We start from the raw sequence: 57,671 nt of genomic DNA, 5'->3' as shown, positions 1-57,671 counted from the left end.
CTGGAGCTTGATGCGGACCTCGGTGTTGCCCTTGTGGTGCTGGAGGATCTCGCCGAGCCGGCTGATCATCGGCGGGGTGACCTTGACCGTCGGGATGGTGAGGACGACCGGCGCGTTGGTGCCCGCGTTGGACAGGTCCGGGACCATCAGCTCCATGGCGACGAGCCGGGGGACGTCCTCGCGCTTGTCGAGGCGGCCCTTGACGAAGACGACGGCGTCCTCGACCAGCTGGGTGGAGACCAGCTGGTAGGTGGCGGGGAAGAACATGCACTCGATGGAGCCGGCCAGGTCCTCGACGGTGGCGATCGCCCAGGCGTTGCCCTGCTTGGTCATCTTCCGCTGGAGGCCGGAGATGATGCCGCCGATGGTGACGACCGCGCCGTCGGCGTGCTCGCCGCCGGTGAGCTGGGAGATGCCGGCGTCGGTCTTGTCGGACAGGACGTGTTCGAGGCCGAAGAGCGGGTGGTCGGAGACGTAGAGGCCGAGCATCTCGCGCTCCTGGGCGAGCAGGTAGGACTTCTCCCACTCGACGTCGGAGAACTCCACGTCGAGACCGAAGCCGGGCTCGCTGCTGTCCTCGTCGCCCATCCCGCCGAAGAGGTCGAACTGTCCCTCGGCCTCCTTGCGCTTGACCGCGACCACGGTGTCGATCATGGGCTCGTGCTGGGCGACCAGGCCCTTGCGGGTGTGGCCCATGGTGTCGAAGGCGCCGGCCTTGATCAGCGACTCGACGGTCCGCTTGTTGCAGACGACCGCCTCGACCTTGTCGAGGAAGTCGGGGAAGGAGCTGTACTTCCCCTTGCTCTTGCGGGTCTTGATGATCGACTCGACGACGTTGGCGCCGACGTTGCGGACGGCGGTGAGGCCGAAGAGGATCACGTCGTCGCCCTGGGCGGCGAAGTTGGCCTCGGACTCGTTGACGTTCGGCGGGAGCACCTTGATGCCCATGCGGCGGCACTCGTTCAGGTAGACGGCGGACTTGTCCTTGTCGTCCTTGACCGAGGTGAGCAGCGCCGCCATGTACTCGGCGGGGTGGTTCGCCTTGAGGTACGCGGTCCAGTAGGAGACCAGGCCGTACGCGGCGGAGTGGGCCTTGTTGAAGGCGTAGCCGGCGAAGGGGACCAGGACGTCCCAGAGCGCCTGGATGGCCTCGTCGCTGTAGCCGTTCTTCTTGGCGCCGGCCTGGAAGATGGTGAAGTTCTTCGCCAGCTCGTCGGGCTTCTTCTTGCCCATGACGCGGCGGAGGATGTCGGCCTCGCCGAGCGAGTAGCCGGCGATGATCTGGGCGGCCTTCTGCACCTGCTCCTGGTAGACGATCAGGCCGTAGGTGACGTCCAGGACCTCCTTGAGCGGCTCCTCCAGCTCGGGGTGGATCGGGGTGATCTCCTGCTGGCCGTTCTTGCGCAGCGCGTAGTTCGTGTGCGAGTTCATGCCCATCGGGCCCGGCCGGTAGAGCGCGGACACGGCGGAGATGTCTTCGAAGTTGTCCGGCTTCATCAGCCGGAGCAGGGAGCGCATGGGGCCGCCGTCGAACTGGAACACGCCGAGGGTGTCGCCGCGCTGGAGCAGTTCGAAGGTCGTGGGGTCGTCGAGCGGGAGGGCGAGGAGATCGATGTCGATCCCCTTGTTGGACTTCACCATCTTGACGGCGTCGTCCATGATCGTCAGGTTGCGCAGGCCGAGGAAGTCCATCTTGAGCAGGCCGAGCGACTCGCAGCTCGGGTAGTCCCACTGGGTGATGGTGACGCCGTCGGTGTGCCTGACCCAGACGGGTACGTGCTCGGTGATGGTCTCGCTGGACATGATCACGCCGGCGGCGTGCACGCCCATCTGGCGGACCAGGCCCTCGACGCCCTTGGCGGTGTCGATGACCTTCTTGACGTCCGGCTCGTTCTCGTACATCGCCCGGACCTCGCCCGCCTCGCTGTAGCGGGGGTGGGAGGGGTTGGTGATGCCGTCGAGGTCGATGCCCTTGCCGAGGACGTCGGCGGGCATGGCCTTGGTGATCCGGTCGCCCATGGCGTACGGGTAGCCGAGGACGCGGGCGGAGTCCTTGATCGCGTTCTTGGCCTTGATCTTTCCGTACGTGCCGATCATGGCGACCTTGTCGGCGCCGTACTTCTCGGTCACGTACCGGATCACCTCGACGCGCCGGCGCTCGTCGAAGTCGATGTCGACGTCGGGCATGGAGATGCGCTCGGGGTTGAGGAAGCGCTCGAAGATCAGGCCGTGCGGGATCGGGTCGAGGTCGGTGATGCCGAGGGCGTACGCGACGATGGAACCGGCCGCGGAGCCTCGGCCGGGGCCGACGGCGATGCCCTGCTTCTTCGCCCACATGATGAAGTCGGCGACGACGAGGAAGTAGCCGGGGAAGCCCATCGAGATGATGGTGTCCATCTCGTACTCGACCTGCCGCATGCGGTCCTCGGGGATGCCGTCCGGGAAGCGGCGGTGCATGCCCCGCATGGTCTCCTCGCGGAACCAGCTGACCTCGGTGTAGCCCTCGGGGATGTCGAACTTCGGCATGAGGTTCTTGGCCTCGAACATGCCGTCGGTGCTGACCTGCTCCGCGACCAGGAGCGTGTTGCGGCAGCCCTCCTGCCAGGCGTCCGAGGAGTCGATGGCGTACATCTCCTCCGTGGACTTCAGGTAGTAGCCGGTGCCGTCGAACTTGAAGCGGTCCGGGTCGGAGAGGTTCTTGCCGGTCTGGATGCAGAGCAGGGCGTCGTGGGCCGTGGCCTCGTGGGCGTAGGTGTAGTGCGAGTCGTTGGTGACCAGCGGCGGGATGCCGAGCTTCTTGCCGATCTCCAGGAGCCCGTCGCGGACCCGGCGCTCGATCTCGATGCCGTGGTCCATCAGCTCCAGGAAGTAGCGGTCCTTGCCGAAGATGTCCTGGTATTCGGAGGCCGACTTCAGGGCCTCGTCGAACTGGCCGAGGCGCAGCCGGGTCTGCAGCTCGCCGGAGGGGCAGCCGGTGGAGGCGATCAGGCCCTCCGACCACTTGGAGATGGTCTCCTTGTCCATACGCGGCCACTTCTGGAGCCAGCCCTCGGCGTAGGCGTCGGAGGAGAGCCGGAAGAGGTTGTGCAGACCGGTGACGTTCGCCGCCCAGATCGTCTTGTGGGTGTAACCACCCGAACCCGAGACGTCGTCCTTCTTCTGGTGCGGCTGGCCCCACTGGATCTTCCGCTTGTTGCGGCGGGACTCCGGGGCGACATAGGCCTCGATGCCGATGATCGGGGTCACGCCGGCCTTCTTCGCGGAGTGGAAGAAGTCGTAGGCCCCGTGGAGGTTGCCGTGGTCGGACATGGCGATATGGGTCATGCCCATCTCGTTGCACGCGTTGAACATGTCCTTGAGCCGCGCGGCACCGTCCAGCAGGGAGTACTGGGTGTGGACGTGGAGGTGCGTGAAGGGCGGCTTGGTCACGGGGGATGCCTCCGAACGGATTCCTGGGGGGACAGCGTGGAAGTCTACGTCGCTCGGCCGACAGAGACCGGGCACGGAGCGGTACCGTCGCGCGTTGGGAGACAGGGAACACCTGTCCCATTTGTCATGCACCTATTTTGAGCCATGGCTCGCCCGCATCCCGTACCAGGAGGCACCTTCGATGTCGGTCCCCCAGCCCACCGCCGCCGAGCGCGGTGAGCAGATCCTCGCCGTCTTCGACACCGCCTTCGGCGAGCTGCTCGCCGCCGACCCGGCCGCCTTCAAGGTCAAGTTCCGGAAGATGGCCGGATCCGCCTTCGCCTTCTACCGGGGCACGGCGTGCCTGTTCTACAAGGACCTGGAGCGCGAGGCGCACGGCGGGCCGTATCTGGACGAGCGGACCGGCCGGGTGTGGATCCACGGCGATCTGCACGCCGAGAACTTCGGCACGTACATGGACGCCACCGGCCGGCTGATCTTCAACGTCAACGACTTCGACGAGGCGTACGTCGGGCCCTTCACCTGGGACCTCAAGCGGCTCGCCGCGTCCCTGGCGCTCATCGGCTACGGCAAGGCGCTCGGCGACGCGCAGATCACCCACCTGGTGCGGGTCTACGCCGCCGCCTACCGGGAGCGGATCCACGCCCTGGCGACCGGCGCGAAGAACGACGAGCTGCCGCCGTTCACCCTGGACACGGCCGAGGGCGCCCTGCTGGACGCGCTGCGCGAGGCCCGCTCGCTGACCCGGTTCGGGCTGCTGGACTCCATGACGGAGATCCGCGAGTTCGAGCGCCGCTTCACGGCCGGCGGCGGCTCGATCGAGCTGGACGCGGCCGACCGCTACCGGGTCCTGGCCGCCTTCGACGGCTATCTGGAGACGCTGCCCGAGTCGAGCCTGGCCCGCCCGGACTCGTACCGGGTCAAGGACGTCGTGGGGCGGCGCGGCATCGGCATCGGCTCGGCCGGCCTGCCCTCGTACAACATCCTCCTGGAGGGCAACAGCGACGCCCTGGAGAACGACGTCGTCATCTACATGAAGCAGGCGCAGACACCGGCGGTTTCCCGCCATGTCACGGACCCGGCGGTACGGGGCTACTTCCACCACGAGGGGCACCGCACGGTGATCTCGCAGCGGGCGCTGCAGGCGCACGCGGACCCGTGGCTGGGCTGGACGGAGCTGGACGGGGCCGGGCAGCTGGTCGCGGAGGTCTCCCCGTACGCGGTGGACCTGGACTGGTCGGACATCGACGACCCTAAGGACATCGCGGCCACGGTCGCCGACCTCGGCCGGGCGACGGCGACGATGCACGCGGCGGCGGACGACTCCAGCGGCCACTCGCTGGTGCCGTTCTCCACGGAGCGGGCCATCGACGCGGCGATCGCGGCGGACGAGGAGGGCTTCGCCGAGCTCCTGGTGGACTTCGCGCACGCGTACGGCGCACGCGCGCGTGCCGACCACCAGATCTTCGTCGACCTGTTCCGCAACGGCCGGATACCGGGACTGTAGGGACGGCGCGGGACTCCCGGGGCTCCGGGGACTCCTGAGGCTCCGGCGACTCCCGGGGCTCGGCGGGACTGCTGGGACTCCTGGGGTCCGGGAGACCCCGTGGGTCCCCCGGGGTCTCTCACAGCTCGGTCTTAGGGACGTCTTACGGCCGGGCATGGCACACTTCCACGGCGATGGACATGGCAGGAATCCAGCTGAGAGCCCTCCGGGCGGCGTTCTTCACGGCACTGGTCGTGACGCTGTCCGTGGCCTCGCATGTCCTGCTCTCCGGTGTGCCGCTGCCGGTCGGGACGGTGGTCCCGGTCGCGGTGGCGGTCTTCGCCGCGGCGTACGCGCTGGCCGGCCGCGAGCGCGGCTTCGGCCCGATCGCCGGGCTGCTCGTGCCGCTGGAGCTGGCCGCCGACACGTTCTTCACCAGTGGGCAGGTGGCCTGTTACGGCCCCGCCGGCGGGCCGGTCGCCGGTTCGCTGCGCACGGTGGGCCTGGACGTGGACGCGCTGTGCGGCGGGGCCGTCGGCGCCCCGCTGCCGGGTGTGGCGGCCGCCGGGAGCGGCACCGCGGCCGGCCTGCTGAGCTCGCCCGATCCGGCCGTGCCGTGGCTGCTGCTCGCCGCCCATGTGGCGGTCGGGCTCGCGGCGGCCTCCTGGCTGCGCGGCGGGGAGCGCGCCCTGGCCCGGCTGCTGCGGGCGGCGGTCGCCTTCGCGTTCCGGCCGCTGCTGCTGGTGACGGCCTTCTTCCGCGCCTCGGGGACCGGGGCCGGCCCCCGGCGCACCGGGCACGTCGCCGGGCGGCCGCGCCGCTCGCGCACCCGGCTGCTCGTGCACTCCGTGGGGCGGCGGGGACCGCCCGGCGGCGCGAGCCCGTGGCGTCCCGCTCCGGCGTGACGCCCGCGCTCCCTCGCGCCGCCGCCCCTGCCCCCGCCCCCGCCCTCGTCTGGACCGGGGCCTTCTCCGGGCCGGGCCGGGTCGGTCGGCAGTCCCCTTTTCCACCTCCTCAGTCACGGAGAGCACGACCATGAGCAAGCGCAACAGCCAGGCCAACAAGGCAGCCGCCCGCGAGCGGCTGCGGATCGAGCGGGAGCGGCAGGCCAAGAAGGAGAAGGCCCGCCGCCAGATGATCGTCGCCGCAACCGCGGTGGGCGTCCTCGCCGTCGCCGGCGGCGTCGGCTACGCCGTCGTCCAGGCCGGCAAGCCGTCCGCGTGGGAGACGGCGGCGGACGCGAAGAACGTCACGGCCCCGAAGAACACCGAGGGCGAGAACGGCACCACGGTCGTCATCGGCAAGCCGGAGGCCAAGAAGACCCTGGAGATCTACGAGGACTCGCGCTGCCCGGTGTGCGCGACCTTCGAGCAGAACGTGGGCGCCACCGTCGACAAGGACGTCACCGACGGCAAGTACAAGCTCAAGTACGTGGGCGCGACCTTCATCGACAACGCCGACCAGGGCGAGGGCTCGAAGAACGCCCTCTCCGCCCTCGGCGCCGCGCTGAACGTGAGCCCCGAGGCCTTCCTGAAGTACAAGGCGGCGCTGTACTCGACGAAGTTCCACCCCGAGGAGAGCCAGGACAAGTTCGCCAAGGACTCCTACCTCCTGGAGGTGGCGGACTCGGTCCCGGCCCTGAAGGACAACGCGGAGTTCAGGAAGGACGTGGAGAACGGCACCTTCGACGCCTGGGCGATGAAGATGTCGAAGGCGTTCGACGCCAGCGGGGTCGGGGCCACGCCGACCCTGAAGATGGACGGGAAGAAGCTGACCGCCGAGGGCAGCGACAACCCGCCGCTGACGGTGGACGAGTTCAACACGGCCCTGACGAAGGCCCTGAAGGGCTGACCGGATCGGAGCGCGGGCGCGTCCCGGGCCGGTCCGGATCGGGGCGCGGGCCCGTCTCGGGCCAGTCCGGACCGGCCCGGGGCGCCCGCCCGACGCGGCACCGGCCGAGACGGCGCCCGGACGAGGCGGCACCGGTCAGGGCGGCACCCGGACGAGGCGGCACCGGTAGGGCGGCACCGGTCAGGGCGCGAAGGAGAGCAGCCGGGGCACGGGCCGGTCGTCGTCGCCGCTGACCATGTTCGGGCCGACGACGAGCCGGTCCTTCGCGTAGGCCAGCTTCCCGGCGAAGGTGTCGTACTCCTGCTTCCTCGCCGCCTCGGGGTGCCGCAGCAGCAGGACCGCCTTCTCCGCTCCCGGGCCGATCCGCCGGACCAGGCCCGGCCGGCTGGGGGTGGCCGCCTCGTAGACGACGGCCGCGGGCCCGGCGGCGCTCAGCGGGTACAGCCTGCGGCCGGTGTTCTCCCGCACGCCCCAGAGGAGCTTCCCGGTGGTCAGGTCGTAGGCGCCGAGCTTGCTCTCGGTGCCGAGGAAGACGGTGTTCGGGCCGACGACCGCTCCGGGGCAGTTCTGGACGCCCTCGCCCGCGTCCCCGGCGTCGGCGCAGTGCTCGAAGCCCTTGCCCCGCGCGTCGACAGTGCCGCGGACCCGGCCGTCGGACCCGAGGGCGACCACCCGCCAGTCCTCGGCGTACACCTGGGCGTCGAGCGTGGTGATGACGGCGGGTTCGACCGAGAGGACCTTGCCGAGCTTGCGGCCCCTCGGGGTGTCGTGGCGCCACAGCACCTTGCCGGTGGCCGGGTCGAGGGAGCGGATCCGGCTGTACGCCCTGCCCTCGGCGCCGAGCGCGCAGGTGGCGGTCACCAGGAGCCGCCGGCCGCCGGCGACGTCGTCGGGGTAGCAGCCGCCCGGGTCCTCCTTGGGGATGTCGTAGAGCCTGGCGCCGTCGGAGATCCGGTAGGCGGCGGCCTTCATGTTCTGCACGACGGCGACGGTGTCCCCGCTGACGGCGGTGTGCACGATGATCGTGCTGTCCAGCGTGCCGGTCTGGACGAGCTCCTTGTGCCAGCCCTGGCGGCCGGTGCGCAGGTCGATCATCCGCATCTGGTTGCAGCGGCTGCCCTGCTGGGAGTCGCGGTTGCGGTGGACGACGACGACCCGCCCGTCGGGCGTGGTGTCGACGGGCGTCTCGCAGACGGGGTGGGGCAGCGGGACGCTCCACAGTTCGGTGCCGTCGCTCAGCCGGCGGGCGGTGACCTTCTTGTACAGGGCCTGGACGACGGTGTCGCCGACGATCCACAGGTCGTGGGCGAGGGTGCTGCCCCGGGGCAGGTCGGTCGGGTCCTGGGCGATCCAGGCCGCCGCCTCCCCCGGCTTGCGGGCCGCCGCGAGCTCCGCGGCGGTCGGGATCCGCTGCGCCTCCGGCACCGGCGCGGTGGTGCGCGGCGGGCGGGCGCTCGGGCTCGCGGTGGCGGTCGGACCGGGCTTGGCGTCGGTGCGGCGCCGGTCCGCCGCACGGTCCTTCCAGAGGTACGCGCCGCCGGCCGCGACCAGCAGCAGGGCGAGTACGGCGGCGAGCAGCGGGGCCCGGCCGGGCCGCCGTCGGCGGGGCGGCGGCCCCCCGGGGCCGGGCCACGGTCCGAAGCCGGGGCCGGGATGCGCCGGGCCGGGATGCGCCGGGCCGGTGTGCCGGGCGTCCCCGGGTCCCCCGGAGGCGTACGGGTTGTCCGGCACCGGCCCTTGCCGGGGACGGTGGTCGTACCAGGGCTGATGGGTCATCGGATTCGTTCCCCCCGCTGCCGATGAAGGATCTGGTGCGCAGTCAGGTTAGCCAGGCCCGCCGTGGCCCGTGGCCGGACGGGGCCCGTGACGGGAGGTGACCCGTGGCCGGACCGAAACCCGCCGCGAAGAGTTGGCGAACTTTTCCCGCTCCCCTGCCCGTTCGTCATACCAGTCGGTAATCTGACGGCCCGTGACCAGTCGTAAGCTCATATCCGCTCCCAGTCGCCGTACCGTCGTGAAGGCCGCCGCAGTGACGGCCGTCATGACCCCGGCGCTGGTGGCCACCGCCCCGACCGCGCTCGCGGAGTCCGGGGCCCCGCAGTTCCTCCACGGAGTCGCCTCGGGCGACCCGCTGCCCGACGGCGTCCTGCTGTGGACGCGCGTCACCCCCACCCCCGACGCCCTGCCCGGCTCCGGCCTCGGCCCCGACGTCACGGTCGGCTGGGAGCTGTCCGAGGACCGCTCCTTCACCCGGACCGTGGCGAGCGGCACGACCCTCGCCACCGCCGCCTCCGACCACACCGTGAAGGTGGACGTGCGGGGTCTGCGCCCGGCCACGTCCTACTGGTTCCGGTTCACCGCGGACGGGATCGTCTCCGCCGAGGGCCGCACCCGCACCGCGCCGGCGGTCGACGCGGCCGCGCCGGGCGTCCGCTTCGGGGTGGTGTCCTGCGCCAACTGGGAGGCGGGGTACTTCTCCGCCTACCGCCACCTGGCCGCCCGCACGGACCTGGACGCGGTCCTCCATCTCGGCGACTACGTCTACGAGTACGGGACCGGCTCCTATCCGGCCGCGAAGTACACCGTCCGGCAGCACCGGCCGGCCCACGAGATCGTCTCGCTGGCCGACTACCGCCTGCGGCACGCCACGTACAAGACGGACGCCGATCTCCAGGCCCTGCACGCGGCCCATCCGGTCGTCGCGATCTGGGACGACCACGAGTTCGCCAACGACGCCTGGTCGGACGGGGCGGAGAACCACACGGCGGGCGCCGAGGGTGCCTGGGCGGACCGGGTGGCGGCGGCCAAGCAGGCCTACTTCGAGTGGATGCCGGTGCGCACCTCGACCGAGGGCACGGTCTACCGGCGGCTTCGTTTCGGCCGGCTGGCCGATCTGCATCTGCTCGACCTGCGCTCGTTCCGCTCGCGGCAGTCGGGCGTGGGCAGCGGCGCGGTGGACGACCCGGAGCGCACCCTGACCGGGCGGGCGCAGCTGGACTGGCTGAAGTCGGGGCTGGCCGCCTCGGACGCGACCTGGCAGCTGGTCGGCACCTCGGTGATGATCTCGCCGGTCGCCTTCGGCGCGCTCCCGGCGGATCTCCTCGGCCCGCTGGCCGAGCTGCTCGGGCTGCCCAAGGAGGGCATCGCCGTCAACGTCGACCAGTGGGACGGCTACACGGACGACCGCAGGGAGCTGCTGCGGCATCTGACGGACCGGGGCATCCGAAACACGGTGTTCCTGACCGGTGACATCCACATGGCCTGGGCCAACGACGTGCCGGTGAAGGCGTCGACGTATCCGCTGTCGGGGTCGGCCGCGACGGAGTTCGTGGTGACCTCGGTGACCTCGGACAACCTGGACGACCTGCTGCACGTGGCGCCGGGCACGGTCTCGGTGGTGGCGTCCGGGGCGATCAGGACCGCCAACCGGCATGTGAAGTGGGTGGACATGGACCACCACGGCTACGGGGTGCTCGACGTGACCGCGGAGCGCTCGCAGATGGACTACTACACGGTCTCCGACCGTGCGGACCGGGACGCGACGACGGCCTGGACGCGTTCCTACCGGACGCTGAACGGAACGCAGCGTGTCGAGCGGGTGTACCAGCCGGTCCACTGACGGACACCGAGGGACGACCATCGGACACCCCTCGGACATCTATACGACGATTTTCAGCCATGATCTCTCCTGTTAACGGGAGATCACACAGCGACGGCGGGTGGCGTGTTCGGAGCATCGAATCCGGACACACCACCCGCCTTTGACGTCTCTTCTGTTACGTCCACATCTCAAACTCCGGAATCGGCGCAAGTTTTTCTTCCCGATGCACCGTTTTGCCCGATGAATGATTGGGCTTGATCACTCCTCAACGCAGCCTGACATGGACGCGTAATCTCCCCGCCGTGGCGAGGAAGTACCTCTCCACCACCCCCCGCGAGGAGTCACCCGTGCGTGCTCTTGTCCGTATATCGCCGCGTATGTCACGTCGTCTGCTCGGCACCGCCGTCATGGCCGGAACCCTGGCCCTGGCCCCGCTCTCCGCCCCGGTGGCGGCCCCGTCGACCACCACCACTCTGGCCGCCGCCGAGGAGTGCGTGGACAGCCACGACGCCCATGACCACGAGGCCCTGTCCGGCGCCCGCAAGGCCAAGGGCAACGCCACCAAGGCCGAGCCCAACGAGGTCACCGCCGCCCAGGCCAAGGCCATGGACGAGGACCTGAAGAAGAGAGTGGCCGAGGCCCGCGCCGCCGGCCGCGCCACCGCCTCCGCCGGCACCGCCGCGGCCACCATCCCCGTCTACTTCCACGTCATCCACAGCGGGGCGACGGGCAAGCTCTCCGCCACGGACATCAACAACCAGATGGCCGTGCTCAACTCGGCCTTCGGCGGCCAGGGCACCGGCAACGTGAACACGGGCTTCCAGTTCAGCCTGGCGGCGACCACCTACACGGACAACCCCACCTGGTACAACCTGTCCTCCGGCTCCACCGCCGAGAAGCAGATGAAGCAGACCCTCCGCCAGGGCGGCGCGAACGCGCTGAACATCTACACCGCCAACCTCAGCGGCGGCCTGCTCGGCTGGGCGACCTTCCCGTCCTCGTACCAGTCCAACCCGACCATGGACGGCGTCGTCCTCCTCGACGCCTCCCTGCCGGGCGGCTCGGCGGCCAACTACAACCAGGGCGACACCGCCACCCACGAGGTCGGCCACTGGATGGGCCTCTACCACACCTTCCAGGGCGGCTGCACCGGCAACGGCGACTACGTCGCCGACACCCCGGCCGAGAAGAGCCCGGCCTACGAGTGCCCGACCGGCCGTGACTCCTGCGCCTCCAAGGCCGGTGTGGACCCGATCCACAACTTCATGGACTACACGTACGACGCCTGCATGTACCAGTTCACCACGGGCCAGGTGACCCGCATGAACGACCACTGGGTCGCGTACCGCGCCTGACGGACCGTCCGGAGACAAGGGTGTGGCCCCCGGGGATTCCCCCGGGGGCCACACCCCTTCGCACGACCGGCGGCCGCCTCCTACAGACTGTCGAGGAAGCCCAGCGCCACCGCCCAGGTCCGCTCGGCCGCCTCCGCGTCCCAGTCCGGCAGGTCCGGGTCGGTGTACAGGTGCCCGGCACCCCGGTAGCGGTAGACCTCCACGTCCGCACCGGCCTTGCGCATCTGCAGGTACCAGGACGACAGCCACTCGTCCGTCTCGAACGGATCGGGCTCGGCCACGTGCAGCTGCACCGGCAGCTCGTCCACCGACGCCGACTCCGCGATGTCCGAGGTGCCGTGGATCAGCAGCAGCCCCCGGGCCTTCTCGTCGCCCAGCGCCAGGGTCTGCGCCACCGAGGCGCCGAACGAGAAGCCCATGTAGACCAGTCCGCGCTCCGAGTACGGGGCCGCGGCCATGACCGCCCGGCGAAGCAGCTCGTCCTTGCCGATCCCGTCCCGCAGCGCCATGCCCTCCTCGACCGTCGTGACCGTCCGGCCGTCGAAGAGGTCCGGCGTCCACACCTGGTGCCCGGCGGCCCGCAGCCGCTCGGCCGCGGCCTCCACCGCGGGGGTCAGGCCGTACGCCGAGTGGAAAAGCATGATGTCCATGCGGCCCATCCTGCCACCCGGGAAAGCGACGGCCGTCTAGCGCATGCTGCGCACGTCCAGCTGGCGCAGCACCCTGTCCACCACCTCCGGGTCGGCCCCCGGTTCGCTGCGCGCCGAGAGGACCGCGTGGCGGGCCGCCGACATCATCTCCCGCTGGATCCGCTGGACGGCCTTCAGCCGCTCGACCCGCTGCGCGAACGCGGCCCGCCGCTCCTCGTCCAGCACGTCCGGGCTGATCCGCGCCCCGATGTCGAAGGCCCCGCGCAGCAGCCGCTCGGCGACCTCCTCCGGCAGCTCCTCCTGCTCCTCGATCTGCTTCAGCCGGTGCTTGGCCGCCTTCGCCGCCCGCAGCGCGAGCTCCCGCTCGAAGGCGCGCTCGGCGTCCGTGTCGGCCTGCACACCGAGCCGGCGCACCAGCCAGGGCAGGGTGAGCCCCTGCACCACCAGCGTGGCGATGATCACGCAGAAGGCGATGAAGATCAGCTCGTCGCGGCCGGGGAAGGGCGAACCGTCGTCCGTGCGCAGCGGGATGGCGAGCGCCAGCGCGACCGAGGCCACCCCGCGCATCCCAGACCACCACATGACGACGGTCTCGCGCCAGCTGGTCGGGATCTCCTCGGCGTAGTCACGGCGGGTGTGCAGCCGCTTCGCCAGCCAGGTCGCGGGCAGCAGCCACAGCAGCCGGACGCCCACCACGACGCCGACGACGGCCGCGCCCCAGCCGAGCATCTCCCAGCCGCGCTCGTCGGCGATGCCGAAGACATGGATGAGCTCCAGGCCGATGAGCCCGAAGGCGATGCCGGTGACCAGCGTGTCGACGACCTCCCAGAAGGTCTGCCCGGCCAGCCGCCCCATCACGTCGTCGGCGTCGAGCGCGTGCTCGGCGAGGAACAGCGCCGTCACGAGCACCGCGAGGACCCCGGAGCCGTGCAGTTCCTCGGCGAGGACGTAGGCGACGAACGGCACGAGGAGGGTGAGCCCGGTCTGCAGCGTGGCGTCGCCGAGGAAGCCCATCAGCTTGTTCGCGGTCCAGCCGAGGGCCAGGCCGGCCACGACCGCCACGACGGCGGACAGCACGAGCTGCCCGAGCGCCTCCGGCCAGGAGAACTCCCCGCTGACCACGGCGGTGATCGCCACGTGGTAGAGCACGATCGCGGTGACGTCGTTGAAGAGCCCCTCGCCCTCCAGGATCGACACGAGCCGCCGGGGCAGCCCGAGCGATCCGGCGACGGCGGTCGCCGCGACCGGGTCGGGCGGCGCCACCAGGGCCCCGAGCGCGAGCGCGGCGGCCAGCGGGATGCCCGGCACCAGCGCGTTCGCGACCGCGCCGACGGCGGCCGTGGTGACGAAGACCAGGGCCACCGCGAGCAGGAAGATCGGCCGTCTGTTCGCCGCGAACTGCCGCCAGGAGGTGCGCTGCACCGAGGCGTAGAGCAGCGGCGGCAGCACCAGCGGGAGGATGTACTCCGGCGGGATGTCGACGTTCGGTACGAAGGGCAGGAAGGCCAGCACGATCCCGACGAGGGTCATCAGGACCGGCGCCGGCAGCCCGAGCCGGTCCCCGAGCGGAACGGTCAGCACGGCGCCGAGCAGCAGCAAGAACAACAGGGCCAATTGATCCACGGCCCTACCCTGCCACGTATGCCCGTTTTCACCCCTCAGGGGGCGGGCGCCGGAGGGACCGCACCACCGGCGCGGGGGCCTCCGGCCGCCTCCGGCTACAGGGCTCTGCGCATGGCCCGGTGCGCGATGCCCGCGTCCGGGAACTCGGGACCGTACGCCTCGTACCCGAGCCGCTCGTAGAAGCCGAGGGCATGCGTCTGGGCGTGCAGGTCGACGGCGGCGAGCCCGCGTGCGCGGGCCGCGTCCTCGATGGCCCGCACCAGGGCCGCGCCGACACCGAGGCCACGGGCGGCCCGGGTCACCGCGAGCCGGCCGAGGGAGCCCACCGAGGCGTCCCCGGTCTTGCCGACCGCGTCCGCCCCGTACAGCAGCCGCCCGGTGCCCAGCGGGACGCCGTCCGCGCGGACCGCGAGCACGTGCACGGCGGTCTCGTCGTACGTGTCGTACTCGATCTCCTGCGCAACGCCCTGCTCCTCGACGAAGACCTCGCGGCGCACGGCGAAGCACGCCTCCCGGTCGTCGCCCTTCAGCGCCTCGCGGACCTCGTACGCCACGGCCTCCGTGGACTCGGCGTCCGTCCCTGTCGTCGTCATCGGCTCTCCTCCGCGATCCGGTCGAGGGCGGTCTGCAGGTCCGCCGGGTAGGTGCTGGAGAACTCGACCCACCGCCCGTCGCCGGGGTGCTCGAAGCCCAGCCGCACCGCGTGCAGCCACTGCCGGGTCAGACCGAGGCGCTTGGCCATGGTCGGGTCGGCGCCGTAGGTGAGGTCGCCGACGCAGGGGTGGCGGTGGGCGGACATGTGCACCCGGATCTGGTGGGTGCGGCCCGTCTCCAGCTTGATGTCGAGCAGCGAGGCCGCCCGGTAGGCCTCGATCAGGTCGTAGTGGGTCACGGACGCCTTGCCGTCGGCGGTCACGGCCCACTTGTAGTCGTGGTTCGGGTGGCGGCCGATGGGCGCGTCGATGGTGCCGCTCATCGGGTCCGGGTGGCCCTGCACCAGGGCGTGGTAGCGCTTGTCGACCGTGCGCTCCTTGAACTGGCGCTTCAGCGACGTGTACGCGTACTCCGACTTCGCCACCACCATCAGGCCGGACGTGCCGACGTCGAGGCGGTGCACGATGCCCTGGCGCTCGGCGGCGCCGGAGGTGGAGATGCGGTAGCCGGCGGCGGCGAGGCCGCCGATCACCGTGGTGCCGGTCCAGCCGGGGCTGGGGTGGGCGGCGACCCCGACCGGCTTCATGATCACGACGATGTCGTCGTCGTCGTGGACGATCTCCATGCCCTCCACGGGCTCGGCCACGACCTGCACCGGGGCGGGCGCGCCGGGCATCTCGACCTCGAGCCACGCGCCACCGCTGACCCGCTCGGACTTGCCGACGACGGCGCCGTCGACCAGGACCTTGCCTGCGGCGGCCAGCTCGGCCGCCTTCGTACGGGAGAACCCGAACATGCGGGAGATGGCGGCGTCGACGCGCTCGCCCTCCAGGCCGTCGGGAACGGGCAGCGTGCGGATCTCGGGACTCGTGCTCACCCGTCGAGTATGCCTTGTGCGGCGGGTGCTCCGTCCGGAGCGCCCGCCGGGCCTGTGGACAACTCAGTCCTTGTGGACGTTGCCGTCGGGGTCCAGACCGCGGAAGGAGAGGATGACGATCAGGATGCCGCCGCAGACGATCGCCGAGTCGGCGAGGTTGAAGACGGCGAAGTGGGCGGGCGCGATGAAGTCCACGACCGCCCCCTCGAAGACGCCCGGCGAGCGGAAGATCCGGTCGGTCAGGTTGCCGAGCGCTCCGCCGAGGAGCAGGCCGAGCGCGATGGCCCAGGGCAGGCTGTAGAGCTTGCGCGCCAGCCGGATGATCACCACGATCACGACGGCCGCGATGCAGGTGAAGATGATCGTGAAGGCCTCGCCCATGCCGAAGGCGGCGCCGGGGTTGCGGATCGCCTCGAAGCGCAGCAGGTCGCCGATCACCTTGATCGGCTCGCGCCCCTCCAGCTTCTCCACCACGATCATCTTGCTGCCGAGGTCGAGCAGATAGGCGATCACGGCCACCACCAACAGCGCGGCGATCTTCCGCTTGCCCTTCGGCCGCTCCTCGGGAACGGCCGACTCGTCGGCTCCTGCTGAATCCGGCGTACCGATGACGCTCTCCGCCTCTGCCACGTGAGTCCCTCAACCTCGGTCCTGACTGTGCACCGAGGGTACGGCACAGCCGTGCGGCGAGGTCAGCCCCGGCGCTCCTGCTTCTGCTTGTCCTCCACACAGAGGGTGGCCCGCGGGAAGGCCTGCATCCTGGCCTTGCCGATGGGCTTCCCGCAGACCTCGCACAGGCCGTACGTGCCCGCGTCGAGCCGCTCCAGGGCGTGCTCGGTCTGCTCCAGCATCTCGCGGGCGTTCGCGGCCAGGGCCAGCTCGTGCTCGCGCGTGATGTTCTTGGTGCCGGTGTCGGCCTGGTCGTCGCCGGCGCCGTCGCCGGAGTCGCGCATCAGGCCGGTCAGCTCCTCCTGGGAGTGGGCGAGCTCGCTGCGCAGCCGGAGCACCTCGGCCTGGAGCTCCCTGCGGGCCTCGGCGACCTCCTCGGGGGACCAGGGGTCCTCGCCCGGGCGTACGGCGAGCTCACCGGCGCGTGCCGGGGGCACCGCGACGTCGGTCTCGGCCGTCGTGACGCCACCCGCGGTCTTCTTCGCTGCCACCGTCCTGGCTCCTGTCTTCTCTGTCGCGCTCTTCCCGCCCGTGGCGGTCTTCTTCACTGGGGTCGCCGTGCCCGCCGGTTCGCTGACGGCTTTGGGGGCGACGGCCTTGGGGGCGGCCGTCTTCCTCGCGGGCGCCTTCTTGGCGGGCGCCTTCTTCACGGGCGCCTTCTTGGCGGGCGCCTTCTTCACGGACGTCTTCTTCGCGGTCGTCTTCTTCGCTGCGGTTTTCGTCGGCACGGAGTTCACCGCGGCCGGCTCCGCCGCCTCCGGATTCTCGGCCGGCGCCTTCCTCACGGTCGTCTTCCTCACCGGTGCCTTCTTCTCCGGTGCCTTCTTCAGAGGCGCCGTCTTCGCGGGCGCCTTCGTGGCCGTGGCCTTCTTGGCCACCGCCTTCTTCGCGGGCGCGGACTTCTTCGCGGCCGGTGCCTTCGCGACCGCCGTCTTCGTGGCCGTCGTCTCCTTCGCGGCGGTCTTCTTCGCCACCATGTCGCGGCCCCTTCACATTTTGTGATCTTGCTCGCGAATCGTGCTGGGACGATAAATCGGCCCAAGGCCCGCGGCAACGGGGCACGCCGCCCATTCCGCCCGCCCCGGCGCCCTGCGGGGCGAGCCTGCCTCGGTTGTGCCCAGCTCCCCGGCCGGTTATCCGCGCCGCCACTCCCCCACTTGGCCCCAGCCGAAGTCCGCCGGACCCGTGTGCCCATTCGGGTCACGGGAAAAACGGTCGGCCTCCCCCGCCCCGGCCCCGTACACTGGGCGGAGCGAAAGGCTTGGATGGGGACGAGTAGCGTCGTACGCAGCCATGAGCGACCCGGGGACGGTGAGAGCCCGGGGGCGAGCCCGATGTGAAGCATCACCCCGGAGCTGCCGGAAGAAAGCCGCGGTCGCCCGCGGTGACTAGACCCGGCGTCGCGACCCCAATGAGGGGGCTCAGGGCGTCCGCGCCCGGGGCCAAGGAGGGTGGTACCGCGGGAGCAGTGCTCTCGTCCCTCCGACGGAACGAGGAACATCCGCCGGAGGAAGATCGATGTCTTCGCAGTACCGCCAGGTGCCCGCCCAGGTAGACCTGCCCGCGCTCGAGCGCGCCGTGCTCGATTTCTGGCACGACAACAAGGTCTTCGCCAAGACCCTGGAGCAGTCCGAGGGACGCCCGGAGTGGGTCTTCTACGAGGGCCCGCCCACCGCCAACGGCATGCCCGGCGCCCACCACATCGAGGCCCGCGTCTTCAAGGACGTCTTCCCTCGCTTCCGGACCATGCGCGGCTACCACGTCGCCCGCAAGGCCGGCTGGGACTGCCACGGCCTGCCGGTCGAGCTCGCCGTCGAGAAGGAGCTCGGCTTCTCCGGCAAGAAGGACATCGAGGCGTTCGGCATCGCCGAGTTCAACGCCAAGTGCCGCGAGTCCGTGACCCGCCACACCGACGCCTTCGCCGAGCTGACGACCCGGATGGGCTACTGGGTCGACCTCGACGACGCGTACCGGACCATGGACCCCTCGTACATCGAGTCGGTCTGGTGGTCGCTCAAGCAGATCTTCGACAAGGGCCTCCTGGTCCAGGACCACCGCGTCGCCCCCTGGTGCCCGCGCTGCGGCACCGGCCTGTCGGACCACGAGCTCGCGCAGGGCTACGAGACGGTCGTCGACCCCTCCGTCTACGTCCGCTTCCCGCTGACCTCCGGCCCCCTCGCCGGCAAGGCCGCGCTCCTGGTCTGGACGACCACCCCGTGGACCCTGGTGTCCAACACGGCGGTCGCCGCCCACCCCGAGGTGACCTACGTGGTCGCCACCGACGGCGACGAGCGACTGGTCGTCGCCGAGCCGCTGCTCGACAAGGCGCTCGGCGAGGGCTGGGTGACCACCGGCGAGTCCTTCACCGGCAAGGACATGGAGCGCTGGACCTACCAGCGCCCCTTCGAGCTGATCCCCTTCGACGCCCCGGCGCACTACGTCGTGAACGCCGACTACGTGACCACCGAGGACGGCACGGGTCTGGTCCACCAGTCCCCCGCCTTCGGTGAGGACGACCTCAAGGTCTGCCGCTCCTACGGCCTCCCGGTCGTGAACCCGGTCCGCCCCGACGGCACCTTCGAGGAGGACGTGCCGCTGGTCGGCGGCGTCTTCTTCAAGAAGGCCGACGAGGCGCTCACCGCCGACCTGGAGGCGCGCGGGCTGCTCTTCCGGCACATCGCGTACGAGCACAGCTACCCGCACTGCTGGCGCTGCCACACGGCGCTGCTGTACTACGCGCAGCCGTCCTGGTACATCCGTACGACCGCCGTGAAGGACCGCCTTCTCCAGGAGAACGAGAAGACGAACTGGTTCCCGGACTCGGTCAAGCACGGCCGCTTCGGCGACTGGCTGAACAACAACATCGACTGGGCGCTCTCCCGCAACCGCTACTGGGGCACCCCGCTGCCGATCTGGCGCTGCGAGGAGGGCCACCTCACGTGCGTCGGCTCGCGCGCCGAGCTGACCGAGCTGACCGGCACGGACCAGTCGGAGCTCGACCCGCACCGGCCGTACATCGACGACGTGACCTTCGGCTGCCCCGCGGAGGGCTGCTCGCTCCAGGCCGTGCGCGTCCCCGAGGTCATCGACGCCTGGTACGACTCGGGCTCCATGCCGTTCGCGCAGTACGGCTACCCGTACCAGAACAAGGAGCTGTTCGAGAGCCGCTACCCGGCGCAGTTCATCTCCGAGGCCATCGACCAGACCCGTGGCTGGTTCTACACGCTGATGGCGGTCGGCACGCTCGTCTTCGACAAGTCCTCGTACGAGAACGTGGTCTGCCTGGGCCACATCCTCGCCGAGGACGGCCGCAAGATGTCCAAGCACCTGGGCAACATCCTCCAGCCGATCCCGCTGATGGACCAGCACGGCGCCGACGCGGTGCGCTGGTTCATGGCGGCCGGCGGCTCGCCGTGGGCGGCGCGCCGGGTGGGCCACGGCACGATCCAGGAGGTGGTCCGCAAGACCCTCCTGACGTACTGGAACACGGTCGCCTTCCAGGCGCTGTACGCCCGCACCTCCGGCTGGGCGCCGTCCGCCGCCGACCCGGCGCCGGCCGACCGCCCGGTCCTCGACAAGTGGCTGCTGTCCGAGCTGCACACGCTGGTCGCCGGGGTCACCGAGGCGATGGAGTCGTACGACACCCAGCGCGCCGGCAAGCTGCTGTCCGCGTTCGTCGACGACCTCTCCAACTGGTACGTCCGCCGTTCGCGCCGCCGCTTCTGGCAGGGCGACGCCTCCGCGCTGCGCACCCTGCACGACGTCGTCGAGACGGTCACCCGCCTGATGGCCCCGCTCACCCCGTTCATCACCGAGCGGGTGTGGCAGGACCTGGTGGTCCCCGTGACCCCCGGTGCCCCCGAGTCCGTCCACCTGTCCTCGTGGCCGGAGTCGGACGGGTCCCTGGTCGACCCGGTGCTGTCCGAGCAGATGCTGCTGGTCCGGCGCCTGGTCGAGCTGGGCCGCGCCACGCGCGCCGAGTCCGGCGTGAAGACCCGCCAGCCGCTCTCCCGGGCGCTGGTGGCGGCGGCGGGCTTCGCCGACCTCTCCGAGGAGCTCCAGGCGCAGATCACGGAGGAGTTGAACGTCTCCTCGCTCGCCTCCCTGTCCGAGGTGGGCGGCAGCCTGGTCGACACGACCGCGAAGGCCAACTTCCGGGTGCTGGGCAAGCGCTTCGGCAAGGGCGTCCAGGACGTGGCGAAGGCGGTCGCGGCGGCCGACGCGGCGGCGCTGTCCCTGGCGCTGCGTTCCGGCGAGGCGACGCTGGAGGTCAACGGCGAGACGATCACCCTCACGCCCGAGGAGGTCATCATCACGGAGACCCCGCGCGAGGGCTGGTCGGTCGCCTCGGACTCCGGCGCGACGGTCGCCCTCGACCTGGAGATCACCCCGGAGCTCCGCAAGGCGGGCCTGGCCCGTGACGCGATCCGCCTGATCCAGGAGGCCCGCAAGAACAGCGGTCTCGACGTCGCGGACCGCATCGCCCTGCGCTGGACCTCTTCCTCGGCGGAGACGACGGAGGCCCTCACGGCCCACGCCTCACTCATCGCCGACGAGGTCCTGGCCACGGATTACGCGGAGGGCCCGGCCGACGACTCCTACGGCACCCCCTTCGAGGACGAGGGCCTGTCCCTCACCTTCCGCCTCCGCAAGGCGTAGCCCGACGGCGAGGGGCCCGGCACCGCATCGGTGGTGCCGGGCCCTTCGCCGTGTCCGCGCAACCGTCCCCGTATACCGTCCCCGTATACCGCCCGCGTGTACGTCCGCGCGCACGTCCGCGCGCACCGTCCGCGCCGGGTGGGCCCCGGCGTCCGGGGCGGCGCGGCCCGGACGCAAAAGGGCCGGGCCCTGGGGTCACCCCAGGGCCCGGCCCTTTTGACTGCCGACGACGGCTACGCGCATAGCACGCGCTGGTCCGCCGCCCTCAGTTGTCGTCCTCGTCGATCAGGAAGCCGCGCATCGGCGCCGGCGCCTGCTGCATCGGCTGCGGTGCCTGCGGGCGGACCGGAGCCATCGGCTGGGTCATCGCCGGGGACATCTGCTGCTGGCCGCCGTACGACGGGGCGCCGCCCATCGTGCCGTTGCCGCCGAACGACGGCGCGCTCGCGCCGGCCGAGGCCATCGAGGGCGACGGCGGCAGGGAGGCGGTCGCCGGGGTGCGCGGCGGGGCCAGCGAGTCGTCGGCCTGGGTCTCCAGCTGACGCAGCTGCGACTCCAGGTACGACTTCAGACGGGTCCGGTACTCACGCTCGAAGCCCCGCAGGTCCTCGACCTTGCGCTCGAGGGTCGCCCGCGCGGACTCGAGGGAGCCCATCGCGACGCGGTGCTTCTCCTGGGCGTCCCGCTCCAGGGCGTCGGCCTTGGCGCGGGCGTCCCGCTCCAGGCCCTCGGCGCGCGAACGCGCCTCGCCGACGATCTTGTTGGCCTCGGAACGGGCCTCCGCGATCGCCTGGTCGGCGGTCTGCTGCGCCAGCGAGAGCACGCGCGCGGCGCTGTCGCCGCCGGGGCCCTGGGCCGGCTGCATCTGCTGCATCGGCTGCTGCTGCGGGTGACCCATGGGGCCGCCCTGCATCGGGCCGGGACCCATCGGGCCGCCCTGCATCGGGCCGGGGCCCATGGGCCCGCCCTGCATGGGGCCCGCGGGAAGCTGCGGGGCACCGGACGGCAGCTGCGGCGGACCCATCTGCGGGGGCTGCTGCTGGACCGGCGGTCCGGATATGGCGGCGGGCACGGGGGCGCCGGGACCGACGGGACGATCCTGCGGCTCCGGCGGCTTGCGCATGCCCTGCTGCTGCTGGTTCTGCGCGGCGGCACGCGTCGCCGCGGCCAGCTTGGCGCGCAGGTCCTCGTTCTCGCGGAGCAGACGAGTCAGTTCGGCTTCGACCTCATCGAGGAAGGCATCGACCTCGTCCTCGTCATAGCCTTCTCGAAGGCGGACGGTCGTGAACTGCTTGTTCCGCACGTCCTCGGGGGTCAGCGGCATCTCTTCTTCACCTCTACGTAGTCGTCGGCAGTCGGCAAGACCGTATCGTCCACATCCACCTCCGCCATCACCTCGCGAAGCTGCTCACGATGGAGATCAGGATGTAGACGATGATCATCAGAACGAAGAAGGACAGGTCGAGTGCCACGCCCCCGAGACGCAGCGGCGGGATGAGCCGCCGCAGAAGCTTGAGCGGTGGATCGGTGACAGTGTAGGTGGCCTCCAGAACGACCACCATCGCCTTACCGGGTTGCCATGAACGGGCGAACTGGAAGACGTAGTCCATGACCAGCCGGAAGATCAGCAGGACCAGGAAGCACATCAGCGCGATGTAGATCACCTGCAGTGCGACACCCATCCCGCGCTTCCCTCTCCCCTGGCTCTCGTGCTCTCACTTGTCCGGCCGCCCTCGCGGCCGGGCCGTTCTCGATCTCGTGTTCTCAGCTCTGGTTGAAGAATCCGCCCTCTGCGATCCGGGCCTTGTCCTCCGCCGTGACATCGACGTTAGCAGGCGACAACAGGAACACCTTCTGCGTCACGCGCTCAATGCTGCCATGGAGTCCGAAGACGAGTCCGGCGGCAAAGTCGACAAGTCGCTTCGCGTCGGTGTCGTCCATCTCCGTGAGATTCATGATCACGGGGGTGCCCTCGCGGAAGTGTTCCCCGATGGTACGGGCCTCGTTGTAGGTCCGCGGGTGCAGCGTGGTGATGCGGTACGGCTCCCGCTCGGACACGACCTTGGGCATGATCACCGGCGCGTTCTTCTCCAGGCTCGGGCGTTCGGGTGTGATGGATGCCACGGGGGCAATTCGGGCAGGACGCCCGCTTTCCGCGTGTACGGGCACAGACTGGGCGACGGGTTCGCGCGGCGCGGGCGGCTGGACCACCCGTACCGGCTCCTCGCGCTCGATCTGCCGAGGGGGCTGCTGGTGGCGCCGGTCGCGCTCGGGCTCCGGTTCCAGCTCGGGTTCGAAGTCGTCGTCGGGATCGAATCCACGGCCGTCGTAGCCATCGTCCTCCACGAGGCCGAGGTAGACCGCCATCTTGCGCATCGCGCCGGCCATTCTCTGCATCCTCCGCTCTGTGGTGGATCGCCCTTACCGAATGTCGCAGTGTCACCAAGTGCCCGCGATCCACGGGTCCGTCCGCCCCTCGGCGGAATGACCATATTTTCTGCTGTGGTCCGACTTGCTTCGCGACGTTACCCGAGCTTCGGGCGGACGCCGAGTACCGCCGTACCGATGCGCACGTGTGTCGCCCCGGCCGCCACGGCCTCCTCGAGGTCCGCGCTCATCCCTGCTGACACCATGTTCGCAGCCGGGCGGGTCGCGCGCAGGACAGTCGACAAATCCATCAGCCGCTCGAAGGCGGCACGTTGCCGGCCCGCGTAGGGACCGGCGAGCGGCGCGACGGTCATGAGGCCGTCGAGCCGCAGTCCGGGAGCGGCCTCCACGGCGGCCGCCAACTCCTCGATCCCGTCCGGCGCGACCCCGCCCCGGTCGCCGCGCTCGCCGGACTCGGCGTCGAGGGCGACCTGGATCAGACAGCCGAGCTCCCGCTCCGCCTTCTCCGCGGCCGCGGAAAGAGAGGAAACGAGCTTCAAACGGTCGACGGACTGCACCACATCGGCATAACCCACTACGGATCGGACCTTGTTGGTCTGCAACTGACCGACGAAGTGCCAGGTCAGATCGAGATCCGCACAGGCGGCGGCCTTGGGGGCCGCGTCCTGGTCCCGGTTCTCCGCCACGTGGCGGACGCCGAGTTCGTGCAGCAGTCGCACATCGCTCGCGGGGTAGGTCTTGGTGACCACGATGAGGGTCACCTCCTCCCGCGCGCGCCCGGCGGCGGCGCACGCGGCGGCGATGCGCTCCTCCACCCGGGCGAGGTTCTCTGCGAGTTCCGACTTGCGGTCCGTCATGTCTCTTCTCAGTCCAACCAGACATATCCCGCGAGTCGCCCCGTGGTGCGATCGCGGCGGTACGAGTAGTGGTCGCGGGACTCCAGGGTGCAGACCCCGGCGTCCTCGACGTCCCGGACGCCGAGCCGTTCGAGCTGGGCGCGCACTCCGGCGGCGACGTCCACGGCCGGGGTGCCCCAGGAGGTCTCGGCGTACGCGGCCGGTTCGACCTCGGCCACCTCGGCGCGCATCGCCTCCGGCACCTCGTAGCAGCGCCCGCACACCGAGGGTCCCGTGCGGGCGGTGATGCGGGAGGGGTCGGCGCCGAGCTCGGTCATCGCCTTCACGGCGGCGGGCACCACGCCGGCCACCATCCCCGGCCGCCCGGCGTGGGCGGCGGCGGCGACCCCGGCGACGGGGTCCGCGAGCAGGACCGGGACGCAGTCGGCGGTGAGGACCGCGAGCGCGAGACCCCGGCGGGCGGTGACGACGGCGTCGACGGACGGGACGTCAGAAGTGGTCCACGGGCCGTCGACCACGGCGACGTCCGCGCCGTGCACCTGGTTCATCCAGACCACGGCCGCCGGGTCGAGCCCGAGTCCGGCCGCCGCCCGGGCCCGGTTCGCCCGTACGGCCTCCGGGTCGTCGCCGACGGCGCCGCCGAGGTTGAGCTCCTCGTACGGAACGGCGCTCACCCCGCCCCACCGGTCGGTGAAGGCGAAGTGCGCGCCGCTCGTGTCGTGTCGCTGCCCTATCACTTCAAGAAGTCCGGGACATCCAGCTCTTCGGCCTGGGTGTCCGGGTACGGGCGGGCCGGCGGCACCACCGGCGGGGCGACGGGCGGCAGCGGGTTCTCGCTGACGGCCGGCGCCGGTTCGGCGGGCGCCGCCGGGGGCTCCTCGCGGGGGGCGACGGTGCCGAGGCCGCCCAGCGGGCGGGAGGTCTCGGTGGCGCGGGGGGCCGGGGCGGGCTCGTCGCGCTTGGCGGAGACCGAGCCGATGATGTTGTCGCGGCGGGCCGGCGGCTGGCCGCCGTCGAAGCCGGCGGCGATGACGGTGACCCGGACCTCGTCGCCGAGGGCGTCGTCGATGACGGCGCCGAAGATGATGTTCGCCTCGGGGTGGGCCGCCTCGCTGACCAGCTGGGCGGCCTCGTTGATCTCGAAGAGGCCGAGGTCGCTGCCGCCGGAGATGGAGAGCAGCACCCCGCGGGCGCCGTCGATGGACGCCTCCAGGAGCGGCGAGGAGATCGCCATCTCGGCCGCCGCCACGGCGCGGTCGTCGCCGCGGGCGGAGCCGATGCCCATGAGGGCCGAACCGGCCTCGGACATGACCGACTTGACGTCGGCGAAGTCGAGGTTGATCAGACCGGGGGTGGTGATGAGGTCGGTGATGCCCTGGACACCGGAGAGCAGGACCTGGTCGGCGGACTTGAAGGCGTCCAGGACCGAGACCTGGCGGTCCGAGATGGACAGCAGCCGGTCGTTGGGGATGACGATGAGGGTGTCGACCTCTTCGCGGAGCTCGGCGATGCCGTCCTCCGCCTGGTTGGCGCGCCGGCGGCCCTCGAAGGTGAACGGGCGGGTGACCACACCGATCGTGAGGGCGCCGAGCGAGCGCGCGATGTTGGCGACGACGGGCGCGCCGCCGGTGCCGGTGCCGCCACCTTCGCCGGCGGTGACGAAGACCATGTCGGCCCCCTTGAGGACCTCCTCGATCTCCTCACGGTGGTCCTCTGCCGCCTTGCGACCGACTGCCGGGTTGGCCCCGGCCCCGAGGCCGCGGGTGAGTTCACGGCCGACGTCGAGCTTGACGTCGGCGTCGCTCATCAACAGCGCCTGGGCGTCGGTGTTGATGGCGATGAACTCGACGCCCTTGAGACCGACCTCGATCATTCGGTTGATGGCATTGACACCACCGCCGCCGACACCGATGACCTTGATGACTGCGAGGTAGTTCTGCGGTGCTGCCACGTCGAAGGCCTCTCGCCTCGAGTTACGTGTCGCCGCTTCGCGGTGGTAAGCGCGCCGCGACGACGGATGCCGATTGGGACGGTCCGAAACGCCGACCCAAACCCTAACGTTGAAGTTTAGGGTTACCAGTGTCTCTGTTCGCTGGACTCTTCCGAACAGGACACTAAGTCGACAAGTGGCGCACGTTCAACGAACACGCCGAACCTCCCGTTTTTCTTTTCACCCTATGTGATCACCCGTAGCGCTGGCCAACCAGGGTGCTGGCCAGCGGTGATGGGCGTCAACTTCGTGACGAGGCGGGCGCGGTGGGGGCACTTACATCGAAGTGCCCCGCTTTGGGAGTCGCTTTCATGAGAGCGGTGAGAACGCGCGCCTTCACGGGCCCGTCCTCGCCGCTGCCCCAGAAGACGGTGCGGCCGTTGTCGAGCTCCAGAGTGATGGAGTCGAAGGACGTGATCCGGACGACACGGACGTCCTGGGCGATTTTCTCCGGGAGTTCGCCCGTCACGCCTACCGCCGCCCGCAACAGCCGCTCGGTGCCGAAGCGGCGCAGGCTGGGCGAGGCGTCGGCGTCGAGGACGAGGCGCGGGACGCCGGGCGGGGCGGTGGGCACGGTGGCGAACCGCACACCGCCGGAGTCCACTTCGATGAACTTTCCGCCCTTTTCAAGGAGAAGAACGGGCTGTCGTTCCGTCACTTTCAGACCGATTCCGTGCGGCCACGACCGGACGACGTCCACGGTGGCGATCCGCGGCAGTTCCTCGCGCAGCCGGGCCTCGATGGCGTCGGTGTCGACGGAGACGAGCGGCGCGCCGAGCGGTACGGCCGCGATCCGCTCGACCTCGGCCCGGGTGAGCACCTTCGTACCGGAGGTGCTCACCTTCTCGACCCGGAACCAGCTGGAGCCGTAGAGCGCCCAGACGCCGCCGGCCACCAGGGCGAGGACGGCGAAGCCGGTCAGGAGCACGCGCGGGCCGGGCATCCGGAACGTCCGGGTGCCCGGCCGGGGCGGCCGGCGGCCGGGCCCGCCGGACCTGCCGCTCGCGCTCTTCTGCTCGGTCGCCGGTCCGGCTGCCACAGTGGCCTCTCCTGCCTGTCGCCGCCGCGCTACGCCTGACGGCGGGCGGCGATCGCCTCGTACACCATGCCGACGAGCAGGTCGTCGGCGTCCCGGCGGCCGAACTCGGCGGCGGCGCGGGACATCTCGTACAGCCGGTGCGGGTCGGCCAGCACGGGGAGCACGTTGGTCTGCACCCACTGCGGCGACAGTTCCGCGTCGTCGACGAGGAGCCCGCCGCCCGCCTTCACCACCGGCTGGGCGTTGAGCCGCTGTTCGCCGTTGCCGATGGGCAGCGGGACGTAGGCGGCCGGGAGCCCGACGGCGGACAGCTCCGCGACGGTCATCGCGCCCGCGCGGCAGAGCATCATGTCGGCGGCGGCGTACGCGAGGTCCATCCGGTCCACGTACGGTACCGGTACGTACGGCGGCATTCCGGGCATGTTGTCGACACGCGGCAGTTCGTTCTTCGGACCGACCGCGTGCAGGATCTGGATGCCGGAGCGCTGGAGCACCGGGGCGATCTGCTGGATGACCTCGTTGAGCCGGCGTGCGCCCTGGGAGCCGCCGGAGACCAGCAGGGTGGGCAGGTTCGGGTCGAGGCCGAAGGCGGCCCGCGCCTCGGGGCGCACGCGGGCGCGGTCGAGGGTGGCGATGGTGTGCCGCAGCGGGATGCCGATGTAACGGGCGTTGCGCAGCTTGGAGTCCGGGGTGGCGACGGCGACCCCGGCCGCGTAGCGTGAGCCGATCTTGTTGGCCAGGCCGGGCCGGGCGTTGGCCTCGTGGACCACGATGGGCACGCCGAGGCGCTTGGCGGCGAGGTAGCCGGGCAGCGCCACATAGCCGCCGAAGCCGACCACGCAGTCCGCCTTGGTGCGCTCCAGGACCTGCTCGGCGGCCTTGATGGTGCCGCGCAGCCGCCCGGGGACGGTGATCAGTTCGGGGGTGGGCTTGCGGGGCAGCGGTACGGCGGGGATGAGCGCCAGCTCGTAGCCCCGTTCGGGCACCAGCCGGGTCTCCAGGCCGCGCTCCGTGCCCAGCGCCGTGATCCCCACGGTCGGGTCCTGCCTGCGCAGGGCGTCCGCGAGTGCGAGCGCGGGCTCGATGTGGCCGGCGGTACCTCCGCCGGCGAGGACGACATGCACCGAAATTCACCGCTCTCCGGACGGACGCTTCTTGACGCGCCGTCGCATCGACTTCCATCTCCCCCCGGCCCGCTTGCCCCATCCGGGGCGGCGCAGGGCCAGGGCCGCTTTCGCGGCGGGTTCCTGTCGCGCGAAGGCGATCAGGAGCCCGACGGCGAACATGGTCGGCAGCAGGGCCGATCCTCCGTAGGAGAACAGCGGGAGCGGGACTCCGGCGATCGGCAGCAAGCCGAGCACCGCACCGATGTTGATCACGGCCTGGGCCGTGATCCAGGTGGTCACGCCTCCCGCGGCAAACCTGACGAAGGGGTCCTCCGTGCGTCCGGCCACGCGGATACCCGCATAGCCTAGAGCCGCGAACAGGGCCAGCACCGACAGCGTCCCCGCCAGACCCAGTTCCTCGCCGGTGACGGCGAAGATGAAGTCGGTGTGCGCTTCGGGGAGTTGACCCCATTTTTCCACACTCGCCCCCAGTCCGGAACCGAACCATCCGCCGGACGCCAGAGCATAGATGCCGTGCGCGGCCTGCCAGCAGGGGTCCCCGGCGCCGCCGGGGTCGCTGGCGCCGATGCAGGCGAAGCGCTTCAGGCGGTGCGGGCTCGTCCTGATCAGCAGCATGCCGATGAGGCCGGCGACGCCGAGCACGCCGACGAAGAGCCGGGTGGGGGCGCCGGCGGTCCACAGCAGTCCGAAGAGGATCGCCGTGAGGATGATCGCCGTGCCCATGTCACCGCCGAGCATGATCAGGCCGAGCAGCAGGAACGCGCCGGGCACCAGCGGCACCAGCATGTGCTTCCACTGGGTCAGGAGCTTCATGTCCTGTTTGCGGGCGAGCAGATCGGCTCCCCACAGGATCAGCGCCAGCTTGCCGAACTCGCTGGGCTGGAGCATGAACGGTCCGCCCAGCGAGATCCAGTTCTGGTTGCCGCCGACCGCGACCCCTATCCCGGGGATCTGGACGAGCACCATCAGGAAGATCGCCCCGACCAGGATCGGGTAGGCCAGCGCCCGGTGCAGCTTCACCGGCATCCGCGAGGCCACCAGGAGCAGCCCCGCGCCGAGCAGGGCCGCGAAGAACTGCTTGCGGAAGAAGTACGAGGGCACCAGGTCGTAGCGGAGCGCCGTGATCATCGAGGCGGAGTAGACCATCACCAGGCCGAGCGCGGTGATGAGCAGTCCGGCGCCGACGATCACGTAGTACGCGGTGAGCGGCCGGTCCCAGGCCCTTCTGGCCCGCTCGTAGAGCCCCCGCGGCCCGCCCGCGCGCGCCTTCCTCGGCGCCGCGGGGGCGCGGCCCCCGCCCCGTTGGGCGGAGGCCTCTCGCGTCCCGGCGGTTCTGCTCGGCATGGTCGCTGTCCCCTCCAGTCGTGCCCGGCGCCGCGGCCGGACCTCCTCGCTGGTCAGGTCAGGCGCGCCCGGCCCGGGCGAGCGCGCGGACGGCGTCCGCGAAGGCCTCGCCCCGCTTGTTGTAGTTGGTGAACATGTCCATCGACGCACAGGCGGGGGCGAGGAGGACGGTGTCCCCCGGCCGGGCGAGCGAGGCCGCCTCCTGGACCGCCGCGGACATCGCCCCAGTGTCGGTCCGGTCGAGGTCGACCACCGGGACCTCGGGGGCGTGTCGCGCCAGGGCTTCGCGGATCAGCGCCCGGTCCTGGCCGATCAGGACGACCCCGCGCAGCCGCTTCGCGGACCGCTGTACGAGCTCGTCGAAGGTCGCGCCCTTGGCGAGGCCGCCGGCGATCCAGACGATCGGGTCGTAGGCCGCCAACGAGGCCTCGGCCGCGTGGGTGTTGGTGGCCTTGGAGTCGTCGACGTAGACGACGCCCTCGATCTCCTCGACCAGTTCGATGCGGTGCGGGTCGGGCCGGAAGGCCCGCAGTCCGTCCCGTACGGCCTTCGGCTCCACGCCGAAGGCGCGGGCGAGGGCGGCGGCGGCGAGCGCGTTGGCGATGTTGTGCGGGGCCGGGGGCTGGACGTCGGAGACCTCGGCCAGCTCCTGGGCGTTCTTCTGCCGGTTGGCGACGAAGGCCCGGTCGACGAGGATGCCCTCGACGACGCCGAGTTCCGAGGGGCCGGGGGTGCCGAGGGAGAAGCCGATGGCCCGGCAGCCCTCCTCGACGTCGGCCTCGCGGACCAGGTCCTCGGTCAGCTTGTCGGCCGTGTTGTAGACGCAGGCGACCTGGTTGCCCTCGTAGATCCGGCCCTTGTCGGCGGCGTACGCCTCCATGGAGCCGTGCCAGTCGAGGTGGTCGGGCGCCAGGTTGAGCACGGCGGCCGAGTGGGCGCGCAGGGAAGGGGCCCAGTGCAGCTGGTAGCTGGAGAGCTCGACGGCGAGGACGTCGTAGTCCTCGTCGCCGAGGACGGCGTCGAGGAGCGAGACGCCGATGTTGCCGACGGCGGCGGTCTTCAGTCCCGCGGCCTGGAGGATGGAGGCGAGCATCCGCACGGTCGTGGTCTTGCCGTTGGTGCCGGTGACCGCGAGCCAGGGCGCCGCCCCCGGACCGCGCAGGCGCCAGGCCAGCTCGACGTCGCCCCAGATCTCCACGCCCGCCGCCTCGGCGGCCTGGAAGAGCGGCTTGTCGGGCTTCCAGCCCGGCGCGGTGACGATCAGTTCGGTGCCGGGCGGCAGGGTCGCCCCGTCGCCGAGGCGGACGGTGATCCCCTCCGCCTCCAGCTCCGCGGCCTGCGCCCGGGAGCGCTCGTCGTCGCCGTCGTTGACGACCGTGACGACCGCGCCCAGGCCGTGCAGGACGCGGGCGGCGGGGATGCCGCTCACGCCGAGCCCGGCGACGGTGACCTTCTTGCCCTGCCAGTCCAGCTCGCTCACTTTTCGGATGCCCATCCCGCGTAGAAGAGGCCCAGGCCCACGATCACGCACATGCCCTGGATGATCCAGAACCGGACGACGACCAGGACCTCGGACCACCCCTTGAGTTCGAAGTGGTGCTGGAGGGGCGCCATCCGGAAGACCCGCTTGCCGGTCATCTTGAACGAGCCGACCTGGATGACCACGGACATCGTGATCATCACGAAGAGGCCGCCGAGCAGGGCGAGCAGCAGCTCCGTACGGGAGCAGATGGCGAGACCCGCGAGCGCGCCGCCGAGGGCCAGCGAGCCGGTGTCGCCCATGAAGATCTTGGCCGGCGAGGTGTTCCACCACAGGAAGCCGAAACACGCGCCCATCAGGGCGGAGGCGACCACGGCGAGGTCGAGCGGGTCGCGCACCTCGAAGCAGGCGTTCGGGTTGGTCAGGGTCATGGCGTTGGCGCACGACTCCTGGAACTGCCACAGCCCGATGAAGGTGTACGCGCCGAAGACCATCACCGAGGCGCCGGTGGCCAGACCGTCCAGACCGTCCGTCAGGTTCACGCCGTTGGACATGGCCAGGATCATGAAGAGCGCCCAGACCACGAACAGCACCGGGCCGATGGACCAGCCGAAGTCGGTGATGAAGGAGAGCTTCGTGGAGGCCGGGGTGAGGCCGCGCAGGTCGGCGAACTGCAGCGAGAGCACGGCGAAGGCGATGCCGACGATCAGCTGGCCGGCCATCTTCGCCTTGGCCCGCAGACCCAGCGAACGCTGCTTGACGATCTTGATGTAGTCGTCGAGGAAGCCGACCAGACCCATGCCGGCCATCAGGAACAGCACCAGGACGCCCGAGTACGTCGGGTCCTCACCGGTGATGACCTTCGCCAGCGCGTACGCGATGAGGGTGGCCAGGATGAAGGAGATGCCGCCCATGGTGGGCGTGCCCTTCTTCGACCCGTGGGTGCGCGGGCCGTCGTCCCGGATGAACTGGCCGTATCCCTTGCGGGCGAGCAGCTTGATGAGCAGCGGGGTGCCGATCAGGGTCAGGAAGAGCCCGATGGCCCCCGCGAAGAGGATCTGCCTCATCGGCCCGCGACCTCACCCTCGGAGCCCGCGGTTTCGAGCAGTGCCTGGGCGACCCGCTCGAGCCCGACCGACCTGGAAGCCTTCACCAGGACGATGTCCCCCGGGCGCAGCTCACTGCGCAACAGGTCGACCGCCGCCTGCGCGTCGGACACGTGCACCGACTCCTCACCCCACGAACCCTCGTTATAGGCGCCCAGTTGCAGCCAGGCAGCTTCCCTGTCCCCGACCGCGACGAGCTTGCTGACGTTGAGCCGGACGGCGAGCCGTCCGACCGCGTCGTGCTCGGCGAGCGAGTCGTCCCCGAGCTCGGCCATCTTGCCGAGCACCGCCCACGTACGAGAGCCCCTGGCCTGTGCAGACCTGCCCATGGCCGCGAGCGCGCGCAGGGCGGCTCGCATGGACTCGGGGTTCGCGTTGTAGGCGTCGTTGACGATCGTCACGCCGTCCGGACGCTCGGTGACCTCCATGCGCCAGCGCGACAGGGAGCCGGCCTCGGAGAGCGCGGTGGCGATCTCCTCGACGGGCATGCCCAGCTCATGGGCGACGGCGGCCGCGGCGAGCGCGTTCGACACGTGGTGCTCACCGTACAGGCGCAAGGTCACGTCGCTGCACCCGGTGGGTGTGTGAAGCCTGAAAGAGGGCTGTCCGTTCTCTGTGAGCCGGACGTTCTCGGCACGTACGGCCGCTTCGTCCGCTTCTCCGAAGAGGGTGATGCGCGCCTTGGTGCGGCTCGCCATCGCGCGCACCAGCGGGTCGTCGGCGTTGAGGACCGCGATGCCGCCGTCCTCGGCGGCCGGCAGGGACTCGACCAGCTCGCCCTTGGCCTGGGCGATCTGCTCGCGGCCGCCGAACTCGCCGATGTGGGCGCTGCCCACGTTGAGGACGAGGCCGATGCGCGGCGGGGTGAGGCCGGTGAGGTAGCGGATGTGGCCGATTCCCCGCGCCCCCATCTCCAGGACGAGGTGCCGGGTCTCGGCGGTGGCCGTGAGCGCCGTCAGCGGCAGCCCGATCTCGTTGTTGAGGGAGCCGGGCGTCCACACGGTCGGCGCGTGCCGCTGGAGGACCTGGGCGATCAGGTCCTTGGTGGAGGTCTTGCCGGCCGAGCCGGTGAGCGCGACGACATCGGTGCCGAGGCGTTCGACGACGGCCCGGGCGAGGGCCCCGAGCGCCGTCTGGACGTCCTCGACGACGATCGCGGGCACGCCGACGGGGCGGGCGGCCAGCACGGCTGCCGCGCCCGCCTCGACGGCACGCTCCGCGTACGCGTGGCCGTCGACGTGCTCGCCGGCGAAGGCGGCGAAGAGGCTGCCGGGAGTCACCTTGCGGGAGTCGATGACGACGTCACCGGTGACCTGGACGGCCGGATCCGGTATGTCGTGCGGCTGCCCGCCGACGATTTCGGCGATCTCGGCGAGGGAGAGGGCGATCACTGCTTCATCCCTGACTGTTCTCGTGACGGTGTTCGTCCTGCTGGGCGGCTTGTTCGCCGGCGCGGGGCGCCGGGCGCTCGTCGGCGGCGTGCGCGGGGCTCTCGTGGTCGGTGTGCGCCGGGCTCTCGTCGGCGGCGTGCGCCGGGCTCGCCAGGATCGCCTCGCGCAGGACCTGGCGGTCGTCGAAGGGGCGGACCACTCCGGCGATCTCCTGGCCCTGCTCGTGGCCCTTGCCCGCGACCAGGACGGTGTCGCCGGGCCGCGCCCGGGCGACGGCCGCGGCGATGGCGGCGGCCCGGTCGGCGTCGACCAGGACCTCGCCCCGCTCGGCGGCCGGCACCTCGGCGGCGCCCGCGAGCATCGCGGTGAGGATCGCGAGCGGGTCCTCGGAGCGCGGGTTGTCGGAGGTGAGGACGGCGGTGTCGGCGAGCCGGGCCGCGGCGGCGCCCATCGGGCCGCGCTTGGTGGTGTCGCGGTCGCCGCCGCAGCCGATGACCACGTGCAGCCTGCCGCGGGTCACCTCGCGCAGCGAGCGCAGGACCGATTCGACGGCGTCCGTCTTGTGCGCGTAGTCGACGACCGCCAGGTACGGCTGGCCGGCGTCGACCCGCTCCAGGCGGCCGGGGACACCGGGGACGGCGGCGACGCCGTCGGCGGCGGTCTTCGGGTCGATCCCGGCGGTGGCGAGGGTGGCGATCGCGGCGAGGGTGTTGGCCACGTTGAACGGGCCGGGCAGCGGCGCGGTGGCCGGGATGCGCTCGCCGCCGGGGCCGACGGCCGTGAAGGTGGAGTCGGCGGCTCCCGTGACGACGTCCTCGGCGCGCCAGTCGGCGTCCGGGTCGCCCGCGGCGGAGAAGGTGACGACCGGGACGGCCGCCTCCCGGGAAAGCCTGCGGCCGTACTCGTCGTCGAGGTTCACCACGCCCCGTTTGCTGCGCTCGGGGGTGAACAGCCGCGCCTTGGCCTGGAAGTAGTCCTCCATGTCGGAGTGGAACTCCATGTGCTCCGGGCTCAGGTTGTTGAAGACCGCGACGTCGAAGACGCAGCCGTCGACCCGGCCGAGCACCAGGGCGTGGCTGGAGACCTCCATCGCGACGGCCTCGACGCCGCGTTCCCGCATGACCGCGAACAGCGCCTGGAGGTCGGTGGCTTCGGGGGTGGTCCGCTCGGACTTGATGCGCTCGTCGCCGATGCGCATCTCCACCGTGCCGACGAGGCCGGTGTGCTTGCCGGCGCCGCGCAGTCCGCCCTCGACGAGATAGGCGGTGGTGGTCTTGCCCGAAGTGCCGGTGATGCCGATCTGGAGCAGGCCCTCGCCAGGGCGCCCGTAGATCTCGGCGGCGAGCTCGCCCATCCGGCCGCGCGGGTCCGGGACGACCAGGACCGGCAGGCCGGTCGCGGCGGCGCGTTCGCTGCCCGCCGGGTCGGTCAGGACGGCGGCGGCGCCGAGTCCGGCGGCCTGCGCGACGAATTCGGCGCCGTGGACGCGGGCGCCGGGCAGGGCCGCGTACACGTCGCCCGGGCGCACCGCCCGGGAGTCGTGCGTGATGCCCGAGACCTCGGCGGCGGGGCCGGTGGTCTCGATGCCCAGCCGCGCGGCGAGTTCGCCCAGGGGTGTGGGGCGGACCCGCTCCGGGCGGGGCGGGGTGGTTCGGTACTGATCAGCGTGTGGCACGGCGGTGAGCGTACCGGGCGCACCCTGCGCAGGGCTAAATGAGGCCGCGGCCTCGCCGGAGTTCGATTTCCGGTTCCCGGAACGGGGGGTGATGGTTGTCACTGGTGCTCCCGGAGTGTCACGGGTGTCGCCGGCGGGGATGTGCCGGCGTGTCGGGTGGGCGCGGACGGGAGTGCCGCCGTCAGGGGGTGGGGCGGAACTCCACCGGCAGCCGGGCGGGGGCGCTGCCGGTCGGGGGGACGTGGAGGGTCTTGAGGGCGAACTCCATGACCTTCTTGTAGATCGGTCCGCAGATCTGTCCGCCGAAGTAGCTGCCCTTCGTGGGGTTCTGGATGGCGCAGTAGACGGTGACGCGGGGCTTGTCGGCGGGGGCGAAGCCGGCGAAGGAGGCGGTGTAGCCCTTGTAGCGGCCGAGTTCGGGGTCGACGCGGTTGGCGGTGCCGGTCTTGCCGGCGACCCGGTAGCCGGGGATCGCGGCCTTGGTGCCGGTGCCCGCCTCGTCGTCGACGACCGACTCCAGCATCTGCGCGAGGGTCGTGGCGGTCTTCTCGCTGATGACCCGGGTCTCCTTCGGCGCGGGCGCCGGGGTGAAGCGCCCGTCGGGGCCCTTGGTGCCGCGGACCAGGGTCGGTTCGACGCGGACGCCGCCGTTGGCGATGGTCGAGTAGACCGAGGCGGCCTGCATGGCGTTGACGGACAGGCCCTGGCCGAAGGGGATCGTGTACTGCTGGGAGGTCGACCAGGTCTCGGGCCTGGCGAGGATGCCGGGCGTCTCACCGGGGTAGCCGAGCCCGGTGGGGCTGCCGATGCCGAACTTGCGCAGGTAGTCGTAGAGGACCCGGTTGGACTCCGCCTGGGTCCTGCCGAGCTGGCCGGTGGCCAGGATGGTGCCGATGTTGCTGGACTTCGCGAGGACGCCGTTGAGGGTCAGGTACCAGGTCTTGTGGTCGACGTCGTCCTTGAAGAGCCGGTCGCCGCGGTGGAGCCGGTTGGGGACGACGACGTGGGTGTCGGGGGTGGCCTTGCCCTCCTCCAGGACGGCGGCCATGGACATCACCTTGCTGGTGGAGCCGGGCTCGTAGGCGTCCTGGAGGGCCGCGTTGCCCATGGCGGTGGCGTTGGCCTGGGAGAGGTCGTTGGGGTCAAAGCCGGGGGCGTTCGCCATGGCGAGGACCTCGCCGGTGCGGGTGTCCTGGACGACGACGTAGCCGCGGTCGGCCTTGGACTTGCGGACCTGCTCGGTGATGGCCTGCTGGGCGGCCCACTGGATGTCCCGGTCGATGGTCAGCTCGATGTCGGAGCCGGGGACGGCGGGGGTGCCCTCGGAGCCGGCGGTGGGCACCCGGCGCCCGCCGGCCTGGGCGAACCTGATCTTGCCGTCCTTGCCGGCCAGTTCCTCGTCGAGCATGGACTCGATGCCGCCGGCGCCGCGGCCCTCGGCGTTGACGTAGCCCAGTATCCCGGCGGCGAGCTCGCCGTTGGGGTACACGCGCTTGGTGCTGGGCTCGCCGAGGACGCCGCCGAGGAGGTTGATCCCGTTGCCTCCGTTGGCGGGCTTGGCCTTCTCCTCGTAGACCTTCTTCAGGTCCTTGATCTGCTTCCAGACCTGGGGGGTCTGCTTGCGGGCGAGGAGGGTGTAGCGGGACTTGGGGGTGCGCAGCTTTTCGGCGAGCTCCGCGGGCTGTTTGCCGAGGAGCGGGGCGAGCAGCGCGGCGGCCTGCTCGGGGGCGTCCGCGGTCTTGGACTCGGCGGGCGTGAAGAGCTTGGGGTCGGCGGTGATGTCGTACGCGTCGACGCTGGCGGCCAGGGCGATCCCGGCCCGGTCGGTGATCTCACCGCGGTCGGCGGTGAGGGTGTACTCCTGGTAGCGGTGCTTCTCGGCCTTGGCGGCGTACGCGCTGGCGTCGACGGCCTGGACCTGGAGGAGCCGTACGACGAAGGCCAGCATGACGAGGGTCAGGCCGAGGGAGACCAGGCGCAGCCGGGGTTTGGGGCTGCCGAGCCGGATGGTGCGCGGCCTGGCGGCGGGCCGGGCCGCGGGGCGCCGGGGCGGGGCGGGGCGCCGCGTGGCGGGGCGGCCGGAGGCGGCGGGGCGTCCTGAGGCGGCGGGGCGGGGGCGTGCGGGCCGCGCGGGGCCGGGGACGCGGCGGCGCGGGGGCTCCTTGGAGGGCACGGGTCACCTGCCGGAGGTCGTCGGGGCGGTCGGGGTGCCGGGGAGCGGGGAGGTGCCGGTCGCTCCGGGGGCGGTGGGCGTGCCGGGGGCGGTGGGCGTGCCGGACGTCGGGGCGGAAGGCGCCGGGGGGTCGGTCTGGGCGCCGGCCTGGGCGCCGGCGGGCGTGCCGCCCGGTGTCGCGGTCGGCGTCGGCAGGGGGCTGGGCGTCGGGCTCGGCGTCGGGCTGGGCTTGGGCGCGACGGCCTGTGAGGGGACGCCGAGCACCGTGCCGTCCGGGCCGAGGAAGGCGGGGCTGCCGCCGGGCACCATGCCGAGCTCCCGGGCGCGCCGCTCCAGGGCGTCGGGCGCCGAGTAGTCGTCGACGTCGCGCTGGAGGGCCTGTTCCTCGTCGGTGAGCTCGGTGGTCTTCTTCTTGAGCTCGCTGAGCTCGAAGGAGCCCTGGTTGAGGGCCGAGTTGAGCAGCAGGAGGGTGATCAGGCCGCCGCCGAGCAGCAGCACGACCAGGAGGACGAAGGGGGTGCGGGCGGCGGTGCTGGGGCCCGACGGCATGAACCTGCCGAGCCGTGCCGCCCGTCCTTTGAGGGGCCCCTTCTGACTCATCGCCCGTCCTTCGTCGTCGCTTTCCCGCCCGCGTGGCTCACGCCTCGTCCTCCCGGATCCGCTGCGCACCCCTCAGACGCGCGGGGGCCGCGCGGCGGTTCTCGGCGATCTCCTGCTCCGTGGGCAGTTCGGCGCCGCGGGTGAGGAGCTTCAGACGGGGCTGGTAGCGCTCGGGGACCACCGGCAGGCCGGGCGGGGCGGTGTTGGCGGCGCCCGCCGCGAACACCTGCTTGACCAGGCGGTCCTCCAGGGAGTGGTACGACAGGACCGCGATCCGGCCGCCGACGGCGAGGGCCTTCACGGCCGCCGGGATCGCCCGCTCCAGGACCGACAGCTCCCCGTTGACCTCGATGCGCAGCGCCTGGAAGGTGCGCTTGGCCGGGTTGCCGCCGGTGCGCTTGGCCGCCTGCGGCAGGGAGTCGCGGATCAGCTCGACGAGGCGGGCGCTGTTGGTGAACGGCTCCTTCTCGCGCTCGCGCACGATCGCGGAGACGATCCGCTTGGCCTGCTTCTCCTCGCCGTAACTGCGCAGGATGCGGACCAGTTCGCCGGGCGGGTAGGTGTTGAGGACCTCGGCCGCGCTGATGCCGGTCGTCTGGTCCATGCGCATGTCGAGCGGGGCGTCCTGCGCGTAGGCGAAGCCGCGGTCGGCCTCGTCCAGCTGCATGGAGGAGACGCCCAGGTCGAACAGGATGCCGTCGACGCGCGGGACGCCGAGCCGGTCGAGGACCTCGGGCAGCTCGTCGTAGACCGCGTGCACGAGGGTCGCGCGCTCCCCGTAGGGGGCGAGCCGCTCGCCGGACAGGCGCAGGGCCTCCTTGTCCCGGTCGAGGGCGATGAGCCGCGCCTCGGGGAAGCGTTCCAGGAGTGCCTGGCTGTGCCCGCCGAGACCGAGGGTGCAGTCGACGACGACCGCGCCGGGGTGCTCCAGGGCGGGCGCCAACATGTCCAGGCACCGCTGGAGCATCACCGGGACGTGTCGGTCGTTGCTCAATGCGCCCTCTCAGATCCGGCGGAGACAGGTACCACCGGCGAGCGGAAGGGGCCGAGCCGTGGGTACCGCCGCACTTACGGGGAGAAACGGCAGAAATCGCTCGATGTCTCCGTGAACTTCGCGCCACTTTAGTCCACCGGACCCGCCGGTCAATCAACCGGCTGGCGCGTCGCGGGCCCCGGCGGGGGCGGCCGGACGTTTCGCGCGGTTCACCCGGACGGCTCCGGGGCCCGGCACCTGTGGGCCGGGTCACAGCCGGCCCGGTCGACGCCCTTCGCCCCGACGTCCACCCGCCGATACCGCCCGCCGCAAGCCCACAAACCCCGGCAATTCACCCGCAGTTGTCCACAGGCCAGCCGCGGGCAAGTGACACGACCCGCTCACGGCAACAAGAATGCACGGGTGACACCCCCCGGCCGCGACGCCGGGGGCAGGTGTCTGTGCTGCGGAAAGGGCCGAGGAGGGCCGGGTGACGACCTATGACGACCGAGCGAGCCTCACAGATCTGACCACGACTGCGGAGCGGGTGCGCAGGTCGGTGGAGGGTGTGATCGAGGGCAAGCCCGAGGTCGTACGCCTTGCGCTGACCGTGCTGCTCGCCGAGGGGCATCTCCTCATCGAGGACGTGCCCGGCGTGGGGAAGACGATGCTGGCCAAGACCCTGGCCCGGTCCATCGACTGCTCGGTGCGCCGCATCCAGTTCACGCCCGACCTGCTGCCGTCGGACATCACCGGCGTGTCGATCTTCGACCAGCAGCGGCGCGACTTCGAGTTCAAGCCGGGCGCGATCTTCGCCCAGGTCGTCATCGGCGACGAGATCAACCGGGCCTCGCCCAAGACCCAGTCCGCCCTCCTGGAGTCCATGGAGGAGCGCCAGGTCACGGTCGACGGCCAGACCTACGAGCTGCCGAGCCCCTTCATGGTGGTCGCCACCCAGAACCCGGTGGAGATGGAGGGCACCTATCCGCTGCCCGAGGCCCAGCGCGACCGCTTCATGGCCCGGGTCTCCATCGGCTATCCGAACGCCGAGGCCGAGCTGAAGATGCTCGACGTGCACGGCGCGGTCTCCCCGCTGGACGACCTCCAGCCGGTCGCCCACGCCCATGACGTCGTGAAGCTCATCGAGGCCGTCCGCGGCGTGCACGTCGCCGACGCCGTCCGGCGGTACGCGGTCGACATCGTCGGCGCCACCCGCACCCACCCGGACCTGAGACTCGGCGCCTCCCCGCGCGCCACGCTCCACCTGCTGCGGGCCGCGAAGGCCTCCGCCGCGCTCAGCGGCCGGGAGTACGTGCTGCCCGACGACCTCCAGGCGCTCGCCGCCCCGGTGCTCGCGCACCGCCTGCTGCCCACCGCGCAGGCCCAGCTGGGCCGCCGTACGGCCGAGCAGGTCGTCCACGACATCCTCCAGCGCACCCCCGTCCCGGCCACCGCCCCGCCGGTGCCGCCCGCGGCACCGCCCGCCGGTCCGCTCTACGGCCAGCACCAGCCCGGCGCCCGGCGGCTGTGATGACCACCGCCGCCGCTCCGCAGGGGCCGGCGCGGCACGGGCACGCCCCCGGGACCGACGGAGGCGGGCACGGGACCGGGGTCGGACCCGGGACCGGGATCGGGATCGGGCACGCGGACGACGGGGACCGGGGCAGCCTGCGGGCCGCCCTGGCCGGTCTCACCACCCGCGGCCGGTCCTTCCTCGCCGCCGGGGTCGCCGCCGCCGCCTGCGCCTATGTGCTCGGCCAGGGCGATCTGCTGCGCGTCGGACTGCTGCTCGCCGTGCTGCCGCTGATCTGCGTCGTCGTGCTCCACCGCACCCGCTACCGGGTCGCGGCGAGCCGCCGGCTCGCCCCCCAGCGGGTGGAGACCGGCACCGAGGCCCGGGTCCACCTGCGCATGGACAACGTCTCCCGGCTGCCCACCGGGTTGCTGATGCTCCAGGACCACGTGCCCTACATGCTGGGGCCGCGGCCCCGGTTCGTGCTCGACCGCGTCGAGGCGGGCGGCCGCCGGGAGGTCTCCTACCGGGTCCGCTCCGACCTGCGCGGACGCTTTCCGCTCGGCCCGCTCCAGCTGCGTCTGAGCGACCCCTTCGGCATGTGCGAGCTGACCCGCTCCTTCAGCGCGTACGACACCCTGACCGTCATCCCGCGCACCGAACCGCTGCCGCCCGTGAAGCTCGGCGGCGAGTCCGCCGGCTACGGGGAGGGACAGCAGCGGGCCCTCGCGCTCGCCGGGGACGACGACATCATCCCGCGTGCCTACCGGCACGGCGACGACCTGCGCCGGGTCCACTGGCGCTCCACCGCCCGCTACGGCGAGCTGATGGTGCGACGCGAGGAACAGCCGCAGCGCGCCCGCTGCACGGTGCTCCTCGACACCCGTGACGTCGCCTACGAGGGCAGCGGGCCCGACTCGGCCTTCGAATGGGCCGTCTCCGGCGCCGCCTCGGTGCTCACGCACATGCTGGAGCGCGGCTACTCGGTGCGGCTGCTCACCGACACCGGCAGCACGGTGCCCGGCCAGGGCGCCGAGGGCTTCACCGGGTCCGGCCACGACTCGGCCGACTCGGCGGGCCTGATGATGGACACCCTCGCGGTGGTCGACCACTCCGAGGGGGCCGGGCTCTCCCGCGCCCACGACGTGCTGCGCGGCGGGCAGGAGGGGCTGCTCGTCGCCTTCCTCGGCGATCTCGACGAGGAGCAGGCGGCGCTCGCGGCCCGCATGCGGCAGCGCGGCGGCGCGGCGGTCGCCTTCGTGCTGGACTCCGGCACCTGGCTGACCGGCGGCGCCGTCACGGGGGCCGTGGAAGACCGTCTGCGGCGGCTGCGGGAAGGCGGGTGGCAGGCGTTCGCCGTCTCTCCCGGCACGCGGCTCGCCGATCTGTGGCAGCAGGCCGGCGGGGCGTCCAGCGAGACCTCCGCGGCCGACACGTACGGAGGTTGGTCATGAGCGGGCGCGCGCGGCTGACGCTCGCGGCCTTCGGTGCGACGCTGACGGCGTCCGCCGCGCTGCTGCCGCTGGTGAAGCCGGCGACCTGGATCTTCACGGCGGCGATCCTGCTGGGACTGCAGAGCGCGGTCGGCACGGCCACCCGACGGGTGCCGCTCGCCCGGCCGCTGACGATCGCCGCCCAGGCGGTCGTCACGCTGCTGGTGCTGACCGTGGTCTTCGCCCACGAGCAGGCGATCCTCTTCGTGCTGCCGGGACCCGATGTCCTCGCCGCCTTCGGGACGCTGTTCGAGGCGGGCGTGAACGACGTCGGCACGTACGCGATCCCGGCGCCGGACACACCCGGGATCCGGCTGCTCCTGGTCACCGGAGTCGCGGTCATCGGGCTCCTGGTGGACGCCCTCGCGGTCACCTTCCGCAACGCGGCCCCGGCCGGTCTGCCGCTGCTCGCCCTGTACTCGGTCGCCGCCGGGCTCTCCGGCGGGGGCGCGGGCGGGCTGTTCTTCCTGCTGGCCGCCGGCGGCTATCTGCTGCTGCTCCTGGCGGAGGGCCGGGACCGGCTGTCCCAGTGGGGCCGGGTCTTCGGCGGCGCGCAGCGCTCCGGCCGGCCCGGCTCGGCGGCCGGCGAGGGCGGTCCCGCGTTCGCGCCGGTGCGCACCGGGCGGCGGATCGGGGCGGTCGCCCTGGGCATCGCGCTGGTGGTGCCGCTGGCGCTGCCGGGCCTGGACGGGGGCTTCCTCGGCGGGTCCGGCGAAGGCGAGGGCTCCGGCGGCAAGGGCGGCACCATCTCGGCGGTGAACCCGCTGGTGTCGCTGCAGAACGACCTGCGCCAGCCGGAGGACCGGGAGGTCCTGCGCTACCGCACCAACGCGGTGGACACCGGCAATCTGTATCTGCGGCTCGTCGCACTCGACCAGTTCGACGGCACCGCGTGGAAGTCCTCCGTCCGTCCGATCAAGGACGTGCCCGAGGAGCTGCCCTGGCCCGACGGCCTCGCGCAGGACGTCCGGGCCACGGAGGTCACCACGAACTTCGTCGCCTCCCCGGCGTACGAGCAGAAGTGGCTGCCCATGCCGTACCCGGCGGCGAAGGTCTCCATCAGCGGCAACTGGCGCTACGAGCCGGCCGGCCGGATGCTCGTCGGCGACGGGCAGGACACGCGGGGTGCCCGCTACACGGTGACCAGCCTGGACGTGCGGCCCACCGGTGAGCAGCTGGCGGCGGCCCCGGCCGCCCCGGACACGCTGCGCCGCGAGTACACCCGGGTTCCGGCGACGCTGCCGGCCGAGGTCAGGTCGACGGCCCTGGACGTCACCCGCGGGGCGCGCAACGACTACGAGCGGGCGGTGAGGCTGCAGGACTGGTTCGCCGAGGACGGCGGCTTCCGCTACCAGGTGAACGTCGACTCCGGCACGGGCGTGCAGGCGATCACCCGCTTCCTGAAGGCCAAGGAGGGATTCTGCATCCACTTCTCCTTCTCGATGGCGGCGATGGCCCGCTCCCTGGGCATCCCCGCCCGGGTCGCGGTCGGCTTCATGCCCGGCACCCCGCAGTCCGACGGCTCCGTCTCGGTCGGCATACGGGACGCGCACGCGTGGCCGGAGCTGTATTTCGAGGGGGCCGGCTGGACCCGTTTCGAGCCGACGCCCTCGCGGGGCACCACGCCGGACTACACCCGTGAGCAGTCCTCGGGCGGCGCGGCGACGCCGTCGGCACAGCCCTCGACGAGCGCGTCGGCGCAGCCCTCGGTGGCGCCGAGCGCCTCGGAGAGCTGCCCGCCGCAGCAGCGGCGGCTGGGCGAGTGCGGGCAGGACCAGGCCGCGGCCGGTGCGTCGGAGGACGGCGGCGGCTGGTTCACCTGGGAGACGTTGCGGTGGGTCCTGGTCGGCCTGCTCGTGCTGTGTCTTCCGCTGCTGCCGCTGCTGTGGCGGACCCAGGTGCGCTCGCGGCGGCTCGGTCCGGCGGGTGACCCGGTCGGCCGGGTCCTGGCGGTCTGGGAGGAGATCAACGACACGGCCTGGGACCACGGCGTGGTGCCGGACGAGTCGCTGACGCCCCGCAGGACGGCGGCGCGGATGGTCCGCCTGGGCGAGCTGCCGCCGGAGGCGGCGGACGCGGTGCACCGGGTGGCGCGGGCGGTCGAGGAGGCCCTGTACGCTCCGCGCCCGCGTCCGGCCACGGGTCTGACGGAGCAGGCGCGGGTGATCCGCCGGGGCTTCGACACGTCGGCGTCCCGTACGACCCGGCTGCGTGCGCTGTTCGCTCCGCGCTCGGCTTCGCGGGCGGTGTGGGCGGCCCGTGAACGCTGGTCCGCGACCCGGGCCGGCGTCGCTGCGAGGACCGCTCCCCTGGTGCGCGCGCTGACCCGGAACCCGTCGTGATCACGGCGTAGTCAGGATCGGGGCGTGGCCAAGGGCGCCGGATCAGGCCACGGCCACGGGGTGCCGGAGACAAACGTGGGCCCCCACCCGAAGGTGCGGGCCCCCGAGGTTCAGGTGTCGTAGGAGCGGGGGCTCAGTGGTGGCCGCCGCCCTGCTGTTCGTCGCGGCGGCGCTGCCACCGCTCTTCGATGCGGTTCATCATCGAGCGTCGCTGCCGGGCCTGACGACCGTGTCCGGCCGCCGCTCCCGTCGGCTGCTCGCCGGGCTTGGGCGCCTTGCGCCATCCGGTGACCGCCAGGACCGCGCAGCCCAGCATGACGAGGAATCCCACCACGCTGATCCAGATCTGCTGAGCGACCATTCCGGCCATGAGGAGCGCGATACCCACCAGGAAGCCGGCGACTGCCTGGTAGACCCGTCGCCGGGTGTACGTACGCAGTCCGCTTCCCTCGAGCGCTGTCGCGAACTTGGGATCTTCGGCGTACAGCGCTCGCTCCATCTGCTCGAGCATTCGCTGCTCGTGCTCCGAGAGCGGCACGGAGTCCTCCTAGTCGTCGGTCGCGGGGGCGACCGGTTTGCGGCCCTTTCAGGATAGGCAGGGAATCGCCCCCGTGAAACCCGCCCTCAATGCCAAATCGCCAATCCGGGCCGCCATGCGGTTCGGATGCTGAGGCGTTGATTCCCCAGCCCCCTGCCCGTCATGCCGGATCGTGTCCCTCGATCATACGGGGACATGTCCCCGATCGGGCGGGCTGTGGCGTACTCCATCTGCGGCTGCGTCGCTGCTCAACGGGTACGGCGGTGTCCCGGGGCCGGGGCTTTGGGGCACCGCCGTGCGGGTGTCGTCAGGCGGGCTTCTCGCCGAGGACGTGCAGCTGGGTCGCGATGGCGTGGAAGGAGGGCAGTTCCGCCGCCGCGGCTTCCAGGCGGAGCAGGGCCTCGGCGGCGCCCGGTTCGGTGTCGACGAGGACGCCGGGGACGAGGTCGGCGAAGACCCGCACGCCGTGGACGGCGCCGACGGTGAGGCCGGCGTCGGCGGCGAGCTCGGTGAGCTGCTCGGCGGTGAAGCGCCGGGGCACGGGGTCGCCGGCGCCCCAGCGGCCGGCCGGGTCGCTCAGCGCGTGCCGGGCCTCGGTGAAGTGGCCGGCGAGGGCGCGGGCGAGGACGGCGCCGCCGAGTCCGGCGGCGAGCAGGCTGAGGCTGCCGCCGGAGCGCAGCGCGGCCACCGCGTTGCGCACCCCTTCGGCCGGGTCGTCCACGTACTCCAGGACACCGTGGCACAGGACGCTGTCGAAGCCTTCGCGGCCGACGACGTCGAACAGGCCGCGGATGTCCCCCTGGACTCCCCGGACCCGGTCGGCGACGCCCGCCTCGGCGGCCCGCCGCTCCAGCGCGAACAGGGCGTTGGGGCTGGGGTCGACGACGGTGACGCGGTGGCCGAGGCGGGCCACCGGGACCGCGAAGTTGCCGGAGCCGCCGCCCGTGTCGAGGACATCGAGGCTGTCGGTCCCGGTGGCCTTGACCCGACGGTCCAGGGCGTCTTTGAGGACGTCCCAGACGACGGCGGTGCGCAGGGAGGCGCGCGACGGGCGCGAGGTCGCCTCTCGACCGGAGACAGGGGAAGGGTCCGACACGGCTGTTGACTCCTCGGTGACGGGTACGAACGCTCCCACCCTATGGCCTCGGGCCGATTCTCCCGATCATCCCGTGGCCTCCTCGGCGCCCGGCTGGCGGGGCAGCACCGGCTGGAGGACGAGCAGCCGCTCGACCAGGCGCAGGAACGCGGCGGCGTCCCTGAGCAGGTCGTCGGCGTCCCGCGCGGTGGCGGCACCGGTGATCCCGGCCTCGGCGCGGGCCCGCCGCTCGGCGCCGGAGGCGAACAGCGCGCTCCATTCGGTGAGCTCGGGCGCTATCTCGGGCAGCACGTCCCAGGTGCTGCGGATGCGGGCCCGCTTGCGGGGGTCGCGCTCGGGCCTGCCCCGGGCGGCGAGCACGGCGGCCGCGGTCCGCAGGGCGGCGAGATGGGCGGTGGCGTACCGCTCGTTGGGCAGGCCGAGCGCGGCGGCCTCGTCGAGTCCGGCCCTGGCCTTGGCGAGCAGGTCGAGCGCGGCGGGCGGTGCCGAGGCCCGGCGCAGGACCGGATGGACATCGGACGCGGGTCCGGGCTGTGCGGGGGCGGGGCGACTGGTACGGCGCCGGGGTGTGGCTGCGGCGGAGTGGCCGGCCATGACGAGCCTCCTGTCGTCGGGTGACGGCGCTGTGGCCGTATGTGTTCATCGTGCACGGCACCACTGACAATCGGCCCTGACCTGGGCGTTTCCGTCGAATCGACGGTGGCGGGAGGGGTCTGTGCCGCGCACGGGCCGCTCACCGGACGACGGGCCGCGCTCGCCCTCTCCGGTGCGGCGGCCGGACCGGCCCCCTACCGGCCGTCAGAAGTTTTGCCTCCGCGCCCGCACAGCGGTAGCTTTTTGCACTGACTGGTCAGTTCAAAAGCCTGGTTCGAAAGAGGGGGATCGTGGAAGCGCATCCGGACGAGCCGCACGGCGCCGCCGTCGTCGCGGAGGGGTTCGGTCTGAAGGGGCCGCGCGGGTGGGCGTTCCGCGGCATCGGCTTCGAGGCCGCGCCCGGCACGCTCGTCGCGATCGAGGGGCCCTCCGGCTCCGGCCGGACCTGTCTGCTGCTCGCCCTCACCGGCCGCATGAAGGCCCATGAGGGTCACGCCGAGGTCGCCGGGCACCGGTTGCCCCGCAGGATGGCGGCCGTGCGCCGGATCAGCGCGCTTGGGCCGGTGCCGGGCGTCAGCGACCTGGACCCGGCTCTCACCGTCGCCGAGCACCTGCGCGAGCGGGCCCTGCTCCAGCGCCGCTTCGACGGTTCCCTCAAGGCGCTGCTGCGCCCGCCGGGCGAGCGGGCCGCCGAGGCACGGGCCCGGATCGACGAGGCCCTGACGGCCGTCGGGCTCGGCCTGGACGCGCTGCCGAAGGGCGAGCGCACGGCCGTACGGGACCTGGAGCGCCTGGAGGCACTGCGGCTCTCCCTCGCGCTCGCCCTCATCGGCCGGCCCCGGCTGCTCGCCCTGGACGACGCCGACCTCAAGCTCTCCGACGCCGACCGCGCCGAGGCCTGGGCCCTGCTGCGGTCGATCGCCGCGGCCGGCACCACCGTCCTCGCCGTGTGCAGCGAGGCCCCCGAGGGCGCCCTGCGGGTCTCCACGGCCGGCGACCGGGACGAGCCCGCCGCGGTCGCGCCCGGCGCCGGCACCGCCGGGACGAAGACCGCGGAGCCCGCCGCCGACGCCACCGAGCCCGACGGGTCGACGGACGCAGCGGAGCCCGACGAGTCGACCGACACAGCGCAGCCCGACGGGTCGACCGACGCCGCGAAGACCGACGGGTCGACCGACGCGAAGACCGCCGCCGACGCCACGAAGCCCGCCGAGTCGACCGACACCACGAAGACCGAGAAGACCGAGAAGGGGGAGGCCGATGCGCTCGCCGAGGCTCGCCGCGCTTGAGCTGAAGCGGTTCGGCAGGGGGAAGCTGCCGCGGGCCGCGCTCGTCGCGATCCTGCTGCTGCCGCTGCTGTACGGCGCGCTGTACCTGTGGTCGTTCTGGGACCCGTACAGCAGGCTCGACCGGATCCCCGTCGCCCTCGTCAACGAGGACCGCGGCGCCACCGTCGACGGGAAGAAGATCTCCGCGGGCGCCGACATCACCGAGAGCCTGCGCGAGAGCGCCGTCTTCGAGTGGCACGAGGTGAGCGACGCCGAGGCGCGCGAGGGCGTCGAGGACGGCACGTACTACCTGTCCCTCACCATGCCGGCCGACTTCAGCGAGCGGATCGCCTCCAGCTCCGGCGACTCCCCCGAGACCGGCGCCCTCAGGGTCCGGACGAACGACGCCAACAACTACATCGTCGGCCAGATCTCCCGCACGGTGTTCTCCGAGGTACGCACCGCCGCCTCCACCAAGTCCGCGCGCACCTTCCTGGACAAGATCTTCATCTCCTTCTCCGACCTCCACGACGCCACCGCGGACGCCGCCAAGGGCGCCGGCGACCTCAAGGAGGGCGTCGACAAGGCCAAGGCGGGCTCCAAGAACCTGGCCGACGGCCTCAAGGACGCCAAGAAGGGCAGCGGCAGGCTGGCCTCGGGCATCACCCGGCTCGACCAGGGCGCCAAGGACCTGGAGACCGGTTCCCGCAAGGTCGCGAACGGCACCCAGCAGCTCGCCGACAAGGTCAACGGGACCGCCGACAAGGTCCGCCCGTACCTCGCGAACAACGGCAAGTCGATCCGCGACAGCGCCCGGCTGGTCTCCGACTCGGCGACCGCCGTCCGCAACAACCTGGACGACCTGGTGCGCCGCGCCCCGATCGCCCGCAGCGCCGCCCACAAGGCCGACGAGGAGCTGTCCGCGTACTACCGCGAGCAGTGCGTCGACAAGCTCGACCCCCTGAAGGACACCAAGGGCTGCGAGGTCCTCAAGAAGGCATCGGTCAGCGCCGGCGACGTCGCGCGGATCGCCGACGACCTGCACGAGCTGACCAAGGACAGCAAGGGCGACCTGAAGACCCTGGACGCCCGGCTCGCCAAGCTCAAGAAGGACGCCGACGAGCTCGCCCGGCGCTCCCCGCGCCTGGACGAGGACATCGCGGACGCCATCAGGAAGATCAACGAGCTCAACAAGGGCGCCCACCAGGTCGCCGACGGCGCCGACCGGCTGCACACCGGCCTCACCAGCGCCCGCAGCGGTTCGGCCGGCCTCGACACCGGCGTCGGCAAGCTGAAGAAGGGCGCGGGCGAACTCGACGGCGGCCTGTTCAAGCTGGCCGACGGCTCGGGCGAGCTCGCCACCGGCCTCAGCGACGGCCTGAAGAAGATCCCCGACTACGACAAGAACGACCGCGACCGCCGCACCGAGGTGATGGCCGACCCGGTCAAGCTCGCCGCCCAGTCGATGCACAAGGCGCCCAACTACGGCACCGGGTTCGCCCCGTACTTCATCCCGCTCTCCCTCTGGGTCGGCGCGATGGTCGCGTACATGATCATCCAGCCGCTCAACCGGCGGGCCCTGGCCGCCGGCGCCTCCGCCTGGCGGATCGCGCTCGCGGGCTGGCTGCCGGTCGCCGCGATCGGCGTCGCCCAGGTGAGCGCGCTGATGTCCGTGCTCCACTGGGGCCTCGGCCTGCAGATGGCAAGGGCCGCCGGCACCGTCGGCTTCCTCGTCCTGGTGACCTGCTGCTTCGCCGCCATCATCCAGTGGCTCAACGCCAAGTTCGGCGCGGCGGGACGCATCCTGGTGCTCGCGGTGCTGATGCTCCAGCTGACCTCGGCCGGCGGCACCTACCCCGTGCAGACCAGTCCGGGCTTCTTCAACGCCGTCCACCCCTACCTGCCCATGACGTACGTGGTCGAGGCGCTGCGCCGGCTCATCACGGGCGGCGGCATCGGACCGGTGTGGCAGGCGTGCGCCGTGCTCACCGCCTTCACCGTGGGCGCGCTCGCGCTGACCGCGCTGTCCGCCCGCCAGAAGCAGGTGTGGACACTCGACCGGCTCCACCCCGAACTGTCCCTGTGAGCCCCGTGGCGACCGGCGGACCTGTGAGAATCGACCCCATGGACAGCAGCAGCACCAGACGGCAGGCCACCCGCGCCAAGCTCTACGAAGCGGCCGTCACCCTCATCGCGGAGCAGGGCTTCTCGGCGACGACGGTCGACGAGATCGCCGAGCGGGCGGGCGTGGCCAAGGGCACGGTCTACTACAACTTCAAGAGCAAGACCGAGCTCTTCGAGGAGCTGCTGAGGCACGGGGTCGCCCTCCTCGCCGCGTCCCTGCGGGCGGCGGCCGAGGAGACCGCCGGGCGGGGCGGCACCCGGGTGGAGGCGCTGGACGCGATGATCCGGGCCGGTCTGGTCTTCATCGACCGCTACCCGGCCTTCACCCAGCTGTACGTGGCCGAGCTCTGGCGCACCGGACGGGCCTGGAACTCGACCCTCCTGGTGGTCCGTCAGGAGGCCGTCGCGGTGGTGGAGGACGTGCTGCGCGAGGGCGTGGCGGCCGGTGAGCTGAGCGCCGAGATCGATGTGCCGCTGACGGCGTCCGCCCTGGTCGGCATGGTCCTGGTGGCCGCGCTCGACTGGCAGGCCTTCCAGAGCGAGCGCTCCCTCGACGACGTGCACGCGGCCCTCTCGCGGCTGCTGCACGGGCGCGTGGGCGGCTGCTAGGGACACGCGCCCGGCCGGAAGCGAAGAGCGCCGGTCCGGCGAGGCTCGATCCCCCCGAGCCTCGCCGGACCGGCGCTTCTTTCGCACCCCCGTGCTCCCCCGTTCCCCCGTTCCCCCGTATTCCCCGTGTCCCCCGTGTCCCCCGTACCGGCAGGCGCGCGGCCCCGTTCCGCCGCCCCGTGTCGGCGGTTGCGGAGCCGCGCCCCTTCCGTGCGGTCCACTCTCCCTTCCGCGCAGGTCACGGCCCATCCGCGCACCTACTCATCTCGGCTTCTAGGTACGGGTACTCAGAGCTGGCTACGATCGCGGACGTGTCCGTACTCCCCCTGGTCTTCACGAGCGGCTGGGCGAGCGGGATCAACGCGTACGCGGTGGTCCTGCTGCTCGGTGTCTTCGGCGCCACCGGGCTCGCCGACGAGGTGCCCGAGGCGCTGCAACGGCCCGACGTCCTGATCGCCGCCGGAGTGCTGTTCCTGTGCGAGGCGGTCGCCGACAAGATCCCGTACGTCGACAACGTCTGGGACTCCGTCCACACGGTGATCCGGCCGGTCAGCGGGGCCGTGGTCGCCGCGCTGCTCGCCGGGCAGTCCGGTTCGCTGCCGGAGCTGGCGGCGGGTGCGGTCGGCGGCTCCACGGCCCTGCTGAGCCACCTCGTCAAGGCCGGGACGCGGATGGCGGTCAACACCTCGCCGGAGCCCTTCTCCAACATCGCCGTGTCCCTGGCGGAGGACCTCGGGGTCGCCGGCATCGTCACCTTCGCGGTCTTCCATCCGGTCGCGGCGGCCGTCATCGCGGGCGTGCTGCTGGTCGGCGGTCTGGTGATACTGGCCTTCCTCGCCCAGCGCATCCGCCGCTTCTGGCGGCGCCGGGCCCAGCGTCGCGAGGAGCGGCGCCTGGCGGCGGCCGGCCGGCCGCCCTCCGGCTGACCCGGGCACCTTCCGCCTGACCGGGCACCTTCCGGCCGGGCTGTCCGCGGGGGCCGATAGGGTCCCTGACATGGCACGGATTGTGGTGATCGGCGCGGGTCTCGGCGCCATGGCGGCAGCCGCCCGGCTGGCCGTGGCGGGCCACCGCGTGACGGTGTACGAGAGCGGCGGGACGTACGGGGGCGGGGTCCGCCGGTTCGAGCGGGACGGGTTCGGCTACGACACCGGCCCCGGTCTGCTGCACCTGCCCGCCGTCTACCGCGATCTGTTCGTCAAGACCGGCAAGCAGCCGCTCGAAGAGTGCGTGACGCTCACCCAGGTCGACCCGGCGAGCCGTCACGTCTTCGCCGACGGCACCCGCGTCGACCTGCCGAACGCCTCACGCGCGGGCACGGTCGCCGCCCTGGACGCGGCGCTCGGCGCGGGTGCCGGCGAGCGCTGGGGCGACTTCCTGGTGCGGGCCCGCGAGGCCTGGGACCGCACCCGGCGGCCCCTCCTGGAGGAGCCGCAACCCGCGGACCCGGCGCCGCTGGGCCGCGAGCCCTACCCGGCCCTCAAGGCGGGCCTGCTGCGCCGGCCGACGACCACGCTCGCCCAGGTCGGCTCCCGCGAGCTGCGCGACCCGCGGCTGGCCGCGCTCCTCGGCGCGTACGCGTGGAGTTACGGCTTCGACCCGGCGACCGCCCCCGCCGCGGCCGCCGTGCTGCCGTACATGGAGCAGACCTTCGGCAGCTGGTACGTGGGCGGCGGCATCCGAGCGCTCGCGGACGCGGTGTACGAGCGGTGCCGGCAGCGGCGGGTGGAGTTCGTGTTCGACGCGCACGTCGAGCGGATCCTGGAGAAGGACGGCCGGGCGTGCGGGATCGAGCTGGCCGGTGGGGAGGTCGTCGAGGCCGACCACGTCGTGTCGGGCGCGCCGGTGCCGTCGCATCACGACGGGGGCCGGCGACTTTTGCCGCGCGGTCAGGAGCCGCCGCGCGCCGACCGGCCGGACCGCACGGGCCGGGTGACGGTCTGTCTGGCCCTGCGCGGGCCGAGGGAGCCGGACGCCGTGCACCGTACGGTCGTGCACGGCACCGGGGACCTGCCCGGCGTGACCGTGCTGCGGCCGGACGATCCGGCCCTGCGGCCCGACGACGACCACGAGTCGGTGACCGTCACGGCGACCGTCCGCACCGGGGGCGGTCAGGACTGGAGCGCCGTCGCCGAGCGGATGCTGGCCCAGGCCGAGCCGGCCGTCCCCGGGCTGCGGGAGCGGCTGCTGTGGCAGGAGGTCCGCACCCCGCAGGACACGCTGCGCGAGACGGGCGTCGCCGAGGTGCCCGGCCCCGCGCTCGCGGGGGCGGGCGGCCGGCTCCTGCCCGCCGCCAACCCCTCGCCGCTCCCCGGCCTGTACTTCGTCGGCGGCTGGTCCCACCCCGGCGGCGGGCTCGCCCACGCCGGGATGTCGGGGGCGCTGGTGGCCGGGCTGATCGTGGAGGGCGCGGGCTTCCGCGGCTCGCGGTAGCCCGTCAGCGGGTGCGCGGCGGCGCGGCCGGCCCCCGGCAGCCGGTCAGTAGCGGTACTGCTGGTCGTTGCCGCCGCCGTGGCCGTAGTGCTCCTGGCCCGGCTGCGGCTCCTGCCCGGCGTCGGTGTCCCGCTGCTGCGGGACCCAGACGCCGCCGGGCGGGGTGTCGTAGGTGTACGAGGGCGCGTACGGATCCGCGTAGGGCTGCTCGTAGCCGCCGCCGTACTGCGCGCCCGGGTCGTTGTACTGCTGGCCGATGTACGGGTCGGAGTAGGCCGCGTAGCTCTGCCGGCCGACGGTGCCGTAGTCGTACGCGGGCTGCTGCTCGTATCCGGCGGCGGCGTACGGGTCGGCGTACGGCGGCTGCGCCTGCTGCTGGTCGTGGACGGCGCCGTAGACGGCGTACTGGCCGGTCTCCTCGGGCATCGGCAGCGGCTCGTACACCGCCGTGGTCTCGGCGGCCGCCGCGTCCGTCCGGTCCCCGGTGGGGTCGAGCGGACCGGCAGGGTCGACCGGCTCGTACGCGAGGTCGCTGACCTCGAGGGTCGGCCCCTCCTTGGCCGGCGCCGCGGACCTGCGGCGGCGGCTGGCGCCCGGACGGCCGCCCAGGGCCCAGCCGGTGGAGAAGCCGCGCCGGAAGGAGAGCGTCACATAGGTCTGGCCGACGGCGAAGGCGGCGGCGCCGAGGATGATGACGAGCACCGACGGCAGCAGCACGCCGAGGACCACGCCGAGGAAGCCGCCGAAGGCCAGCAGCCGCCAGCGCAGCCGCGCCTTGTACTGCAGGAGCACCTCACCCAGCAGCCACAACGCGACGACACCGAACGCGATGTAGAGGACCGTCCACCCCATGCCCGCCCCTCTCCTACGGCCACCGCCGCGGGTAGGGGCGGGTACGGCCGGTCACGACTGCTGGTGCAGTCCGAGATTCTCGTAGATCTCGAGCGTCGCCCTGGCGTTGTTCAGCGTGATGAAGTGCAGTCCGGGGACACCCTCGGAGAGCAGCCGCGCGCAGAACTCCGTCGCGAACTCGATGCCAATGGAGCGTACAGCGGCCGGATCGTCCTTGACGGCGAGGATCCGTTCTTTCACGTTCTCCGGGAAGACCGCGTTGCTCAGCTGGGGCAGCCGCTCCAGGGTACGGACGCTCACCACGGGCATGACCTCGGGGATGATCGGGGTCTCGCAGCCCGCCTTCTGGACGCTGTCGCGCAGCCGCAGATAGGCCTCCGGGTCGAAGAACATCTGGGTGATGGCGTAGTCGGCGCCGGCCCGGCACTTGTCCACGAAGTGGCGGACGTCGGTGTCCCAGTCGGCGGAGCGCGGGTGCATCTCCGGGAAGGCGGCGACGCCCACGCAGAAGTCGCCCGACTCCTTGATCAGCCGGACGAGGTCGGCGGCGTAGCGCACGCCCTGGGGGTGGGCGACCCACTCGCCGAGCGGGTCGCCCGGCGGGTCGCCGCGGACGGCGAGCATGTTCCGGATCCCGGCGTCGGCGTACTGGCCGAGGATGTTGCGGAGCTCGGCGATCGAGTGGTCGACGGCGGTGAGGTGGGCGACCGGGGTGAGGGTGGTGTCGGAGGCGATCTTCTGGGTGGCCTTGACCGTGCCTCCGCGCGTGGAGCCGCCGGCGCCGTAGGTGACGGAGACGAAGCTCGGCCCGACCGCCTCGATCCGGCGCATGGCGTTCCAGAGGCTCCGCTCGCTCTTCTCGGTCCGGGGCGCGAAGAACTCGAACGAGTACGACGTGTCACCGGAGGCGAGGATGTCGCGGACCGTGCGTGCACGGTCCGAGCGGACGGAAGCGGTACCAAGGGCCATAAGGGCAGGTTAGACGGGGTCTCGGAACGGGGTGAAGCCGAGTCCGCCTTGTGGACACGTTTCAGGACGCCGGCGGGAGGGCTGCCGGACGCCCGGACCGGGACGATCCACCGGGTCGGGGCGGCCGGACCGGGACGATCTACGTGGCAGCGTGCCCCGACCAGGACGATCTACGCGGCAGGGCGCCCCGACCGGGACGATCCACCCGGTCAGGGTGGCCAGACAGGGACGATGTACGTGGCAGGGCGGCCGGGTCCGCCGCCCGTCACCCGAGGCGTTCGCGGACCCGCTTGGCGAGGGCGGCCGCGGCGGCGGCCGGGTCGTCGGCCTCGGTGATGGCGCGGACGACCACGATCCGGCGGGCGCCGGCGTCGAGGACCTCGTCCAGGTTGGTCTCGTCGATGCCGCCGATGGCGAACCAGGGCCGGTCCTGGGCGAGGCCCGCCGCGTACCGCACGAGGCCGAGGCCCGGAGCGTACCGGCCCGGCTTGGTGGGGGTGGGCCAGCAGGGGCCGGTGCAGAAGTAGTCCACGCCCGGCTCGGCGGCGGCCGCGGCCACCTCCTCCTCGGCGTGGCAGGAGCGGCCTATGAGCACCTCGTCGCCCAGGATGGCGCGGGCGGCGGGCACGGGCAGGTCGCCCTGGCCGAGATGCAGGACGTCGGAGCCGATGGCGTGGGCGACGTCGGCCCGGTCGTTGACGGCGAGGAGCTTGCCGTGGCGGCGGCAGGCCTCGGCGAAGACGGCCAGGTGCTCCAGCTCCTCGCCGGCCTCCATGCCCTTGTCGCGGAGCTGCACGATGTCCACGCCGGAGGAGAGCACGGCGTCCAGGAAGGCGGGCAGGTCGCCCTGCCGCTTGCGGGCGTCGGTGCACAGGTAGAGCCGGGCGTCGGCGAGCCGGGCGCGAGGCGTGGACATGGGCGTCCCCCCTTGGTGGATGGTGCCGGTGCCGGGACGGCCTGAAGGGCCGCCCCGGCACCCGCGGTGCTGTCGTGGGTCCGCTCGGCGAGCGTCCCCCGTGTTCGCGATGCCTCGGTGCGGCGCCGCGTCAGACGGCGAGCGCCTGGGCGCGGCGCTTCACCTCCGTGCCGCGATTCTCGCCGAGGGCCTGCGCGGGGGTGCCGGGCAGGGTCGGGTCGGGAGTGAAGAGCCACTCCAGCATCTCTTCGTCGGTGAAGCCGTCGTCCCGCAGGAGCGTCAGGGTGCCCGCGAGGCCCTTGACGACCTTGCCGCCCTGGATGAAGGCGGCAGGCACCTGCAGCGCCTTGTTCTCCCCACGGCGGACGGCGATGAGCTGGCCCTCCTTGACCAGCTGCCGCACGCGCGTCACCTCGACGTCGAGCATTTCCGCGATGTCGGGGAGGTAGAGCCAGGCGGGGACGAGAGCATCGATCTTTGCGTCAATCTCGGTCACGGGACAAGCGTGCCATCCCGGACTGACAGCCGGTAGTCGGGCCCTACCGGACTGCCGCCTTCAGGGGTACGGAGGGGTCCGCGGCCCGCTCCCGGTCGACGGGCGTGCCGTGCTCGATCAGCCGTCGCCCCTGGGCCAGGTCGCGGGGGCGGCCCACCGCCAGCAGGGCCACGAGCGCGTCGCCGCGCAGCCAGAGGACGGTCCAGGCCGCGTCGGCGGGGTCGCCGCGCCACAGCAGGGTGTCGGCGGCGCCGTGGTGCCCGGCGTACTGCACGAAACGGCCGAACTGCTCGGACCAGAAGTAGGGCACCGGGTCGTAGGGCGCGGCGGTCTCGCCGAGGATGTCGGCGGCGACGGTGCGGGGGCCCTGGAGGGCGTTGTCCCAGTGGTGGACCAGGAGCCGTTCGCCGTAACGGGCGGACGGGAAGGAGGCGCAGTCGCCGACCGCGTACACGTCGGGCAGCGTGGTGCGCAGGTGGTCGTCGGCGGTGAGCGCGCCGCTCGGGTCGAGGGCGGCCCCCGAGCCCGCGAGCCAGCCGGTGGCGGGGCGGGCGCCGATGCCGACGACGACGGCGTCGGCGGGCAGTTCGCGGGGCGCGGCGGCGGCGGAGGCGCGGTCGGAAACCGGGGTTTCCGCGCGGTCGGGGGCCTGGGCCGGGGCGGAGGCCCGGGTTCCCTCGGGGGCGGTGGTGGGGGCGAGGAGGACCCGTCCCTGCTCGACGCGCTCCACGCGTGCGTGGAGGAGGAGTTCGGTGCCGCTCTCGGCGTACCAGGCGGCCATCGGGGCGGTCACCTCGGCGGGCAGGGCGCCGGCGAGGGGCCGGTCCGCGGCCTCGACGACGGTGACGGCGCAGCCGGCCTCGCGGGCGGCGGTGGCGAACTCGGCGCCGATCCAGCCGGCGCCGACGACGACGATGTCGTGACGGCGTTCGAGGACCGGCTTGAGCCGGGCGGCGTCGTCGAGGGTGCGCAGCAGATGCACCCCGGGAACGCCCTCGCCGCCGGGCAGGGTGAGCGGCTGGGCGCCGGTGGCGACGACGAGCGTGTCGTACGGGACGGGGCCGGCCTCGGTGTCGACCTCGTGGTCGGCCGCGCGCAGTCCGGTGACCTCGACGCCGAGGCGGAGTTCGACGCCGAGGGCGTCGAAGTCGATGTCGAAGGCCGAGCCCTCGGCCGTGCCGAGCAGGACCGCCTTGGACAGCGGCGGCCGGTCGTAGGGCTGGTGGGGTTCGGCGCCGATGAGGGTGACCGGACCGGTGAAGCCCTGTTCGCGCAGGGCGACGGCGGTCTGGACCCCGGCCATGCCGGCGCCCACGATCACGACCCGCCGCTGTGTCCGCTGTGTCTGCTTCTGCTCGCTCACCCGATCACCTTACGCAGCTGACGCAACGTCAGGAAGGCAGCTGCTCGACGAAACTGGTGCCGGCGCCT

Annotated in this window: 48 protein-coding genes (2 of these 48 only partly in view); 15 read left to right on the top strand and 33 right to left on the bottom strand. The window is 72.2% G+C overall.

Going from position 1 to position 57,671, the window contains the following annotated elements:
• A protein-coding gene (gene dnaE / locus ABTZ91_RS17680; protein WP_352078072.1) for a DNA polymerase III subunit alpha crosses the window boundary here: on the bottom strand, positions 1-3,429 show its 5' portion. It extends 111 nt beyond the left edge of the window; the window shows 3,429 of its 3,540 coding nt (coding positions 1-3,429); its start codon is at positions 3,427-3,429; its stop codon lies off the left edge, out of view.
• A gap of 181 nt (positions 3,430-3,610) precedes the next feature.
• Between dnaE and ABTZ91_RS17675 the strand changes: the two genes are divergently transcribed.
• The 3 genes from ABTZ91_RS17675 (at position 3,611) to ABTZ91_RS17665 (ending at position 6,766) form a co-directional block, all read left to right on the top strand.
• Positions 3,611-4,936, top strand: a complete 1,326-nt coding sequence (locus ABTZ91_RS17675; protein WP_352078071.1) for a DUF2252 domain-containing protein — start codon at positions 3,611-3,613, stop codon at positions 4,934-4,936.
• 173 nt (positions 4,937-5,109) lie between these two features.
• Positions 5,110-5,820 (top strand): hypothetical protein, encoded by a 711-nt coding sequence (locus ABTZ91_RS17670; RefSeq protein ID WP_352078070.1) that lies wholly within the window; start codon positions 5,110-5,112, stop codon positions 5,818-5,820.
• 130 nt (positions 5,821-5,950) lie between these two features.
• The gene (locus ABTZ91_RS17665; RefSeq protein ID WP_352078069.1) at positions 5,951-6,766 is read left to right on the top strand and encodes a DsbA family protein; all 816 of its coding nucleotides are present in this window, start codon (positions 5,951-5,953) and stop codon (positions 6,764-6,766) included.
• A 180-nt stretch (positions 6,767-6,946) separates the two neighbouring features.
• On the opposite strand, the gene ABTZ91_RS17660 is transcribed toward ABTZ91_RS17665, so the two are convergent.
• Positions 6,947-8,542, bottom strand: a complete 1,596-nt coding sequence (locus ABTZ91_RS17660; RefSeq protein ID WP_352078068.1) for a PQQ-binding-like beta-propeller repeat protein — start codon at positions 8,540-8,542, stop codon at positions 6,947-6,949.
• A 193-nt stretch (positions 8,543-8,735) separates the two neighbouring features.
• On the opposite strand from ABTZ91_RS17660, the gene ABTZ91_RS17655 reads away from it, so the two are divergent.
• Both ABTZ91_RS17655 and ABTZ91_RS17650 read left to right on the top strand, forming a co-directional pair.
• Positions 8,736-10,385: an alkaline phosphatase D family protein gene (locus ABTZ91_RS17655; protein ID WP_352078067.1), complete on the top strand. Its 1,650-nt coding sequence runs from the start codon at positions 8,736-8,738 to the stop codon at positions 10,383-10,385.
• Positions 10,386-10,744: 359 nt separating this feature from the next.
• The gene (locus ABTZ91_RS17650; protein WP_352078066.1) at positions 10,745-11,722 is read left to right on the top strand and encodes a zinc metalloprotease; all 978 of its coding nucleotides are present in this window, start codon (positions 10,745-10,747) and stop codon (positions 11,720-11,722) included.
• A gap of 80 nt (positions 11,723-11,802) precedes the next feature.
• Here ABTZ91_RS17650 and ABTZ91_RS17645 read toward each other — a convergent pair whose 3' ends face one another.
• The 6 genes from ABTZ91_RS17645 to ABTZ91_RS17620 all read right to left on the bottom strand — a co-directional run bounded on the left by ABTZ91_RS17645 (position 11,803) and on the right by ABTZ91_RS17620 (position 16,875).
• Positions 11,803-12,372: a dienelactone hydrolase family protein gene (locus ABTZ91_RS17645; RefSeq protein ID WP_352078065.1), complete on the bottom strand. Its 570-nt coding sequence runs from the start codon at positions 12,370-12,372 to the stop codon at positions 11,803-11,805.
• Between the two features lie 36 nt (positions 12,373-12,408).
• Positions 12,409-13,995 carry a Na+/H+ antiporter gene (locus ABTZ91_RS17640; protein ID WP_352078064.1) on the bottom strand — a complete coding sequence of 529 codons (1,587 nt, stop codon included), beginning with the start codon at positions 13,993-13,995 and terminating at the stop codon, positions 12,409-12,411.
• Between the two features lie 95 nt (positions 13,996-14,090).
• A complete protein-coding gene (locus ABTZ91_RS17635; protein WP_352078063.1) occupies positions 14,091-14,588 on the bottom strand; it encodes a GNAT family N-acetyltransferase in 498 nt (165 codons plus the stop codon).
• Positions 14,585-15,526 (bottom strand): RluA family pseudouridine synthase, encoded by a 942-nt coding sequence (locus ABTZ91_RS17630; RefSeq protein WP_352078062.1) that lies wholly within the window; start codon positions 15,524-15,526, stop codon positions 14,585-14,587. Before ABTZ91_RS17630 ends, ABTZ91_RS17635 begins: the two co-directional genes overlap by 4 nt.
• 63 nt (positions 15,527-15,589) lie before the next feature.
• Positions 15,590-16,156 (bottom strand): signal peptidase II, encoded by a 567-nt coding sequence (gene lspA / locus ABTZ91_RS17625; RefSeq protein ID WP_352078061.1) that lies wholly within the window; start codon positions 16,154-16,156, stop codon positions 15,590-15,592.
• 62 nt (positions 16,157-16,218) lie between these two features.
• Positions 16,219-16,875 (bottom strand): TraR/DksA C4-type zinc finger protein, encoded by a 657-nt coding sequence (locus tag ABTZ91_RS17620; RefSeq protein WP_352078060.1) that lies wholly within the window; start codon positions 16,873-16,875, stop codon positions 16,219-16,221.
• On the opposite strand from ABTZ91_RS17620, the gene ABTZ91_RS17615 reads away from it, so the two are divergent.
• Positions 16,856-17,197: a hypothetical protein gene (locus ABTZ91_RS17615; protein WP_352078059.1), complete on the top strand. Its 342-nt coding sequence runs from the start codon at positions 16,856-16,858 to the stop codon at positions 17,195-17,197. The two genes, ABTZ91_RS17620 and ABTZ91_RS17615, sit on opposite strands and share 20 nt — an antisense overlap.
• Before the next feature lie 516 nt (positions 17,198-17,713).
• Positions 17,714-20,854: an isoleucine--tRNA ligase gene (ileS, locus tag ABTZ91_RS17610; protein WP_352078058.1), complete on the top strand. Its 3,141-nt coding sequence runs from the start codon at positions 17,714-17,716 to the stop codon at positions 20,852-20,854.
• Positions 20,855-21,119: 265 nt separating this feature from the next.
• Here ileS and ABTZ91_RS17605 read toward each other — a convergent pair whose 3' ends face one another.
• The 16 genes from ABTZ91_RS17605 to rsmH all read right to left on the bottom strand — a co-directional run bounded on the left by ABTZ91_RS17605 (position 21,120) and on the right by rsmH (position 39,018).
• Positions 21,120-22,178, bottom strand: a complete 1,059-nt coding sequence (locus tag ABTZ91_RS17605; RefSeq protein ID WP_352078057.1) for a DivIVA domain-containing protein — start codon at positions 22,176-22,178, stop codon at positions 21,120-21,122.
• Between the two features lie 67 nt (positions 22,179-22,245).
• A complete protein-coding gene (locus tag ABTZ91_RS17600) occupies positions 22,246-22,536 on the bottom strand; it encodes a YggT family protein (protein WP_345489237.1) in 291 nt (96 codons plus the stop codon).
• 82 nt (positions 22,537-22,618) lie between these two features.
• Positions 22,619-23,242, bottom strand: a complete 624-nt coding sequence (locus ABTZ91_RS17595; RefSeq protein WP_352078056.1) for a cell division protein SepF — start codon at positions 23,240-23,242, stop codon at positions 22,619-22,621.
• Between the two features lie 137 nt (positions 23,243-23,379).
• Entirely contained in the window at positions 23,380-24,099 is a 720-nt protein-coding gene (locus ABTZ91_RS17590; protein WP_352078055.1) for a YggS family pyridoxal phosphate-dependent enzyme, read from the bottom strand.
• Between the two features lie 8 nt (positions 24,100-24,107).
• On the bottom strand, positions 24,108-24,836 hold the full coding sequence (gene pgeF, locus ABTZ91_RS17585; protein ID WP_352078054.1) for a peptidoglycan editing factor PgeF: 729 nt from the start codon (positions 24,834-24,836) through the stop codon (positions 24,108-24,110).
• Positions 24,833-26,050 (bottom strand): cell division protein FtsZ, encoded by a 1,218-nt coding sequence (ftsZ, locus tag ABTZ91_RS17580; RefSeq protein ID WP_352078053.1) that lies wholly within the window; start codon positions 26,048-26,050, stop codon positions 24,833-24,835. The genes pgeF and ftsZ overlap by 4 nt, the downstream gene beginning before the upstream one ends.
• Before the next feature lie 280 nt (positions 26,051-26,330).
• Entirely contained in the window at positions 26,331-27,128 is a 798-nt protein-coding gene (locus ABTZ91_RS17575) for an FtsQ-type POTRA domain-containing protein (protein ID WP_352078052.1), read from the bottom strand.
• A 29-nt stretch (positions 27,129-27,157) separates the two neighbouring features.
• Complete coding sequence (gene murG, locus ABTZ91_RS17570) at positions 27,158-28,252, bottom strand: undecaprenyldiphospho-muramoylpentapeptide beta-N-acetylglucosaminyltransferase (RefSeq protein WP_352078051.1); 1,095 nt, start codon at positions 28,250-28,252, stop codon at positions 27,158-27,160.
• Between the two features lie 6 nt (positions 28,253-28,258).
• Positions 28,259-29,599 carry a putative lipid II flippase FtsW gene (gene ftsW, locus ABTZ91_RS17565; RefSeq protein ID WP_352078050.1) on the bottom strand — a complete coding sequence of 447 codons (1,341 nt, stop codon included), beginning with the start codon at positions 29,597-29,599 and terminating at the stop codon, positions 28,259-28,261.
• Between the two features lie 58 nt (positions 29,600-29,657).
• On the bottom strand, positions 29,658-31,094 hold the full coding sequence (gene murD, locus ABTZ91_RS17560) for a UDP-N-acetylmuramoyl-L-alanine--D-glutamate ligase (protein ID WP_352078049.1): 1,437 nt from the start codon (positions 31,092-31,094) through the stop codon (positions 29,658-29,660).
• On the bottom strand, positions 31,076-32,146 hold the full coding sequence (mraY, locus tag ABTZ91_RS17555) for a phospho-N-acetylmuramoyl-pentapeptide-transferase (protein ID WP_352078048.1): 1,071 nt from the start codon (positions 32,144-32,146) through the stop codon (positions 31,076-31,078). Before mraY ends, murD begins: the two co-directional genes overlap by 19 nt.
• The gene (gene murF, locus ABTZ91_RS17550; RefSeq protein WP_352078047.1) at positions 32,143-33,576 is read right to left on the bottom strand and encodes a UDP-N-acetylmuramoyl-tripeptide--D-alanyl-D-alanine ligase; all 1,434 of its coding nucleotides are present in this window, start codon (positions 33,574-33,576) and stop codon (positions 32,143-32,145) included. The genes mraY and murF overlap by 4 nt, the downstream gene beginning before the upstream one ends.
• 4 nt (positions 33,577-33,580) lie before the next feature.
• Complete coding sequence (locus ABTZ91_RS17545; protein ID WP_407077970.1) at positions 33,581-35,353, bottom strand: UDP-N-acetylmuramoyl-L-alanyl-D-glutamate--2,6-diaminopimelate ligase; 1,773 nt, start codon at positions 35,351-35,353, stop codon at positions 33,581-33,583.
• Between the two features lie 79 nt (positions 35,354-35,432).
• Complete coding sequence (locus tag ABTZ91_RS17540) at positions 35,433-37,424, bottom strand: penicillin-binding protein 2 (RefSeq protein ID WP_352078045.1); 1,992 nt, start codon at positions 37,422-37,424, stop codon at positions 35,433-35,435.
• 3 nt (positions 37,425-37,427) lie between these two features.
• Positions 37,428-38,024 carry a septum formation initiator family protein gene (locus ABTZ91_RS17535; RefSeq protein ID WP_352078044.1) on the bottom strand — a complete coding sequence of 199 codons (597 nt, stop codon included), beginning with the start codon at positions 38,022-38,024 and terminating at the stop codon, positions 37,428-37,430.
• A gap of 37 nt (positions 38,025-38,061) precedes the next feature.
• The gene (rsmH, locus tag ABTZ91_RS17530; protein ID WP_352078043.1) at positions 38,062-39,018 is read right to left on the bottom strand and encodes a 16S rRNA (cytosine(1402)-N(4))-methyltransferase RsmH; all 957 of its coding nucleotides are present in this window, start codon (positions 39,016-39,018) and stop codon (positions 38,062-38,064) included.
• A 469-nt stretch (positions 39,019-39,487) separates the two neighbouring features.
• Between rsmH and ABTZ91_RS17525 the strand changes: the two genes are divergently transcribed.
• From ABTZ91_RS17525 to ABTZ91_RS17515, 3 genes are read left to right on the top strand one after another with little or no spacing between them, the layout of a single operon-like run.
• The gene (locus tag ABTZ91_RS17525; protein WP_352078042.1) at positions 39,488-40,528 is read left to right on the top strand and encodes a MoxR family ATPase; all 1,041 of its coding nucleotides are present in this window, start codon (positions 39,488-39,490) and stop codon (positions 40,526-40,528) included.
• A complete protein-coding gene (locus ABTZ91_RS17520) occupies positions 40,528-41,964 on the top strand; it encodes a DUF58 domain-containing protein (RefSeq protein ID WP_352078041.1) in 1,437 nt (478 codons plus the stop codon). The genes ABTZ91_RS17525 and ABTZ91_RS17520 overlap by 1 nt, the downstream gene beginning before the upstream one ends.
• Positions 41,961-44,345, top strand: coding sequence for a DUF3488 and transglutaminase-like domain-containing protein (locus ABTZ91_RS17515; protein ID WP_352078040.1), 2,385 nt, complete (start codon positions 41,961-41,963; stop codon positions 44,343-44,345). The genes ABTZ91_RS17520 and ABTZ91_RS17515 overlap by 4 nt, the downstream gene beginning before the upstream one ends.
• Positions 44,346-44,478: 133 nt before the next feature.
• Here the strand turns inward: ABTZ91_RS17515 and ABTZ91_RS17510 are convergent, their stop codons facing one another.
• The 3 genes from ABTZ91_RS17510 to ABTZ91_RS17500 form a co-directional block, all read right to left on the bottom strand.
• Complete coding sequence (locus ABTZ91_RS17510; protein ID WP_352078039.1) at positions 44,479-44,883, bottom strand: DUF3040 domain-containing protein; 405 nt, start codon at positions 44,881-44,883, stop codon at positions 44,479-44,481.
• Positions 44,884-45,190: 307 nt separating this feature from the next.
• Positions 45,191-45,979, bottom strand: a complete 789-nt coding sequence (locus ABTZ91_RS17505) for a methyltransferase (protein WP_352078038.1) — start codon at positions 45,977-45,979, stop codon at positions 45,191-45,193.
• Positions 45,980-46,045: 66 nt separating this feature from the next.
• Complete coding sequence (locus tag ABTZ91_RS17500) at positions 46,046-46,573, bottom strand: SAV_6107 family HEPN domain-containing protein (RefSeq protein ID WP_352078037.1); 528 nt, start codon at positions 46,571-46,573, stop codon at positions 46,046-46,048.
• Between the two features lie 290 nt (positions 46,574-46,863).
• On the opposite strand from ABTZ91_RS17500, the gene ABTZ91_RS17495 reads away from it, so the two are divergent.
• The 5 genes from ABTZ91_RS17495 (at position 46,864) to ABTZ91_RS17475 (ending at position 53,007) form a co-directional block, all read left to right on the top strand.
• Entirely contained in the window at positions 46,864-47,862 is a 999-nt protein-coding gene (locus ABTZ91_RS17495; RefSeq protein ID WP_352078036.1) for an ATP-binding cassette domain-containing protein, read from the top strand.
• The gene (locus ABTZ91_RS17490; RefSeq protein ID WP_352078035.1) at positions 47,834-49,927 is read left to right on the top strand and encodes a YhgE/Pip domain-containing protein; all 2,094 of its coding nucleotides are present in this window, start codon (positions 47,834-47,836) and stop codon (positions 49,925-49,927) included. The genes ABTZ91_RS17495 and ABTZ91_RS17490 overlap by 29 nt, the downstream gene beginning before the upstream one ends.
• A 38-nt stretch (positions 49,928-49,965) precedes the next feature.
• The gene (locus tag ABTZ91_RS17485; RefSeq protein ID WP_352078034.1) at positions 49,966-50,574 is read left to right on the top strand and encodes a TetR/AcrR family transcriptional regulator; all 609 of its coding nucleotides are present in this window, start codon (positions 49,966-49,968) and stop codon (positions 50,572-50,574) included.
• Between the two features lie 311 nt (positions 50,575-50,885).
• Positions 50,886-51,500: a DUF4126 domain-containing protein gene (locus ABTZ91_RS17480; protein ID WP_352078033.1), complete on the top strand. Its 615-nt coding sequence runs from the start codon at positions 50,886-50,888 to the stop codon at positions 51,498-51,500.
• Positions 51,501-51,570: 70 nt separating this feature from the next.
• The gene (locus tag ABTZ91_RS17475; protein WP_352078032.1) at positions 51,571-53,007 is read left to right on the top strand and encodes an NAD(P)/FAD-dependent oxidoreductase; all 1,437 of its coding nucleotides are present in this window, start codon (positions 51,571-51,573) and stop codon (positions 53,005-53,007) included.
• 45 nt (positions 53,008-53,052) lie between these two features.
• Here the strand turns inward: ABTZ91_RS17475 and ABTZ91_RS17470 are convergent, their stop codons facing one another.
• The 6 genes from ABTZ91_RS17470 to ABTZ91_RS17445 all read right to left on the bottom strand — a co-directional run.
• Positions 53,053-53,859: a hypothetical protein gene (locus ABTZ91_RS17470; protein ID WP_352078031.1), complete on the bottom strand. Its 807-nt coding sequence runs from the start codon at positions 53,857-53,859 to the stop codon at positions 53,053-53,055.
• A gap of 51 nt (positions 53,860-53,910) precedes the next feature.
• Positions 53,911-54,828 carry a methylenetetrahydrofolate reductase [NAD(P)H] gene (gene metF / locus ABTZ91_RS17465; RefSeq protein ID WP_352078030.1) on the bottom strand — a complete coding sequence of 306 codons (918 nt, stop codon included), beginning with the start codon at positions 54,826-54,828 and terminating at the stop codon, positions 53,911-53,913.
• 265 nt (positions 54,829-55,093) lie between these two features.
• The gene (gene thiE / locus ABTZ91_RS17460; protein WP_352078029.1) at positions 55,094-55,744 is read right to left on the bottom strand and encodes a thiamine phosphate synthase; all 651 of its coding nucleotides are present in this window, start codon (positions 55,742-55,744) and stop codon (positions 55,094-55,096) included.
• 130 nt (positions 55,745-55,874) lie between these two features.
• On the bottom strand, positions 55,875-56,240 hold the full coding sequence (locus ABTZ91_RS17455) for an Rv2175c family DNA-binding protein (RefSeq protein WP_352078028.1): 366 nt from the start codon (positions 56,238-56,240) through the stop codon (positions 55,875-55,877).
• A gap of 43 nt (positions 56,241-56,283) precedes the next feature.
• Positions 56,284-57,603: an FAD-dependent oxidoreductase gene (locus ABTZ91_RS17450; RefSeq protein WP_352078027.1), complete on the bottom strand. Its 1,320-nt coding sequence runs from the start codon at positions 57,601-57,603 to the stop codon at positions 56,284-56,286.
• A 28-nt stretch (positions 57,604-57,631) separates the two neighbouring features.
• Positions 57,632-57,671, bottom strand: the final stretch of a protein-coding gene (locus ABTZ91_RS17445) for a hypothetical protein (RefSeq protein WP_352078026.1). 302 nt of this gene lie beyond the right edge of the window; only the last 40 of its 342 coding nucleotides appear in the window; its start codon lies off the right edge, out of view; it ends in the stop codon at positions 57,632-57,634.

This window comes from Streptomyces sp. NPDC126499, assembly GCF_040302485.1.
Taxonomy (GTDB): Bacteria; Actinomycetota; Actinomycetes; order Streptomycetales; family Streptomycetaceae; genus Streptomyces.
The sequence above is the reverse complement of the archived record's forward strand: the minus strand, read 5'-3'. Positions and strand labels throughout refer to the sequence as shown.

Excerpts from the sequence above, each read along its gene's own strand:
- ABTZ91_RS17675 (WP_352078071.1), top strand. The coding sequence starts at position 3,611 with ATGTCGGTCCCCCAGCCCACCGCCGCCGAGCGCGGTGAGCAGATCCTC.
- ABTZ91_RS17670 (WP_352078070.1), top strand. The coding sequence starts at position 5,110 with ATGGACATGGCAGGAATCCAGCTGAGAGCCCTCCGGGCGGCGTTCTTC.
- ABTZ91_RS17665 (WP_352078069.1), top strand. The coding sequence starts at position 5,951 with ATGAGCAAGCGCAACAGCCAGGCCAACAAGGCAGCCGCCCGCGAGCGG.
- ABTZ91_RS17660 (WP_352078068.1), bottom strand. The coding sequence starts at position 8,542 with ATGACCCATCAGCCCTGGTACGACCACCGTCCCCGGCAAGGGCCGGTG.
- ABTZ91_RS17650 (WP_352078066.1), top strand. The coding sequence starts at position 10,745 with ATGTCACGTCGTCTGCTCGGCACCGCCGTCATGGCCGGAACCCTGGCC.
- ABTZ91_RS17645 (WP_352078065.1), bottom strand. The coding sequence starts at position 12,372 with ATGGACATCATGCTTTTCCACTCGGCGTACGGCCTGACCCCCGCGGTG.
- ABTZ91_RS17635 (WP_352078063.1), bottom strand. The coding sequence starts at position 14,588 with ATGACGACGACAGGGACGGACGCCGAGTCCACGGAGGCCGTGGCGTAC.
- ileS (WP_352078058.1), top strand. The coding sequence starts at position 17,714 with ATGTCTTCGCAGTACCGCCAGGTGCCCGCCCAGGTAGACCTGCCCGCG.
- ABTZ91_RS17605 (WP_352078057.1), bottom strand. The coding sequence starts at position 22,178 with ATGCCGCTGACCCCCGAGGACGTGCGGAACAAGCAGTTCACGACCGTC.
- ABTZ91_RS17600 (WP_345489237.1), bottom strand. The coding sequence starts at position 22,536 with ATGGGTGTCGCACTGCAGGTGATCTACATCGCGCTGATGTGCTTCCTG.
- ABTZ91_RS17595 (WP_352078056.1), bottom strand. The coding sequence starts at position 23,242 with ATGGCCGGCGCGATGCGCAAGATGGCGGTCTACCTCGGCCTCGTGGAG.
- ABTZ91_RS17590 (WP_352078055.1), bottom strand. The coding sequence starts at position 24,099 with ATGACGGACCGCAAGTCGGAACTCGCAGAGAACCTCGCCCGGGTGGAG.
- ftsW (WP_352078050.1), bottom strand. The coding sequence starts at position 29,599 with ATGCCGAGCAGAACCGCCGGGACGCGAGAGGCCTCCGCCCAACGGGGC.
- murD (WP_352078049.1), bottom strand. The coding sequence starts at position 31,094 with ATGGGCATCCGAAAAGTGAGCGAGCTGGACTGGCAGGGCAAGAAGGTC.
- mraY (WP_352078048.1), bottom strand. The coding sequence starts at position 32,146 with ATGAGGCAGATCCTCTTCGCGGGGGCCATCGGGCTCTTCCTGACCCTG.
- ABTZ91_RS17535 (WP_352078044.1), bottom strand. The coding sequence starts at position 38,024 with ATGAGTCAGAAGGGGCCCCTCAAAGGACGGGCGGCACGGCTCGGCAGG.
- ABTZ91_RS17520 (WP_352078041.1), top strand. The coding sequence starts at position 40,528 with ATGACCACCGCCGCCGCTCCGCAGGGGCCGGCGCGGCACGGGCACGCC.
- ABTZ91_RS17515 (WP_352078040.1), top strand. The coding sequence starts at position 41,961 with ATGAGCGGGCGCGCGCGGCTGACGCTCGCGGCCTTCGGTGCGACGCTG.
- ABTZ91_RS17500 (WP_352078037.1), bottom strand. The coding sequence starts at position 46,573 with ATGGCCGGCCACTCCGCCGCAGCCACACCCCGGCGCCGTACCAGTCGC.
- ABTZ91_RS17490 (WP_352078035.1), top strand. The coding sequence starts at position 47,834 with ATGCGCTCGCCGAGGCTCGCCGCGCTTGAGCTGAAGCGGTTCGGCAGG.
- ABTZ91_RS17485 (WP_352078034.1), top strand. The coding sequence starts at position 49,966 with ATGGACAGCAGCAGCACCAGACGGCAGGCCACCCGCGCCAAGCTCTAC.
- ABTZ91_RS17475 (WP_352078032.1), top strand. The coding sequence starts at position 51,571 with ATGGCACGGATTGTGGTGATCGGCGCGGGTCTCGGCGCCATGGCGGCA.
- ABTZ91_RS17470 (WP_352078031.1), bottom strand. The coding sequence starts at position 53,859 with ATGGGGTGGACGGTCCTCTACATCGCGTTCGGTGTCGTCGCGTTGTGG.
- metF (WP_352078030.1), bottom strand. The coding sequence starts at position 54,828 with ATGGCCCTTGGTACCGCTTCCGTCCGCTCGGACCGTGCACGCACGGTC.
- thiE (WP_352078029.1), bottom strand. The coding sequence starts at position 55,744 with ATGTCCACGCCTCGCGCCCGGCTCGCCGACGCCCGGCTCTACCTGTGC.